This is a genomic window from Bacillus sp. D7-8, assembly GCF_052055895.1.
GTDB lineage: Bacteria > Bacillota > Bacilli > Bacillales > Bacillaceae > Bacillus > Bacillus velezensis.
Genome location: NZ_CP179922.1, coordinates 2,647,644 through 2,705,314, shown reverse-complemented (window position 1 = coordinate 2,705,314; position 57,671 = coordinate 2,647,644). Strand labels below are relative to the sequence as shown.

The window sequence follows — 57,671 nt, the reverse complement described above, 5'->3', positions numbered from 1 at the left end:
CGGAAATGGCCTACCATTCGCTTATGCTGAACAAACAGCTCAGTCCGATCGACAGAGTGCTGCATGATAAGCATTTTTACAGAAAACACGGGGCGAATGCTTATTATGGCCAAACTTGACGCAGCCGGGTTTCTGATTGATTTAGACGGAACCGTATTCAGGGGGCGGGAGCTGATTGACGGCGCAAAAGAAGCCGTTCATACCCTTCAGTCACTGGGCAAAGCCGTGGTCTTTTTAAGCAACCGCGGCAACCTATCAAGAGCAATGTGCCGAAAGAAACTGCTGGGTGCCGGTATCCGCACGGATGAACGGAGCATCGTGCTGTCCTCCAGTGTGACGGCATCATTTTTAAAGAAGCATTATCCTTTGTCAAAGGTGTGGGTGTTAGGAGAGAAAGGGCTGACTGATGAACTCGCTTTAGCGGGTGTCGCCCTGGCGCAAAACCCGCAGGCGGCAGACTGGCTTGTCATCTCCCTGCATGAAACCGTCACCTATGAGGATCTGAATCTCGCTTTTAAGGCGGCTTCCTCCGGCGCGCGCATCATCGCCACGAACCGGGACCGCTCCTTTCCGAATGAAGGCGGCCATGCCATGGATGTCGCGGGAATGATCGGGGCCATTGAAGCATCCGCCGGAGCAAAAACGGAGCTTGTCATCGGCAAACCTTCTTGGCTGATGGCTGAGGCGGCATGTGAAGCGCTCGGACTTCCCCCTGAGGAATGCGCCATTATCGGAGACAGCCTCGAATCTGATATCGCAATGGGCAGCCTGTACGGGATGAAAAGCGTATTGGTTCTGACGGGGTCGGCCAAACTTGGGGAGCCCCGTCTATATGAACCTGACATCGTCCTTGATTCTATTAAAGACCTGACAGAATTAGCGAAGGAGGGAATCCTTTTATGAAACGTTCTCCTGAGGACATTCAATCCGAGTTTGACAAGGAAGGGGCCAGCCGCTCACCGATTCAAATAGAAGATATCGTGATCGGGGCGAATGCAAAAGAAGAGCTTCTCAGATTTCTGCAAAAAAAATGCTGGAATCATCCGGTCATCGTCTGTGACCGGAACACGTACGAGGCGGCGGGGCGTCTGCTTGCGGACGAATTGAGGGCAGGCGGGATCAAAGCTTCAAAAGTCATTATTCCGGAGCATGAAGCCGGGGCCGCCGCTGCTGATGAGAGGACATTGGTCTATACGCTGATCAATCTCGCGGAAGAGACGGATGTCATCATTGCGGCCGGTGCAGGAACGATTCACGACATTACGCGGTTTGCCGCCTACCAGCGCGGATTGCCGTTTATCTCATTCCCCACCGCTCCGTCAGTCGACGGTTTTACGTCGGCGGGAGCGCCGCTCATATTAAACGGAATCAAAACGACGATTCAAACGAAAGCGCCGATCGCCTTATTTGCGGATACGAATGTATTAAAAGAAGCGCCCCGTTCAATGACAGCCGCGGGCTTCGGAGACATGCTCGGAAAAATAACATCGCTGGCAGATTGGGAGATTTCCCGCAGGCTTGCGGGTGAGCCGTACTCAGAAGCCGGGGCGAAGCTTGTGAAAGACGCGCTTTGGCAGTGCATTGATCACCGCGCTGCCATTGCCATGGGAACGGAGGCCGGCATTCAGATACTGATGGAAGCGCTGATCGTTTCGGGTCTTGTCATGCTTGCGCTTGACCACTCCCGCCCCGCCTCAGGAGGAGAACATCACATCTCGCATTGGATTGAGATGGAAATGCTGAAGGCAAAACAGCCTCCGATTCTCCACGGTGCGAAGGTCGGTTGTGCGTGCGCGGTGCTGAGTGATACTTACAAAGAACTGGCTTGTCACGAAAAGCTTGCTGAACTGCCGCCGCACTTTCGCGAGGCGATTCAATCTGCATATGAAGGGCTTCCTGACGGCAAGACAATTGCCGGGTGGCTCGCATCTGCGGGAGGTCCCGCCTGTTTCGATGAGATCGGTGTAAAACAGGACCTTGTCAGCGATGCGCTTAAGCATGCGCACACACTGAGAGACCGTTATACCGGTTTAACCATCATAAATGAAAATGCAGCGCTCTTTGCACATCATTTGCATCAATAGCCGCACGGCCTAAAGTGGAAGGGGTAATGACATGAAAAAAACGACCGCTGTATGTTTGGTGCTGATGATGCTCTTCTTGTTTACCGCCGGCTGTTCACAAGAACGGACTGCCGGCCGGCCGGGAGAAACGGAGCTGACGTTTTGGACGTTTAACGGTCTGCACGAACAGTTTTATCAGGAAATGGTCAAAGAATGGAATCAGAAATATCCGGATCGCAAAATCAAGCTGAATACCGTTGTTTATCCTTATGGACAAATGCATGATAATTTATCGGTTTCGCTGATCGCGGGTGAGGGGCTTCCCGATATAGCCGACGTGGAATTAAGCCGGTTCTCGAACTTTCTGAAGGGGAAGGATATCCCGCTTGCCGATCTGACGCCGCTGATTGAAAAAGACCGAGATAAGTTTGTGGAAGCGCGTCTGGCATTGTACAGCAAAAACGGAAAATTGTACGGCCTTGATACACATGTGGGGACGACCGTCATGTTTTACAACATGGATATCATGAAAAAAGCGGGCGTTGATCCCGCCTCCATTAAGACATGGGAAGATTACCGGCGGGCAGGGAAAAAAGTGCGTGAAGCCGCTGGAAAACCGATGGGAACGGTTGAAACAAACGACTCCGCCACATTCCTATCCATGATTTCACAGCAAGGGTCAGGCTACTACAGCAAAAACGGAAAATTGATTCTGAACAGCAAGACGAATACAGACACACTGAATTATGTAAAGGACATGGTAAATGATAAAACCCTTCTGCCGGCTCCCGGCGGCGGCCATCACAGCGAAGAATACTACGGTTTTATGAATCAGGGCGGGGCAGCCTCAGTGCTGATGCCCATTTGGTACATGGGACGGTTTATCGATTATATGCCTGATTTAAAAGGAAAAATGGCGATTTACCCTATGCCGGCCTGGAAAGAAGGCGGTGACAGATCAGCGGGTTTAGGCGGAACGGCCACCGTCGTGCCGAAGCAGGCTGAACATCTGAAGCTCGCGAAAGAATTTCTCGGTTTTGCGAAAGGTTCGAAGGAAGGGAACATAAAGCTTTGGACGGTGCTCGGCTTTGACCCGCTCCGCTGGGACGTGTGGGATTCAAAAGAATTGAAGGAGAAAAACAAGTACACGGATTTCTTCCGGAACGGTACGTCAATTTTTTCCTCGCTCCTTGAAATAAAAGATGAGATCAATCCGATTTATCTGCATGAAGACTTCTCTAAAGCGGCTGATCTCGTTGTCAGACAAGTGCTGTTCGATGCGCTGAAGACGCAGGAAAAAACACCTAAGGAAGCCTTGGACGAGGCGGCAGAGCAATTAGAGAAATAGGAGAAGCCGCCCTATTTAACAGTGAAAGCGGGGGAGCTTTTATGAGACCTGTAAAGACAGAGACAGCGCAAACCGTTTCTGCAGTCCGGAAGAAGCCGCGCCGGCGCAATGTGCTGTATTCAAAAAAAGCGGCGCCTTATCTTTTTACGGCGCCATTTATCATTTCGTTTCTCGTTTTCTTTTTGTATCCGATTATCAGCGTGTTTATCATGAGCTTTCAACGGATACTGCCGGGAGAAATTACATTTGTCGGGTTTTCCAATTATACCGCTCTTCTTAATCCAACCTTTTATACGGCATTATTTAACACATTGGAATATACCTTCTGGACGCTGATCGTGCTGATTCCGGTGCCGCTTCTTTTGGCGGTGATTCTGAATTCGAAGCTCGTCAGGTTCAGAAATGTGTTTAAATCGGCTCTGTTTGTACCGGCTTTAACATCGACGATCGTAGCGGGGATTATTTTCCGTCTGATGTTCGGAGAAATGAATACGTCGCTTGCAAACGAGCTGATGATGAAGCTTGGCGCATCACCCCAAAACTGGCTCAACAACAAAGGTACCGGCATGTTTTTAATGGTGCTGCTTGCGTCATGGAGGTGGATGGGGATTAACATTCTTTACTTTCTGGCGGGATTGCAAAACGTGCCGAAAGAATTGTATGAAGCGGCTGAAATTGACGGGGCGAGTACGTGGAAAAAGTTCCGGCATATTACCCTTCCATTTTTAAAGCCGGTGTCCGTTTATGTGTTAACGATCAGTATTATCGGCGGTTTCAGAATGTTTGAGGAAAGCTATGTGCTTTGGCAGAATAATTCCCCGGGCAATATCGGCCTCACGCTTGTCGGTTATTTATATCAGCAGGGGCTTGCATACAACGAAATGGGGTACGGGGCCGCAATCGGAATTGTCCTTTTGCTTGTCATCTTACTAGTCAGTCTTGTTTCACTGAAACTGTCCGGTTCGTTTAAAGGGGAGGGATAAGCGTTGCGTAACAATCACATGTTTTCCGTGTACAGAGTCGCGTTTACCTTGTTTTTTATCATGCTGAGCCTGTTGTATATCTTTCCGATGATCTGTCTATTGCTCGGTTCTTTAAAGCCGTCATCTGAGCTGATGCGTATCGGGCTGAATCTGCGTCTTGATCCGGATGTGATGAGCCTTGATAACTACACCTATTTGTTCAACGGGGGGAGCATTTATTTCAAATGGTTTTTTAACAGCCTGCTGCTCGGTGTTCTCACCACGGTTCTCACGCTGTTTTTTTCCTCTTTGATCGGCTACGGACTCGGTGTCTACGAATTTAAAGGCAGAAATATTATTTTCGTTCTTGTGCTGATCATTATGATGGTGCCTCTTGAAGTGATGATGCTTCCGTTGTTCAAATTGACGGTGGGTCTTCATTTGATCGATTCTTATACGGGAGTGATTCTGCCGTTTATTGTGTCGCCTGTCGCCGTGTTCTTTTTCCGGCAATATGCGCTCGGACTTCCGAAGGATCTGCTTGATTCAGCGAGAATGGACGGCTGCACCGAATTCGGCATTTTTTTCAGAATTATGGCGCCGCTCATGAAACCGGCATTCGGGGCAATGATCATTCTTCAATCTTTAAACAGCTGGAATAACTTTTTATGGCCGCTGATCGTGCTTCGGTCGAAAGAAATGTTTACGCTTCCAATCGGACTTTCAGGGCTGCTGAGTCCGTACGGCAACAACTATGACATGCTGATTTCCGGGTCCGTTTTTGCGATACTGCCGGTGATCATCATATTCTTGTTTTTCCAAAAATACTTCATTTCCGGACTCACAGTAGGCGGAGTGAAGGGATAGAGAGAGGGAGGAAATATAATGAAAAAAGCGGGGATTACAGCAGATAAAGAATATATCATCGGTGAAGTGGACAAACGGATGTACGGATCATTTATAGAACATATGGGCCGGGCGGTGTATGAAGGCATTTATGAGCCCGGACACCCGAAAGCCGACAAGGACGGCTTCAGAACAGACGTGCAGGAGTTAATCAAGGAATTGCAAGTGCCGTTCATCCGCTATCCGGGAGGGAATTTTCTCTCGGGCTACAATTGGGAAGACGGCGTCGGGCCGGTGAAGGACCGCCCGCGGAGGCTTGATTTGGCATGGCAGACGACAGAAACGAACGAAGTAGGGACGAATGAATTTTTAACGTGGGCGAAAAAAGTGAACGCCGAAGTGAATATGGCGGTCAATCTCGGGACGAGAGGGATCGATGCCGCCCGGAACCTCGTCGAATACTGCAACCATCCTGAAGGGTCGTACTGGAGCGACTTACGAAAATCGCACGGATATGAAAAACCTTACGGCATCAAAACATGGTGCTTAGGAAATGAGATGGACGGCCCTTGGCAGATCGGTCATAAAACGGCGCATGAATACGGACGGCTCGCAGCTGAAACGGCAAAGGTGATGAAATGGACGGACCCGACGATCGAATTGGTGGCTTGCGGAAGCTCAAACAGCGGCATGCCGTCCTTCATTGAGTGGGAGGCCGAGGTGCTTGAGCATACGTACGAGCATGTGGATTACATCTCACTGCATACGTATTACGGCAACCATGAAAATGATCTTGAGAACTATTTGGCGAAGTCGATGGATTTAGACCATTTTATTAAATCCGTCACAGCCGTATGTGATTATATGAAAGCGAAAAAACGCAGCAAAAAAACGATTCACCTTTCTTTAGATGAATGGAATGTGTGGTATCACTCAAATGAAGCGGATAAAAAAGTGGAGCCATGGATTACGGCCCGGCCGATTCTTGAAGACATCTACAATTTTGAAGATGCGCTGTTGATCGGTTCACTGCTGATTACCATGCTGCAGCATGCGGACAGACTAAAGATCGCCTGTCTCGCCCAGCTTGTCAACGTAATTGCGCCTATCATGACCGAAAAGGGCGGAGAAGCATGGAGGCAGCCGATCTTTTACCCTTACATGCACGCCTCTGTCTACGGGAGAGGGACTTCAATGAAGCTGCTGGTCACCTCCCCGAAATACGACTCAGCGGATTTTACGGATGTGCCGTATGTTGATGCCGCGGCCGTTTACCATGAAGAGGATGAAGCACTTACCATTTTTGCCGTCAACAAAAGCAAGGAACTGATGGAAACGGAGATCAAGCTGAGAGGGTTTGAAGATTACCGCATTATTGAGCATATCGTGCTGGAGCATCAGGATATGAAAGCGACCAATCAAAAAAACAGAAAAGAAGTCACGCCTCACTCAAACGGAACGTCTTCGGCAAATGCTGAAGGGATAACGGCTCATTTTACTCCGCTGTCCTGGAATGTCATCCGTTTATCAGGCAAATAATGTTCCGAAAAGCCGGGCTGCGCCGCCGGCTTTTTTTTACGCAAAAATCATCTCCTGTTATCTGATAATTGTGATAATATTTAGAAAAAGAGAAAAGGGGCTGGGATTAAATGAATGCGATTACAATCGTCATAGCGTCTATATGTATTCTGGCGATCGCCTATCGGCTTTACGGTACCTTTATGATGGTCAAAGTATTAAAAATCAATGATCAGACACCGACTCCGGCCCATGTGCTTGAGGATGGGAAAGATTATGTGCCGACGAATAAGTGGGTGTCATTCGGCCACCACTTCGCGGCAATCGCCGCTGCCGGCCCGCTTGTCGGACCGATTCTGGCAGCTCAGTTCGGCTATCTGCCCGGGCTTTTATGGCTGTTAATCGGGGCGGTGATCGGAGGAGCCGTGCACGATATTGTCGTATTGTTTGCATCAATGCGGAAAAACGGGAAAACACTTTCTGAAGTCGCCAAAGAAGAGCTCGGCCCGGTGGCGGGTTTTTGCACGGGTCTCTCGATGCTGTTTATCATTACGATCACGATGGCGGGGCTGTCCATGGTTGTGCTGCACGCGCTTGAGAAAAACCCGTGGGGAACGTTTGCGGTGGGGATTACGATTCCGATCGCGATGGGGGTCGGCCTCTACTATAAAAAAACGGGCAATCTCAAACTCGCATCAACTGTCGGGTTTCTTTTGTTAATGGCCGGTGTTGTCATCGGGCCGCGGCTGCAGACAACGGCTCTCGGGGACATGCTGACACTGGATGCGAAAACGCTTGCAGTGGCGCTTCCTGTCTATGCGTTTTTCGCCGCGGCGCTTCCGGTTTGGCTTTTGCTGGCTCCGCGTGACTATTTAAGCAGTTTTATGAAAATCGGGGTTTTTGCCGCTTTGATCGCAGGCGTCTTTTTCGTCAATCCCGCCATTAAATTTCCGGCCGTAACGGAGTTTATTCACGGCGGAGGGCCGGTGATCGCGGGTCCTGTCTGGCCGTTTATTTCAATAACGATTGCCTGCGGCGCCATTTCGGGCTTTCATGCATTTGTCGGTTCCGGCACAACGCCGAAAATGCTGGATAAATGGAGTGATATAAAGCCGGTTGCTTTCGGAGCGATGCTTGTGGAATGTCTCGTCGGAATTATGGCGCTCATTGCAGCTGCCGCTCTTGAGCCCGCCGACTATTTTGCTATTAACAGCACGCCTGAAATATTCCGCACCCTCGGGATGAATGTCGTCCATCTGCCTGAATTGAGTAAAGAAATCGGGCTCAGTCTGGAAGGAAGAACGGGCGGCGCTGTTACGCTTGCCGTCGGAATGACGTATATCTTTACGGAGATTCCGTTTTTCAGTCATTTGGCTTCATACTTTTTTCAATTCGTCATTATGTTTGAAGCGGTGTTTATTTTAACGGCGATTGATGCGGGAACCCGTGTCGCCCGGTACTTGATTCAAGAGTTTTTCGGAGAGGTCTATAAGCCGCTGAAAAAAACAGACTGGCTGCCGGGCTCGATTTTCTCAAGCGCGCTCGCCTGCCTGCTGTGGGGCTATCTTCTGTATTCGGGCGACATCAGCTCCATTTGGGCGCTGTTCGGCGTATCCAATCAGCTTATGGCGTCTGTCGGCTTAATTATCGGTGCGACCGTCGTATTAAAAATAGCGGATAAGCGGCGCTATATGCTGACATGCCTGATTCCCCTCGCTTATTTGTACGTGACCGTCAACTATGCGGGTTATTGGATGGTGCGGTATGTGTATTTGAACCCCGAAGCGGCGGGATACAACGTGCTGAATGGCGTTTTATCCATTATCATGCTCATTCTCGGGCTTGTGATTATCATTGCGGCTGTGAAAAAATGGGCGAATGTATGGCGTGATCCGAGTGCCAGACTGGAAGCTTCAATACCCGGATAAATCCGCGGCCGTCCGAACATTGCAGCATCATAAAAAAAGCAGAGAGCCGATCGGTCTCTCTGCTTTCATCTTATGACAAATCCGCCGCTTCCAAAAGGTAATCCGCCAAATGAACCGCGCGGACACGGCCTGTTAATCCTTCGCGTAAAATGCCGAGCTGCATTTGCAGAAGGCATCCGGGATTGGCTGTCACGATGACGGCCGCCTCCGTTTTTCCGGCGGCTTTCATCTTGCTGTCTAATATTTTCATAGACATCTCTGACTCTGTTATATTATAAATTCCCGCCGACCCGCAGCAGCTGTCGGCCTTTTCCATTTCTCTGTACTCAGCCCCTTTAATGCTTTTCAAAAGCGTGCGCGGTTCCTCTGACGTATGCATCACATTGCGGAGATGGCAGGAGTCCTGATATGTGACGATATGAGGAGACTGCGCCCGCAGGTTTTTTTGATGGAACTTCAGATCAACCAGTACGGATGAAAAGTCTTTGAGCTTCCGGACGAATTGTTCGGCACGTTCCGCCCATCCAGGTTCATCTTTCAGTAAATGCGGATATTCCTGAAGAAAGGCGCCGCATCCGCCGGCGTTTGTAATGATATAATCAGCGTCAAGCGCCTCAAAAGCCGCGATATTCCGCTTGGCCAGTTCTTTTCCCATCTCTTTTTCTCCGCTGTGCCCGTGAAGCGCGCCGCAGCACGCCTGGCCGTCCGGAACCGCGATTTCACACCCGGCCGCCTGTAAAAGCGCCGTTGTCGCATGATTTGTCGCTAAAAACATCGTATCCATTAAGCAGCCCGAGAAAAAAGCGGCCCGTTTTTGGACGGGACCCGCGGCATGAAGAAAACGCGGCCTTTCCTTCATGTCTTTCCGTTTCGGGACGGGCGGGAGCACTTGTTCCATTGTGCGCAGATGTTCAGGCAAAACGCGCAGCATACCGGTTTTTCTGACGGCGGTCTGCAGTCCCGATCTTTGGTATATTCCGAGAAGATTCACGGCTGTCTGCATGCGGTTTTGGTGAGGGAAAAGCCCGGTGAAGGCGGCTTTCCGCAAGAGACGCACGCCCGGCTTATGTTTTTTATTTTGATGAATGATATCCCTCGCTTCTTCAAGCAGCTGTCCGTAATTGACCCCTGCCGGACAAACGGGCTCGCATGCCCGGCATCCGAGACACAGCGAAAGTGAGCGCTCGACATCTTCATCAGGCTCGATCAGTCCGTCAGTGACGGCTTTCATCAGGGCGATCCGGCCGCGCGGCGAATGGGATTCTTGAAATCCCGATTCGATATAGGTCGGACAGGAAGGAAGGCAGAAGCCGCAGCGCATACAGTTCAGCAATTCACCTTCATCCATGCGGTTTTTGAATTCTGTTTGAATGTGTTTCTGCTCTTTAGCCGTTGTCATTTCATCACCACCACGCGTTTCCTTGATGAATTGGCGAATATTTTTCCCGGATTCAGCAGATTTTTGGGATCAAGCGCTTGTTTGATCGCTTTCATGGCGGTAATGCCTTCTGTTTTCAGTTTCATTTCTAAATACGGCGCTTTTACGATGCCGACCCCGTGTTCACCCGTTATCGTCCCGCCCAGCTCAATCGCTTTTTCAAAAATGGCGGCAAAAGCTTTTTCGACACGTTCCATCTCCTCTGTATTTCGGATATCGGTGGTGCACGTCGGATGGAGGTTGCCGTCTCCGGCATGGCCGAATGTGCAGATGGACAGGCCATATGTTTCTGCAATCTCGTTAATGGCTTTGACCATGCTGGCAATTTGTGATCTCGGCACGGTCGCATCTTCCAGAATCGTTGTCGGTTTCAGCCGGGCAAGGGCTGATAATGCGGACCGTCTGGCCTCTGTAAGCGCGAATGCCTCTTCCTCGGTTTCAGCCGTTTGGACGGATACGGCGGCTCCGTTTTTACAAATCGCTTCGATTTTTTCCATATCTCGTCTGACCGTTTCGATGTCACCGTCCTGTTCGATCAGCAGCACCGCTTTTGCGTCGGTCGGAAGCCCGATCTTGGCGTAATCTTCAATGACCTGCAGTGTCGGCTGATCCAGAAATTCGAGTGTCGCCGGAATGATTTTTTCAGCGATGATGGCAGAAACCGATTCCGCAGCCGCTTCAATATGTTCATAGAGTGCAAGCAGCGTTTTTTTCGTTTCCGGCTTCGGAACCAGCTTTAAAGTCGCTTCCGTCACAACGCCGAGCGTCCCTTCTGCTCCGACGAAAAGCCGGGTCAGATCATAACCGGCGACATCCTTTGTCAGCTTTCCTCCTGTGCGGATGATATCGCCTGAAGCCAAGACGGCTTCAAGGCCGAGGACATAATCCCGGGTGACGCCGTACTTCAAACCGCGCAGCCCGCCGGAATTTTCATTAATATTCCCGCCGATTGTCGATATTTTCATGCTGCTCGGATCAGGCGGATAAAATAAACCTTTTTGTTCAACCGCACGGATCATATCTTGCGTAATCACGCCCGGCTGGACGGTTGCCGTCAAATTTTCTTCATCGATTTCTAGAATGCGGTTCATATGTTTGAATAAAAGCACAAGCCCGCCTTCAGACGGACATGTGCCGCCGCATAAGTTTGTGCCTGAACCCCTTGGCACGATCGGAATGTCATGCCTGCTGCAAATCGTTAATATACGGGACACGTCATCCGCGCTGCGGGGGGCGATGACCGCATCCGGCATGGCTTGCAGCTGAGGAGCTGCATCATAAGAATACACAAGACGGCCCGCCGCTGAATCATCATAATTCTCCTTCCCGACCGTCCGGATGAACGCTTCTTTTGCCTCTCGTGAAATCATGTTCTCCCAACCTCCCTGATAAGAAAAGCGTTTTCATTTAATTGTAAAGAAAAACGATTCCGCACACTATGGAGAAACATATGAAAAATGATGATATGATTACGTTCTTTTTGTATGTTGATCTAAAAAGCGCAGCGCCAAATAAAAAGCCGTTATGTCTTCGGGACGGTCAAGCTTCATATTTGTCAGTGATTCCAGTTTGGAAAGACGGTAGCGCAATGTATTGATATGAATATGCATGTCGTCGGCGGTGCGCTTTAACGATAATTGCCGGTCGAAAAAGGCGCGCAGCGTATCCAGAAGTTCTTCCCGGCCGAGTACATGCTCGAGAACCCGCCGTGAAAATTCCGACCTCGTGCGGGGTGTGATATCGGCAAGACACATATCCAGTTTTAAATCTTCTTCAAAGACGGCCTGCTTGTCACCGATTCCGGCTGAAAGTGCTTTATCTGCCTGTTCGTATGATTCCGTGAGGCGCTCTCCCGGAACGATCCGTCCGATGCCGGCGGTGACAGGCTGCCCAAAAACGGCTCCGATCTTTTTAATGAGCTGTGTTTTGGAAGCCGAATTTGCTTCATGATTAATGAGAATTCTCTCATTTCCCCAGCGGACAAACAGGTCTTCAGGGCATTCGTACTGCCAGAGCCGCCCGAGCTCCTCCGCTTTATATTGCTCATAACGGCCTTGAATGAGTATGATCCGGCGGTATGCGTGAAGGTCTGCGCCGATGAGCTTTGCTTTTTCTAAAAAGCCCGGAGACCATTCTTTCAGCTGCAGCCAATCAACCATAAAGGATTCAAGCATTCTCGCACGCCACTGCGCTTCTTCCATATGGCGCGTTTCTTTAATAAACAGCTCCGTCATTTTTCTGAGCAATTCTCCGAAAGGCAGGATATCGTCAGGGTCTCCTGTCAGGCCGAATACTCCGATCACTTCATGGCCTGAAAAAACGGGGAGGTTCAGTCCTGCTTTTACGCCCTCGAGCCGTTTTTCATCTTCTTTCGTAATGATGACATTCCGTTTTTCGCGCGCGCAGATCAGTGCGCCTTCATGAAACCATCCGGCGCGCGCCTCGTTGGTGCCCGCGATGATCATTCCTTTTGTATCGGCAATAATCACTTCGCGGCTGTACATATGTTTGACTTCGGCAATCAATTTCTTAGCCAGTTCCGGCTGTAACTGCATGGCGATCCCCCTCGCCATTATTATACAAAAAAAACCGGGTGTCCCATCACCCGGTTCATGCTTATTGCGCAGGTTTTAATCCGCCTTCAAGTGTTTTGAGCATTTCATTTTTTTCTGAGTCCGACGCATGCTGCCAAAGAACTTCGAATAAGACGCCGAGGCCCGGAAGCATTTTTTCTTCACCGCTTTGGATGGCGTCAACGATAGTATGCTCCAGCTGATCCTGGTTATTGCCGGTTACATTGGCAATAACGGCGTTGCGTAAATTAAGGTCCATTACAACCGCTCCTTTTTTCTGAATGTGATACGCATATTCTTACCGCGCACGCGGTTTATTATGTGCTGTTCTTAAGATATAATAACAACATGCATGAAAAAAGGAGAGCACAGACATAAAGTGAAACGAATCGACTCTGCAAAAAACCAAAAAGTGAAGGACTGGAAAAAACTTCACACAAAAAAAGAGAGACTTAAAACGAATACATTTCTGATAGAAGGAGAGCATCTGGCAGAAGAAGCGCTCAAATCAAAGGGAACGGTAAAAGAAATTCTCGTAAACGATGAGAGCGCCATCCCGGCCGATCTGGACATGAGCATTCCGTGCTACGTGCTGAGCGAAGACGCGTTTTCAGCCGTGACGGAAACGGAAACGCCGCAGCGGATCGCCGCGGTCTGCCATATGCCGGATAAGCGGCCTGATCAGCTGAAGCGGCTGCTTCTGATTGATGCCGTACAGGACCCGGGGAATTTAGGAACAATGATCAGAACGGCAGATGCCGCGGGAATCGACGCCGTTGTCCTTGGTGAGGGAACAGCAGACCCGTACAACGGAAAAACGCTGCGTTCAGCACAAGGATCTCATTTTCATATTCCCATTTTGAAACGTCCGCTTGATGAGTTTACCGCTGAGCTGAAATCACAAGGCGTCGCGATCTACGGCACGGCGCTTGAAAACGGTGCGGCTTATCAAAGCGTGAAGCCTGAAGAATCGTTCGCGTTAATCGTCGGGAACGAGGGGGCGGGAGTGGACGCCGGCCTTCTGCAAAAAACGGATCTCAACCTGTACGTTCCGCTGTACGGGCAGGCGGAATCGCTGAATGTGGCGGTAGCGGCCGCCATCCTCGTTTATCATCTCAGAGGATAGGTTGCGAAAAGCCTTGGATTTCACTATAATAGATAGCAATAATGTAAAAACCGTGACAGAGGACGTCAATTTTTGCACACACTGCCTTCCAGGGAGAAAATGCCGCTGACTGAAAGCATTTTTATCGCAGCACAAAAATTGATTTTCACCTCTCGAGTTGTCACCGGGACCGCGCCAAACGCGCGTAAAGGTGAACCGGAACGATCGTTTCCGTTATGTCAATGAAGCTGTCGGCAGATGAAGTCTGCCTTAAAAAGGGTGGTACCGCGGCCACAACTCGTCCCTTCTCTCAAGGGGCGGGTTTTTTTGTTTTCTGAAAAAGGCATAGAACGGTTTGGTTTACATAAAAGGAGGATGCATGATGGAAGAGAAGCTTAAACAGCTTGAACTGGAAGCTGCAGAAAAAGTAGAAGCGGCGGGTTCATTAAAAGAAGTTAACGACATTCGGGTGCAATATCTCGGAAAAAAAGGGCCGATTACAGAAGTTCTCCGCGGCATGGGCAAACTGTCCGCCGAAGAGCGCCCGAAAATGGGAGCGCTCGCCAATGAAGTGAGAGAGCGCATTGCAGCAGCCATTACGGCGAAAAATGAACAGCTTGAACAAGAAGAAATGAATAAAAAACTCAGCAGCCAGACGATTGACGTCACATTGCCGGGCAGTCAGGTAAACATCGGCGGACGCCATCCGCTGACGGTCGTTATTGAAGAAATTGAAGATTTATTTATCGGCATGGGATATACCGTCGAAGAAGGCCCAGAAGTGGAAACGGATTATTACAACTTTGAGGCGCTGAACCTGCCGAAGGAACACCCGGCCCGCGACATGCAGGACAGCTTTTACATTACAGAAGAAATGCTGATGAGAACGCAGACGTCACCGGTGCAGACGCGCACGATGGAAAAGCATAAAGGAAAAGGCCCCGTCAAAATCATTTGTCCCGGTAAAGTGTATCGCCGCGACAACGATGACGCGACACATTCCCATCAGTTCATGCAGATCGAGGGTCTCGTCGTCGACCGCAAAATCAGCATGAGCGACCTGAAAGGCACGCTTGAATTGGTCGCCAAAAAAATGTTCGGCCAAGACCGTGAAATCAGGCTCCGTCCGAGCTTTTTCCCATTCACAGAGCCTTCTGTCGAGGTGGATGTGACCTGCTTTAAGTGCGGCGGACAAGGCTGCTCCGTCTGCAAAAAAACAGGCTGGATCGAAATTCTCGGCGCCGGCATGGTTCACCCGAACGTGCTGAAGATGGCCGGATTCAATCCTGAGGAATACCAGGGTTTTGCTTTCGGAATGGGTGTTGAACGTATCGCGATGCTGAAATACGGCATTGAAGATATCCGCCATTTCTATACCAATGATGTCAGATTCATTTCGCAGTTTAAACAGGCGTAAGAGGAGGATACACATGTTTGTTTCTTATAAATGGTTAGAAGATTACGTTGACTTGCAGGGAATCGACCCGGCCGTGCTTGCAGAAAAAATTACGAGAGCCGGTATTGAAGTTGAGGGTATCGAGTATAAAGGGGAGGGCGTAAAAGGCGTTGTCATCGGACACGTGCTTGAGCGCGAACAGCACCCGAATGCCGACAAACTCAACAAATGCCTTGTTGATATTGGTGCGGAGGAACCCGTGCAGATTATCTGCGGCGCCCCGAATGTTGATAAAGGACAGAAGGTTGCCGTTGCAACGGTCGGAGCCGTGCTTCCCGGCAATTTCAAAATTAAAAAAGCCAAGCTGCGCGGCGAAGCGTCTCACGGCATGATCTGTTCCCTTCAGGAGCTCGGCATTGAAAGCAAGCTCGTGGCGAAAGAATATGCGGAAGGCATTTTCGTTTTTCCGAATGATGCTGAAACGGGAGCTGACGCAATGGCGGCCCTTCAGCTTGATGATGCGATTTTAGAATTGGGCTTAACGCCGAACCGCGCCGACGCGATGAACATGCTTGGCGTGGCTTATGAAGTTGCGGCTATCCTCGGCGCAGAGGTAAAGCTTCCGGAGGCTTCATATGAAAAAGCGGCAGAAAAAGCGGCGGATGCTGTTTCCGTTAAGGTTGAAGATACGCAGGCCAATCCGCATTATGCCGCAAAAATCATTAAAAACGTCAAAATCGGCCCGTCTCCGCTTTGGATGCAGACGAAACTGATGAATGCAGGCATCCGTCCGCATAATAACGTCGTGGATATTACAAACTTCGTCCTCCTTGAGTACGGACAGCCGCTTCACGCTTTCGATTACGACCGGTTCGGTTCAAAAGAGGTCGTCGTCAGAAAAGCGGCGGAAAACGAAACCATCGTAACGCTGGATGAACAAGAGCGCAAGCTGTCAAGCAGCCATTTGGTCATCACAAACGGAAAAAAAGCGCAAGCCGTTGCGGGAGTCATGGGCGGAGCTGAGTCTGAAGTCCGCGAAGACACCACTGCGATTTTACTGGAAGCCGCTTATTTCGACGGACAGACCGTCCGCAAAGCGTCGAGAGACCTCGGATTGAGAAGCGAAGCGAGCGCCAGATATGAAAAAGGCATTGATCCGGCCCGCGTTTTGCTGGCGGCTGAACGGGCCTGCAGTCTCATTCAGGCATATGCCGGCGGAGAAGTGCTCTCAGGCACGGTTGAAGAAAACCATCTGAAAATCGAAGCAAACAACATTCACGTGTCTGTTGAAAAAGTGAACGCCGTACTCGGCATGACAATCGCTAAAGAAGAAATCATCAGCATTTACAAGCGCCTCGGGTTTGCAGTCGGTGAAGCTGAAGACGTTCTCGTCGTAACGGTGCCGTCGCGCCGCGGAGATATTAGAATAGAAGAAGACCTGATTGAAGAAGCGGCGAGATTGTACGGGTATGACAATATCCCGTCCACGCTTCCGGAAACGGCCGGCACGACAGGCGGCTTGACACCGTATCAGGCAAAACGCCGGAAAGTGAGACGTTTCCTTGAAGGAGCGGGTCTTTCACAAGCGACCACTTATTCATTGACGAATGATAAAAAAGCGGCCGCTTTTGCGATCGAAAAATCATTCAACACGATGCTTGCTCTGCCGATGAGCGAAGAAAGAAGCATTCTCAGACACAGCCTCGTGCCGAATCTTCTTGAAGCCGTTTCATACAATCTGGCCAGACAGACTGATTCCGTTGCTTTATATGAAACGGGTTCTGTATTTCTGACGAAAGAAGAAAACACAAAACCGGTTGAAAAAGAACGGGTTGCCGGAGCTGTAACCGGATTGTGGCGCAAAAATTTATGGCAGGGTGAGAAAAAGCCGGTTGATTTCTTCGTCGCCAAAGGAATCGTTGAAGGCCTGCTGCATCAATTGAATGTGTCAGACCGGGTTGAATTTGTCCAGTCAGAACGCAAAAACATGCATCCCGGCCGGACGGCAAACATTCTGTTGAACGGTTCGCTTGCCGGATTTATCGGCCAGGTGCATCCGGCAATGGAAAAAGAGCTGGATATCAAAGAAACGTATGTGTTCGAGCTTGATCTGCACGCGCTTCTGACCGAGGAAACAGAACCTGTCGTGTATACGCCGATTCCGAAGTACCCGTCTGTCACGCGCGACATTGCGCTTGTGGCAGATAAAACCGTTACAAGCGGACAGCTCGAAGCCGTGATCAAAGAAGCCGGCGGTGCGCTGCTGAAAGAAGTCACCGTATTTGATGTGTACGAAGGTGAGCATATGGAAGAAGGCAAAAAATCCGTCGCCTTCTCGCTCCAATATGTTAACCCTGAACAAACATTGACAGAAGAAGAAGTGACAAAAGTACATGAAAACGTGCTGAAAGCGCTGGAAGAAACGTATCAGGCCGTATTAAGAGGATAAAGAAAAAGCTTGCAGATCACTCTGCAAGCTTTTTTATTATGACCGCTTCCGTTCAACAAGGCGTTTCGCTTTTTGCGTATTGGCAAAATGAAGTTTGGTGAACGTTCTGAGCGCACCTTCTCCCTTATTGATGATCAGCTTGGCGGCAGCTTCATCGACGTGCGGCCCCGCGCCTTTTGGAATCGTCATCCCAGCCTCACGGGAAAGCTTATCCATTTCAATTAAGAAAGAATATCGCGCAATGATAGAGGCTGCGGCGACGGAAAGATGTATGCTTTCCGCTTTCGTGCTGAAAAACGTTTTTTCTTTTACGATATCCCGTCCGGAAAGATGCTTAAAATAAATGCCGGGCTCTGCGAATTGGTCAATCAGAATCGCTTCCGGTTTAACGCCGTTCATTTTTCTCAGCAGATTGGAAATCGCCTGATTATGAAGGAGCGCCTTCATTTTTCCTTGGCTCATGCCTTTTTCCTGCATCTGATTGTATTTTTCGTTTTTTAACACAAGCAGGCTGTAAGGAATGGTTTTAATTAACAGTTTGGCGATTTCAATAATCTGCGGATCTTTTAAATCCTTCGAATCCTTCACACCGAGTTCTTTCATTAAAGAAAGCTTTGTTTTGTCTGCGTAGGCGCAGGCAACCGTTATCGGCCCGAAGTAATCGCCTGTTCCGACTTCATCAGAGCCGATCACTGACATGGAGGCAATGCCCGCCGGGGGAGCATAGAGCGGATCGGCCGCTTTTTTGACGGTTTTCTTTGCTTTCGGCGCCTCAGCCGTTCCCCAGCGGGCCGCTTCTGTGCCGGCGTTTTTTCCTTGAAAGAGAACCTTGCCCGAGCGGTAGGCTGTAATGGTACAGCCCGGAGGCTTGGCCTGGAAGACGGCGCCCTGCGGAACGGCGGGAGTAAGGGAGCCGGCATAGGATTGTTTCATTTGTTCCATAGCGGAAGCGGATACTTTTATAACAGAATGGGACACGATATAATCTCCTTTTTTGGCACTTTTCACTGTATATACCAGTGTATCATAACAGCCCGAGGCTCGTCTTTCCATTCAAACGATAATCGTGGTATGATAGGAACTAGGATTCTCGCGGAATGGAGGAGAAACGTTGTCTGACGGCAAAAAAACCAAAACGACAGTAAACATTTACGGCCAGCACTTCACCATTATCGGGGAAGAAAGCAAAGCGCACATGCGCCATGTGGCCGGAGTGGTTGATGATAAAATGAGAGAAATCAATGAGAAAAATCCATATCTTGATATAAATAAGCTCGCTGTATTGACTGCGGTCAATGTCGTGCATGATTATATGAAACTGCAAGAAAAATATGAAATACTGGAGCGGCAGCTTAAAGAAAAGGAATGAACACCATATGATAGATATCATCATCTTAGTTTTGCTCTTAATGGGCACATTGCTTGGATTAAAAAGAGGATTTATCCTCCAATTTATATATTTAACGAGTTTCATCCTCTCGATTGCGTTTGCGGCGCTTTTTTACAAAAACCTGGCCCCGCATCTGAGCTTTATACCCGCGCCTGATTTTTCCGGCGGGCAGGCGGCTTTGTCTTTTATTAAAGGAAACGTAGAGACGGCTTATTACAACGCGATCGCGTTTGTCATTTTGTTTATCATCGCAAAGATTCTGCTCCGGATTATCGGAGCGGCGCTTAATATCATCGCCAGCATTCCGGTCATTAAACAGATCAACAAACTGCTGGGCGGGGTGCTTGGGTTTCTGGAAGTCTATTTATTTGCGTTTATCCTGTTATACGTCGCATCCGTACTGCCGGTAAGCGCGCTTCAGGATATGCTCGCACAATCGACGCTTGCAAATATCATCACACATCATACGCCGTATCTGTCAGGGCTCCTGCAAGAACTGTGGGCCCAGTACGGGGCATAAAAAACTTCTCTTGACCGGAGAAGTTTTTTTCAAGCTCTGCGTCAGTTGTGCCGGAGGAGAAAAATTTGTATGATGAAAAGCAGGAAACGACTGGGGGTTAACAGTATGCATAAAAAAGATATCATCAGGCTGCTTGAAACGATTGCGGTCTATATGGAACTGAAAGGGGACAACCCGTTTAAAATATCAGCCTTCCGAAAAGCGGCAGCGGCGCTTGAGCAGGATGACCGCAGCCTGTCGGAAATCGACGACATGATGTCTTTATCCGGAATCGGAAAAGGCACCTACGGCGTCATTCGTGAATATATGCAGGAAGGTGTGTCCGGCACGCTTCTCCAATTGCAGAAAGAAGTTCCGGAAGGCTTGGTTCCTCTTTTGAAGCTTCCGGGCCTCGGCGGCAAAAAAATCGCCAAGCTGTATCAGGAACTGGGCGTTCATGACGCGGAATCGCTGAAAGAAGCATGCGAGCAGCAAAAAGTACAGGGGCTCGCCGGTTTCGGCAAAAAAACGGAGGAGAAAATCCTCCAGGCTCTCGGAGAAGCCGGAAAACAGCCGGAACGGTTTCCGATCGGCTATGCGCTCAGCATTGCTTCAGTAATTGAAGAACATTTGGCCCGGCTGACGGATATTCAGAAATATTCCCGGGCCGGCAGTCTCAGAAGAGCGCGGGAAACCGTAAAAGATCTCGATTACATTATCGCTACAGATCATCCGGAGGCTGTCAGAGAACAGCTTCTTTCCCTCCCGAACGTAAAAGACGTGATAGCGAGCGGGGATACAAAAGTATCACTCATCCTGACCTTTGAATATGAGATGAGTGTGGATTTCCGGCTTGTGACAGAGGAACAGTTTGCCACCACACTGCATCATTTTACCGGTTCTAAAGATCACAACATTAAAATGCGCCAGCTGGCGAAAGAGCGCGGTGAACGGATCAGTGAATACGGAGTAGAAACCATAGAAACGGGAGACGTCAAAACATTCCCGAGCGAAGAAGCGTTTTACGCCCACTTCGGTCTGCCGTTTATTCCTCCTGAGCTCAGAGAAAGCGGGCAGGAGGTCGACACGTACCGGGAAGAAACGGATCTTGTGGAGCATAAAGCGATAAAAGGCGATCTCCACATGCACTCAGCCTGGAGTGACGGCGCTTTTTCCATCAGAGAAATGGCAGAAGCGTGTATGGCAAAAGGCTATCAGTACATGGCGATCACCGACCATTCCCAATATTTAAAGGTAGCCAACGGGTTAACGGCCGAACGGCTCAAAAAACAGGCGGAAGAAATTGACGCGTTAAATGCTGAATTTGAAAATTTTCATATTTTTAAAGGCGTAGAAATGGACATTCTCCCCGACGGTTCGCTCGATTATGATGACAGTGTTCTGTCTGAAATGGATCTTGTCATCGCATCTATTCATTCAAGCTTCAGCCAGCCGGAACATGTCATTATGAAACGGCTTGAACAGGCGCTGACGAATAAGCACGTGGACATTATCGCCCACCCGACGGGACGCCTGATCGGCAGACGGGCCGGCTATGAAGTCGACATCGACATGCTGATTGAACTCGCCGCCAAAACAAATACGGCGCTTGAACTGAATGCAAACCCCGCGCGCCTCGATTTACGGACTGAGCACCTGATCAAAGCAAATGAAAAAGGTGTGACTCTGGTCATTAATACCGATGCCCATAATATCGAGATGCTCGATGATATGAAAACGGGCGTGACCGCTGCGCGCAAAGGCTGGACGGAAACAAAACATGTGTTAAACGCCCGGCCGCTACACGAGGTCAAAGCATTTCTGACGCGCAATGATTAAGTAAGGAGGATCACAAAACCGTGCAGCAAAAAGTGTTATCATCACTTGAATTTCATAAAGTAAAAGAACAGATTACCGCACATGCCGCCTCATCGCTCGGCCGGGAGAAGCTTCTGCAGCTGAAACCTTTGACGGATCTCTCAGACATCCAAAAACAGCTGGATGAAGTCGAAGAAGCATCCGCGGTCATGCGCTTGAGAGGCCATGCTCCGTTCGGCGGCCTGACCGACATAAGATCCGCTTTACGGCGGGCGGAAATCGGCAGTGTGCTGACGCCGGCGGAATTTACCGAATTGTCCGGGCTGCTGTATGCCGTTAAACAAATGAAGCATTTTATCAGCCAAATGACAGAAGACGGCGTCGGCATTCCGCTGATACAGGCCCATGCAGAAGAGCTGATTACATTAGGCGATTTGGAAAGGGAGATTAACTCCTGCATTGATGACCATGGGGAAGTGCTTGATCATGCGTCTCCCGCTTTAAGGGGAATCCGCACGCAGCTCAGGACGCTTGAATCAAGAGTCAGAGACCGGCTTGAATCAATGCTGCGTTCATCTTCCGCTTCTAAAATGCTGTCTGACACCATCGTTACGATTCGGAATGACCGCTTTGTCATCCCGGTCAAACAGGAATACAGATCAAGCTACGGCGGAATTGTCCACGATACATCTTCATCCGGTGCGACACTGTTTATTGAACCGCAGGCGATCGTAGATATGAACAACTCGCTTCAGCAGGCGAAAGTAAAAGAAAAACAGGAAATCGAACGGATTCTCCGAATGCTGACGGAGCATACGGCTGAACACACACAAGAAATCGCTCAAGATGTGGAAGTGCTGCAGACACTGGATTTCATTTTCGCCAAAGCGAGATACGCAAAAGCGATGAAGGCGACAAAACCACTCATGAACGGAGACGGTTTTATCCGGCTGAAAAAAGCGCGCCATCCGCTGCTGCCCCAAGATCAAGTCGTGGCCAACGATATTGAACTGGGCGGAGATTACTCAACGATCGTTATCACAGGACCGAATACGGGCGGTAAAACCGTTACGTTAAAAACACTCGGGCTGCTGACGATAATGGCGCAGGCGGGATTGCACATACCGGCTGATGAGGGATCGGAAGCAGCCGTATTTGACAATGTGTTTGCCGATATCGGCGATGAACAGTCGATCGAACAAAGTCTGAGTACGTTCTCATCCCACATGGTCAATATCGTCAATATTTTAAAAGACGTGTCTGAAAACAGTCTTGTGCTGTTTGATGAACTCGGTGCCGGAACAGATCCGCAGGAAGGAGCGGCGCTTGCCATGAGCATCCTTGACGAAGTTCACCGGACAAACGCCAGAGTGCTTGCGACAACCCATTATCCGGAACTGAAAGCATACGGATATAACAGACAAGGCGTCATGAATGCCAGCGTTGAATTTGACATTGAAACGCTTTCGCCTACCTATAAGCTTCTGATCGGAGTGCCGGGCCGAAGCAACGCATTTGAAATCTCAAGACGCCTTGGGCTTCCGGAGCATATCATCGGCCAGGCGAAGTCAGAAATGACCGCCGAACATAACGAAGTCGATCTGATGATCGCATCGCTTGAAAAAAGCAAAAAAAGAGCGGATGAAGAGCTTTCTGAAACCGAATCAATCAGAAAAGAAGCAGAAAAACTGCACAAAGATCTTCAGCAGCAAATCATTGAGCTGAACGCCCAAAAAGATAAAATGATGGAAGAAGCCGAACAGAAAGCTGCGGAAAAACTGGAAGCCGCCGCAAATGAAGCCGAACAGATCATCCGCGAGCTCAGGTCCATCAAGCAAGAACACAGATCCTTTAAGGAACACGAGCTGATTGACGCCAAAAAACGTCTCGGAGACGCGATGCCGGCTTTTGAAAAATCAAAGCAGCCGGAAAGAAAAACAGAGAAAAAACGCGAGCTGAAGCCGGGCGACGAAGTAAAGGTGCTCACATTCGGACAAAAAGGGGCGCTGCTTGAGAAAACCGGCGAGAAAGAATGGAACGTCCAAATCGGCATCCTCAAAATGAAGGTGAAGGAAAAAGATCTTGAGTTTCTCAAGTCCGCTCCTGAACCGAAAAAAGAAAAAGCAATCACCGCCGTAAAAGGGAAGGATTATCACGTATCCCTTGAACTTGACCTCAGGGGAGAGCGTTACGAAAACGCCCTCAGCCGCGTCGAAAAATATTTAGATGACGCGGTGCTTGCCGGCCATCCGAGAGTGTCCATCATTCACGGAAAAGGCACGGGCGCCCTCCGAAAAGGGGTGCAGGATCTTCTGAAAAACCACCGCAGCGTGAAAAGCTCGCGGTTCGGGGAAGCGGGAGAAGGAGGATCAGGCGTAACGATTGTCGAACTAAAATAAAAAGGGAGTAAACGTCATGAATGCTTTTTGGGAAAATGAGCTTGTTGAAATCGCGGCTTATTACAGTGTAGCCGTCTTGTGTCTCGTCATTTTTCTGACCGTGTTTGAATTGGTGACATCCTATAAAAACTGGGTGGAAATCCAAAAAGGCAATCTTGCGGTGGCAATGGCGACCGGAGGGAAAATTCTCGGTATCGCAAATGTCTTTCAGCACAGCATCGCCCAGCATAATTCGCTTTTGCAAATGATCGGCTGGGGCGTATACGGATTTATTATGCTTTTAATCAGCTATTTTATCTTTGAATTTCTGACGCCCCGGTTTAAAATTGATAAAGAAATTGAAAAAGATAACAGAGCTGTCGGCTTTATTTCATTTGTCATCTCAGTCGGCCTGTCATTTGTGGTGGCCGCCGGGATTTAAGGGGACGGGGAAAAATGGAGAAGCTTGCGAAAGTGCTGCTGTCGGCAGCGGGAATTTTTCTGTTCATCGGACTTATTTATCTGGTCATGACATCTTAATACTGAAAAAAGGCTGCCGAACTAAAATCGGCGGCCTTTTTTATTGAGAATACCAGTTTATGCAGGCCGTATCAGAGCAAATGACGGCTTCCCAACTCATGGCGCGGATGACAGACGGCATGTCTTGATCTTCCATGAGAAAGAGTGTCGTAAAAGAATCATATATGCTCATAAAAGCGGCGCGCCGTTTTTCATCGGCAATGATCATGTCAGCCCGCAGCAATCCGCATACATCTGAAGGCGCCGTTTGATTGAGTGAAAATATGCCTTTCTCTTCGACCGGCTCATAATAAGTGCAGCGCTTTATGCCTTTTGAACGGAACACATCCAAAAGTCCCGGAATTAAAAATGGTGAAGTGACATCGTCGCTCGGCAAGTACAGATCGGGATGAAGCCGATTAAACAGCCTGGCGGATTCAGGATGTGCATATTCATCCCGAAGTGCCGTGACAGCAGTCATAAGCGCAAGCGCTGTCTCTTTTTCAGAGCGCAATCCGCAAACGGTCATGACGGATTGCCAGGAAACGGGTCTGCCCATCGCGATGATCTCCTCATCACTCGGATACATATGTTCATAAGGCCGTTTGCGCTTTTGCTCTTCCCACCCATCCGGCATCCGGACAAAGGGATGGAGCAAAAAGGCGGCCGACGTAAACGGCTTCGGCAGCTGGCGCAGGATAGGAACTCCCTCTTCAAAATGCAGCGTTTCCAGCAAGCTCAACACCTCCTGAAACTCGAAATTTCACATGAAACGCTTTCCAATTTCAATCACCCTTCTGCTATAATAATAGCGTATAGGAAAACAGAAGGGAGAGGTATTATGCAGTCTGAAAAGCCATGGCTTTCTCAATATCCCGAAGAGATTCCGCATGAGCTTGAATTTACCGATCAAACCCTGCCATCCAATCTGACAAACTCCGCAGCCCAATTCCCGAACCATACCGCCATTTATTTTCTCGGAAAAAAACTCACATTCCAGGACGTTCTCACAGATTCGTTAAAGCTAGCCGCTTTTTTACGCAAAACAGGCCTGAAAAAAGGTGACAGAGCCGCCATTATGCTGCCCAATTGTCCGCAGTCGGTCATCGCTTTTTACGGCGTATTGTTTGCCGGCGGCATTGTCGTTCAGACCAATCCTCTCTACACGGAACACGAGCTTGAGTATCAGCTGAAAGACAGTGCGCCGCGCGTGATCATCACCCTTGATATGCTGTTTCCGAAGGTGATAAAAATGAAAACGTTATCACTCGTCGAACGCATTATTACAACGAGTATAAAAGACTTTTTGCCGTTTCCGAAAAATATGCTGTATACACTCACGCAAAAACAGCAGGTTCATATTGATTATGACGGATGCGAACAAATTCACAAATTAGCGGATATTTTAAAAAACGAAAGAGCGGAGGAGGCAGAGCCATTTGATATTGACCCTGCGCATGACATCGCCGTGCTTCAATACACGGGCGGAACAACCGGCTATCCGAAAGGCGTCATGCTCACACACCGGAACATTCAGGCTAATACAGAAATGTGCGCCGCCTGGATGTACAAAATGAAAAAGGGAGCCGAAAAGGTGCTCGGCATCGTGCCTTTTTTTCATGTGTACGGATTGACCGCCGTGCTCAATTTTTCCATTATGCAGGGATGTGAAATGATCCTTCTTCCTAAATTTAATCCTTTGGATACCCTGAAAACAATCGACAGGCTGAAGCCGACGGTTTTTCCCGGGGCACCGACGATTTACATCGGGCTGTTGCATCACCCGGAGCTGAATAAGTATGATTTGTCCTCCATTGAAAGCTGTCCGAGCGGTTCAGCGGCGCTGCCGGTTGAGGTCAAACAGAAATTTGAAAAAGTGACCGGAGGAAAGCTTGTGGAAGGCTACGGATTATCCGAAGCATCACCGGTTACCCATTCAAACTTCATCTGGGGAAAAAATAAACCCGGTAGCATCGGCTGTCCCTGGCCCAATACCGATGCCGGAATCTATTCAGAAGAAAAAGGCGGGCTTGCGGGGCCGTATGAGCACGGCGAGCTGATCGTAAAAGGCCCTCAGGTCATGAAAGGATACTGGAATAAGCAGGAGGAGACCGCGCGTGTCATCAGAGACGGCTGGCTGTTTACCGGAGATATGGGATATATGGATGAGGAAGGATTTTTCTACATCGCCGACAGGAAAAAAGACATCATCATTGCCGGCGGATACAACATTTACCCCCGGGAGGTGGAGGAGGCGCTTTATGAGCATGAAGCCGTTCAGGAAATCGTCGTAGCGGGCGTCCCTGATTCCTACAGAGGGGAAACGGTGAAAGCATTTATCGTTTTGAAAAAAGGCGCCGAGGCAGATGCCGATGAGCTTGATGCGTTTGCAAGAGAGCGGCTTGCGCCGTACAAAGTCCCGAAGCTTTACGAATTCAGAAAAGAGCTTCCGAAAACGGCCGTCGGAAAAATATTAAGAAGGCGTTTAGTCGAAGAGGAAGATGCTTCCTGTGAAAATAAGGTGCCTTAAAAGAAAAACTTGACAAAATCCGGATTCCTTTTTATCATGAAGTTATGAATGAATAGTCATTCATTTATCGAAGGAAGGAACGATGACATTGAACCAAAAACGGCCAAAGTATATGCAGATTATTGATGCAGCAGTAGAAGTCATAGCGGAAAACGGCTATCACCAATCACAGGTGTCCAAAATCGCCAAGCAGGCCGGCGTTGCGGACGGCACCATCTATTTATATTTCAAAAACAAAGAGGATATACTCATTTCTCTTTTTAAAGAAAAGATGGGCCAGTTCATTGAACGCATGGAAGAAGAAGTGAAAGAAAAAACGACGGCAAAAGAAAAACTCGCCCTCGTTATTAAGCAGCATTTCACACTGCTCGGCAATGACCGCCACCTCGCGATTGTGACCCAGCTTGAGCTCAGACAGTCAAATATCAAGCTGCGCCTGAAAATCAATGATATTTTAAAAGGTTATTTAAACATGCTGGACACCATTTTGACCGAAGGAATCAAGTCGGGGGAATGGAAAGACAATCTCGACGTCCGCCTCGCCCGGCAGATGATATTCGGGACGATAGATGAAACAGTGACAACATGGGTGATGAACGATCAAAAATATGATCTTCCGGATTTGTCAGACAAGGTATTGGAGCTGTTGGTGTCAGGAATTCATCAAAACTAAAGGGGGTTGACGGATGAACAGCCTTTCGATGGCGGTAGAACAATCTGTTGCGGTGATCACCATTAATCATCAGCCGGCCAACGCGCTGTCCGGTGCGGTTTTAGACGAGTTGTCCGGTCTGTTCGACCGATGTGAAACAGATGACAGCGTCAGAAGCATCATCATTCGCGGTGAGGGGAAATTTTTCTCGGCGGGCGCCGATATAAAGGAATTTACGTCGCTTGAAAAACTTGAGCAATCTTCTGCCATGGCGGATAAAGGCCAGCAGCTGATGGAAAGAATTGAAGGGTTTCCGAAGCCCGTTATCGCAGCGATTCACGGCGCTGCGCTCGGAGGCGGTCTTGAGCTAGCCATGGCCTGCCATATCAGAATCGCTACATTAGATGCAAAGCTCGGCCTGCCCGAGCTGAATCTCGGCATTATTCCGGGCTTTGCCGGGACGCAGCGGCTTCCCCGGTACGTCGGTACGGCGAAAGCGCTTGAAATGATCGGCACTTCAGAACCTGTGACCGGAGAAGAAGCGCTCAGCCTCGGTCTTGTCACGGTAGGCGCCGAACATGAGGAAGAGCTGCTGAAAAAGGCGAAAACGCTCGCGGGCAAGTTTGCGGAAAAAAGCCCGCAGTCGATGGCTTCTCTGCTTGAGCTCCTTTATTCAAACAAGATCTATTCTTATGACGGCGGCTTAAAGCTTGAAGCAAAGCGTTTTGGGGAAGCATTTGCATCAGATGACGCAAAAGAAGGCATTCAGGCATTTCTCGAAAAAAGAAAGCCTCAATTCGGTGGGCGAAGATAAAGGGGATAAGATTATGAATCTATTTGTACTGATGAAACGGACGTTTGACACAGAAGAGAAAATCGTCATTGAAGCAGGAAAGATTCAGGAGGACGGGGCCGAATTTATCATTAATCCGTATGATGAATACGCCATTGAAGAAGCCATTCAGCTGAAGGAAGAGCACGGCGGAACCGTTACCGCCGTAACCGTCGGCGGAGAAGATGCGGAGAAAGAACTGAGAACCGCCCTTGCGATGGGCTGTGACCAGGCGGTGTTAATCAATATTGAAGATGATCTGAGCGATCCTGACCAATACTCCATTTCAACTATCTTATATCATTATTTCAAGGACCGGGAATATGATCTGATTCTCGGCGGAAATGTCGCGATTGACGGCGGTTCAGGCCAAGTGGCTCCAAGGCTTGCCGAACTGCTGAACATTCCTTGCGTCACAACGATCACAAAACTGACAATCAGCGGTGATGAAGCTGTGGCAGAGAAAGACAATGAAGGGGATACCGAAATCATTAAAACCTCACTTCCTTTAGTCATCACGGCACAGCAAGGCTTAAACGAGCCGCGCTATCCGTCGCTTCCGGGCATTATGAAGGCGAAGAAAAAACCGCTGGAAGAACTTGAGCTCGATGACCTCGACATTGATGAAGATGATGCCGCACCGAAGCTCAAAACGATCGAACGTTTTCTGCCGCCGCAAAAAGAAGCGGGCAGACTGATCGAAGGAGAAGCCGCTGAGCAGGCGAAAGAGCTTGTGTCACTGCTGAGAAAAGAAGCCAAAGTCGTATAAACCGATATTAAAGAAACTGGGGGATGTCAGAATGGGAAAAAAAGTGATCGTACTCGGAGAAATTCGTGACGGCGCCTTACGGAACGTCACCTTTGAAGCCATAGCCGCAGGCAAAACCATTTCCGGCGGAGGAAATGTCATCGGCGTGCTGATGGGAAAAGGCGCAGCTGATGCAGCACCAGAACTCATTCAGTACGGCGCCGACAAAGTATTTACGGCCGATTCGCCGGGGCTTTCTCAGTATACGGCGGACGGATATGCCGCGGTTCTCGGGGATTTGATCGAAAATGAAAAGCCTGATGCGGTTATTTTCGGCCACACTTCTATGGGAAAAGATTTGTCACCTAAGCTTGCGGCCCGGTTTGAAACGGGGCTGATTTCAGACAGCACGGATGTAAGCGTTACCGGAGACAACATCGTTTTTACAAGACCGATCTATTCCGGCAAAGCCTTTGAACAGGTGATTTCAACCGATCCGTTCATTTTGGCGACAATTCGTCCGAATAATATTCAGGCATTAGAAAAAGACGCGAACCGGACGGGTGATATTGAAGAGCTTGCGGCGCCGCCGGCAGATTTGCGGACGGTCATTGAAGAAGTAGTCAAAAAAACGGCAGACGGCGTGGATTTATCAGAAGCGAAAATTATCGTAGCAGGCGGCCGCGGTGTAAAAAGCAAAGATGGATTTGAACCGTTAAAAGAACTTGCCGAGGTGCTCGGAGCAGCGGTGGGCGCTTCACGCGGCGCGTGTGACGCGGACTATTGCGATTATTCTCTTCAAATCGGCCAGACGGGAAAAGTCGTCACGCCGGATTTGTATATCGCCTGCGGAATTTCCGGAGCGATTCAGCACTTGGCGGGCATGTCAAACAGTAAGGTCATCGTTGCCATTAACAAAGACCCGGAAGCGGAAATATTTAAAATAGCGGACTACGGAATTGTCGGCGATTTGTTCGAAGTGGTTCCGCTTCTGACGCAGGAATTTAAAAATGCCAATATTCATTCATAATCATAAACCCTCTGGCTTATTTGTCAGAGGGTTTTAATTTGTGTTAATTGGTTCGTACAAATTAAAGGTTGATAAAATAAGAGATTGACATGTACGAACCAATATAATAAGCTTTTGTAAAGCGCTTACAAACTTATCCATTCAGCATACATTCCAGATACATAGATCGGCTGTAGTGCTTTCATTCTTATTAAGGGAAAGGAATGATCAAGTTTGTCTCACAATACGGCAGTCATTCAAACTGATATCACACGGGGAACCATTAATAAAAACATATACGGACATTTCGCGGAACACCTGGGAAGAGGCATATATGAGGGCATCTGGGTCGGAAAAGATTCCGATATTCCGAATACCGGCGGGGTCAGGACGGATGTCGCCGCCGCCCTCAAACAGCTTCAGATTCCCGTCCTCAGATGGCCGGGCGGCTGTTTTGCTGATGAATACCATTGGGCAAACGGCGTAGGGAAACGCAAAACCATGCTGAATACCCATTGGGGCGGGACGATTGATTCCAATGAATTCGGCACGCACGAGTTTATGATGCTTTGTGAACTGCTTGGCTGCGAACCATACATCGCCGGAAACGTCGGCAGCGGAACGGTTAAAGAAATGGCTGAGTGGATTGAATACATGACGTTTGAAGCGGGCACGCCGATGTCCGACTGGAGAAAAGAAAACGGGCGGGAAAAACCGTGGAAGCTGACATATTTCGGAATAGGAAATGAGAACTGGGGCTGCGGCGGAAACATGCATCCTGAGTATTATGCCGACCTTTACAGAAACTTTCAAACCTATGTCCGCAATTACAGCGGTAATGAAATCTATAAAATTGCCGGCGGCGCGAATGTCGATGATTACCGCTGGACTGAAACTTTAATGAAAAAAGCCGCTGATCTCATGGACGGGCTGAGCCTTCATTATTACACAATACCGGGCGATTTCTGGAAGGGGAAAGGATCAGCGACGGAGTTTACGGAAGATGAATGGTTCATCACGATGAAAAAAGCGGCGCATATGGATGAATTGATCACAAGGCACAGCGCCATCATGGATCAGTACGATCCCGAAAAAAGAGTCGGGCTGATCATTGATGAATGGGGCACGTGGCTTGATCCTGAGCCAGGCACGAATCCGGGCTTTCTGTATCAGCAGAATACGATCCGCGACGCCCTTGTCGCAGCCACGCATTTTCACATTTTTCATCAGCATGCAGACCGCGTACAGATGGCCAATATCGCGCAAACCGTCAATGTGCTTCAGGCAATGATCCTGACAGAAGGGAAAGACATGCTGCTGACGCCGACATATCATGTGTTTGATATGTTTAAGGTGCATCAGGACGCTTCTCTTTTGGCGACAGAAACAAAAGCAGCCAGGTACGAATGGAATGACGGCCGGCTCCCGCAAGTCAGCATTTCAGCGTCCAAACAGCAAAACGGAGACATACATATCAGCATTTGCAATATCGATCATCTGCAAAAAGCTGATGTGAAGATTGAACTGCGGGGCATGAAAAAGACAGGGAAGCCTTCGGGAACGATTCTTCACGCGGAAAAAATGAATGCCCACAATACATTCAGCAGTCCGGAAAACGTCAAACCGAAGCCGTTTTCCGGGTTTGCTCAAAAGGGCGGAAAACTTGAGGCGGAGCTTCCTCCGATGGCGGTTGTACTAATCACGCTGCCTGCGGATCCATCTTAAGTTTTGAACGCCTGCCGCCCGGTTATAATACACTGTATAAATAAGATTATTTCCGGCGGGTTCGGGAGAAAATAATATAAGCATTAAATTAGCATGAACGAATGGGAGATGCTATACTAAAAATCATCATTTGACAATTGGAGGAATAACAAATGGCTATCGTAAAAGCAACTGATCAATCGTTCTCAGCTGAAACAAGTGAAGGTGTCGTATTGGCTGATTTCTGGGCTCCTTGGTGCGGACCTTGTAAAATGATCGCGCCCGTTCTTGAAGAGCTTGATCAAGAAATGGGAGACAAACTGAAAATCGTCAAAATCGACGTGGATGAAAACCAAGAAACTGCCGGTAAATACGGCGTCATGAGCATCCCGACACTTCTCGTATTGAAAGACGGAGAAGTCGTTGAAACATCTGTCGGTTTCAAACCGAAAGAAGCTCTTGAAGAGCTTGTAAACAAACATCTGTAAGCCGAAAACTTCCGTTACGGCAGGGCGATTCCTTTGAAAGGGAATCGCCTTTTTTTGATCTTCCAAAAGCTGAGAATGGAGAAAAACAAATGTTCGTGATACACTGAATGGACACGAGAAATGAATGTAAGGAAGGGTAACGTATGAATAAACAACTGAAAGAAAAGCTGGCCCTCCTTCCCGATCAGCCGGGCTGTTATTTAATGAAAGACCGTCAAAAAACAGTCATCTACGTGGGGAAAGCGAAAGTCTTGAAAAACAGGGTGCGATCTTATTTCACCGGTTCTCACGACGCAAAAACCCAACGGCTTGTGTCGGAGATTGAGGACTTTGAATATATCGTGACTTCCTCCAATCTTGAAGCGCTTATTTTGGAAATGAATCTGATTAAAAAATACGATCCGAAATACAATGTCATGCTGAAAGATGATAAAACCTATCCCTTTATTAAAATCACCCATGAACGCCATCCGCGGCTGATTGTCACCCGGAATGTCAAAAAAGACAAAGGACGCTATTTCGGCCCGTATCCGAATGTGCAGGCGGCGCGGGAAACGAAAAAACTGCTGGACCGCCTTTACCCGCTCAGGAAATGCTCAAAGCTTCCGGACCGCGTCTGTCTCTATTATCATCTCGGACAATGCCTTGCCCCATGTGTAAAGGATATATCTGAGGAGACAAACCGCGAGATTGTTGAAGACATTACCCGTTTTTTAAAGGGAGGGCATAACGAAATCAAAAAAGAGCTCGAAGCGAAAATGGCAGAAGCGGCGGAAAAGCTTGAATTTGAACGGGCTAAAGAATTCCGCGACCAGCTTGCTCACATCGAATCGACGATGGAGAAGCAAAAAATGACCATGAATGACCTTCTGGACCGCGATGTGTTTGCATATGCCTACGATAAAGGCTGGATGTGCGTCCAAGTCTTTTTCATACGCCAAGGAAAACTGATCGAACGCGACGTCAGCATGTTTCCGATGTATCAGGAAGCGGATGAAGAATTTCTGACCTTCATCGGCCAGTTCTACTCTAAAAACAATCACTTTCTGCCTAAGGAAATTCTGGTGCCTGACAGCGTTGACAGGGACATGATCACCGAGCTGTTGGAAACCGCCGTGCATCAGCCGAAAAAAGGCCCGAAAAAAGAGCTGCTTTTGCTTGCGCACAAAAATGCGAAAATCGCTCTGCGGGAAAAATTCTCGTTAATCGAGCGGGATGAGGAACGGTCAATCGGTGCAGCCGAACGGCTCGGCGAAGCGCTGAATATTTATACGCCGCATCGGATTGAAGCGTTTGACAACTCCAATATTCAAGGCACAAACCCCGTATCGGCCATGATCGTCTTTATTGACGGAAAACCGAATAAAAAGGAATACCGCAAATATAAAATTAAAACCGTAACAGGGCCGGATGATTACGGCTCAATGAGGGAAGTCGTCAGAAGAAGGTACACGAGGGTGCTCCGCGAAAATCTTCCGCTGCCGGATTTAATCATCATTGACGGCGGAAAAGGGCAGATTAACGCGGCGCGCGACGTGCTTGAGAATGAGCTCGGCCTTGATGTCCCGGTAGCGGGATTGGCGAAAGATGATAAACACCGAACATCCAACCTTTTGATCGGCGACCCGCTTGAACCGGTGTTTCTGGAGCGGAACAGCCAAGAGTTTTACCTGCTTCAGCGCATTCAGGACGAAGTTCACCGTTTTGCGATCAGCTTTCACAGACAGATCCGGGGAAAAAGCGTCTTTCAATCCGTTCTGGATGATATCCCCGGAATCGGCGAAAAACGCAAAAAAATGCTCTTAAAACATTTCGGATCTGTCAAAAAGATGAAGGAAGCAAGCCTTGACGATATCAAAAAAGCGGGTGTGCCGGCCGCGGCGGCCCAGCTGCTGTTTGAAAAATTAAAAAAATAGTATTGTGCTTTTCTGAAAAATCTGCTAGAATGTGAACTAATTTCATAAGATCGTGTTATATGGTGAAGATAGAGGTGCGAACTTCAATAGTAAGCCTTTGGAGAATGATGGATTCTGCGAAAAAGGCTGAAAGGGGAGCGTCGCCGAAGTGTATCACATCCCATCGGTGTGATTCGCTGGCCTTGCATTAAATAAATGTAAGGCTGTCAAGAATTCATTTTCTTGGAGGGCTATCTCGTTGTTCATAATCAATCGTAATGATATGAAAAAGCAATGAGAGCTATTCCTCTCATTGCTTTTTTTATTGTGGACAAAACGCTCTTTTCTCCTCACCCGCACGAACCAAAATGTAAAGGGTGGTCTAGTATGGGTCTTATCGTACAAAAATTCGGAGGCACTTCCGTCGGCTCTGCCGAAAAAATTCAAAATGCCGCAAATCGCGCCATTGCTGAAAAGCAAAAAGGCCATGATGTCGTAGTCGTCGTTTCGGCAATGGGAAAATCAACCGACGCGCTCGTTAACCTCGCGGCTGAAATCACATCTGAACCAAGCAGACGCGAGATGGATATGCTTTTGTCTACGGGAGAGCAGGTCACGATTTCGCTTTTGGCCATGGCGCTTCAGGAAAAAGGATATGACGCCGTCTCTTATACGGGCTGGCAGGCGGGTGTCCGCACGGAAGCTGTTCACGGCAATGCGAGAATTACGGATATTGATATCACGGCGATTCGTTCGCAGCTTGCAGAAGGCAGGATTACAGTCGTTGCCGGTTTTCAGGGCGTAACGGAAGACGGAGGCATCACGACGCTCGGACGGGGCGGTTCCGATACGACGGCTGTCGCTCTTGCCGCAGCGCTGGAAGCGGATAAATGCGACATTTATACAGATGTTCCGGGCGTATTTACGACAGATCCGCGGTATGTCCGGTCAGCGAGAAAACTGGCGGGAATTTCTTATGATGAAATGCTGGAGCTTGCAAATCTGGGAGCGGGTGTTCTTCACCCGCGGGCGGTTGAGTTCGCGAAAAACTACCAAGTGCCTTTGGAAGTGCGGTCAAGCACGGAACATGAAGCGGGAACATTAATTGAGGAGGAATCATCAATGGAGCAGAATTTAATCGTCAGAGGAATCGCATTTGAAGACCAGATCACGAGGGTGTCCGTTACAGGCCTTGCAAGCGGATTGACAACACTTTCAACAATCTTCACCGCGCTGGCAAAACGAAACATCAATGTTGACATTATTATTCAGACACAGTCGGACGATGGGGAAGCGGATATTTCTTTCTCAGTGAAAACGGAAGATGCCGCGCAAACGGTCGCCGTGCTTGAAGAATATAAAAACGCGCTTGACTATGAAAAAATTGAAACCGAAAGAAAACTGGCGAAAGTCTCTATTGTCGGGTCGGGCATGGTTTCAAATCCCGGCGTCGCCGCGGACATGTTTGCCGTACTGGCGGAAAAAAATGTACAAGTCAAAATGGTGAGCACATCTGAAATAAAAGTATCAGCGGTTGTCAGCGAAAATGATATGGTGAAAGCGGTCGAAGCGCTTCATAATGCGTTTGAGCTTTCTAAACAGCCGTCTGCCGTGTAAACGGGCAGGCAAAAAGGCGGGACTTGGAGTCACCGCCTTTTTTCAATTATACAGGGTCCTTCATATCCCATTTTACAGTCAGGACGACTTTATCCGCTCTCTTTTTTACCTGTTCATAAGATTCTGCAATCTGATCGTTCATCAATTGAATCTGTTCGGCTATAAAACCGGCTTCAAGCTGAAAACAAGGCTCTTTCTGATGTTTGAGCCTGCTGGATACGAGCGGTCCTTCCAGTTCAAATTCCAGTTCTTGTTTTTTTGATCCTGCGTTTGTCAAAGTTCCCCAGCCGGCTTTTTCAAAAAAGGCGGGGATTTCTTCCCACGATTGAAGAGGAAATTTGCGGGCGAGGCGTTTTCCCGCCCAATACATCATGGATGAATGCTCCGGGCCGAGGATATCCGGAAGCACGATTTCCCGGATTAATTCGTAGCCGTATGCGCTGACGTCGAGTTCAGCTAAAGGTTCTAAAGCTGCTTCATAATTATTCTTCATATTATGTATTCCCCTCTCTCCTTCGTTTATTATAGCTTAAACAGGGGGGAGGATTACAGGATGATCCTATAAAACACGCGAAAAAATGTGAGAAAGATATCGCAGGAAAATAAAATTATCCCTCCAGATAATCAATTCCGAAAATTATAATTTATGTACACGTTTTCTTGACGCCCTTTTGAGGGAGGAGTAAAATGAAATTGTCAATAAATTTTAATAAAGTGCTTACAATTGAAACGAAGTGGGGGCAGAGATTTTAGTACATTTCGCACTTAAATCAAACAGGGGGTAAAGTAATGTCTGGGAACAGAGAGTTTTATTTTCGAAGATTGCATTCCTTGCTCGGTGTTATTCCGGTCGGCATCTTTTTGATCCAGCATTTAGTCGTCAACCAATTTGCCGCAAGGGGAGCGGATGCGTTTAACAAGGCGGCCGGCTTTATGGACAGTCTGCCGTTCAGGTATGCGTTAGAAATTTTTATTATTTTCTTACCTTTAATTTATCATGCGGTTTACGGTGTGTACATAGCATTTACTGCGAAAAACAACGCTGGCCACTACAGTTATTTCAGAAACTGGATGTTTGTGCTTCAACGTGTCACTGGTATTCTCACCCTTATTTTCGTCAGCTGGCATGTGTGGCAGACGCGGATTGCCGCGCAGATGGGCGCTGAAGTCAACTTCGATATGATGGCGAATATTTTGAGCTCGCCGTTTATGCTCGGCTTTTACATTGTAGGCGTTTTATCGGTCATTTTTCACTTTTCAAACGGCTTATGGTCTTTTGCGGTCACATGGGGGATCACGGTCACGCCGCGTTCTCAAAGAATTTCGACTTACGTGACGCTGATTATATTTTTAGCGCTTTCATACGTAGGTTTAAAAGCGATTTTTGCGTTTGTGTAAGAGAACTAGATTACTAGAGGGAGAGGGGCTATCATGAGTCAATCAAGCATTATCGTAGTCGGCGGGGGTCTTGCCGGCCTCATGGCGACAATTAAAGCAGCGGAATCAGGCACGGCCGTTAAATTGTTTTCCATCGTTCCGGTCAAACGCTCTCACTCGGTCTGCGCGCAGGGCGGGATAAACGGAGCTGTCAACACAAAAGGGGAAGGAGACTCTCCGTTTGAGCATTTTGATGACACGGTATACGGAGGCGACTTTTTGGCAAACCAGCCTCCTGTAAAAGCGATGTGTGAAGCGGCGCCGTCCATTATCCACTTATTGGACCGCATGGGGGTTATGTTTAACAGAACGCCGGAAGGGCTCTTGGACTTCCGCCGTTTCGGGGGTACACAGCATCACAGAACCGCATACGCGGGAGCGACGACGGGTCAGCAGCTTCTTTACGCACTGGACGAGCAGGTGCGCAGATATGAAGTGGCGGGTCTCGTCACAAAATACGAAGGCTGGGAATTCCTCGGCGCCGTTCTTGACGATGAGCGCACGTGCCGCGGTATCGTAGCCCAAAATCTGACCAATATGCAAATCGAGTCATTCCGTTCTGACGCCGTTATTATGGCGACGGGAGGACCCGGAATCGTATTCGGCAAATCAACAAACAGCATGATCAACACGGGATCTGCCGCATCAATCGTTTATCAGCAGGGCGCTTATTATGCAAACGGCGAATTTATCCAAATTCACCCGACAGCAATCCCGGGGGACGATAAACTGCGTTTGATGAGTGAATCGGCGCGCGGCGAGGGCGGAAGAGTCTGGACGTACAAAGACGGAAAACCTTGGTACTTCCTTGAGGAAAAATATCCGGCTTACGGAAACCTCGTGCCGCGGGATATTGCGACACGTGAAATCTTTGACGTGTGCGTGAATCAGAAACTCGGCATCAACGGAGAAAACATGGTGTATCTCGATCTGTCGCACAAAGATCCGAAAGAGCTCGACGTTAAGCTTGGCGGCATTATCGAAATCTATGAAAAATTCATGGGCGATGACCCGCGCAAGCTTCCGATGAAAATTTTCCCTGCCGTTCACTATTCAATGGGCGGACTGTGGGTTGATTATGATCAGATGACAAGCATCCGCGGACTGTTCGCAGCGGGTGAATGTGATTATTCAATGCACGGAGGAAACCGTTTAGGGGCGAACTCTCTGCTTTCCGCCATCTACGGAGGAATGGTGGCCGGACCGAATGCGGTGAAATATGTTTCCGGACTTGAAACATCAGCGGAAGACCTGTCTTCTTCATTATTTGATTCCTATGTGAAAAAAGAAGAAGAAAAATGGGCCGATATTATGAAGATGGACGGCGACGAAAATGCCTACGTGCTTCACCGTGAGCTCGGAGAATGGATGACGGCCAACGTCACGGTGGTCCGCCACAACGACAAGCTTTTGAAAACGGATGACAAAATCCAAGAGCTGATGGAACGCTTTAAGAAAATCAATATCAACGATACGACAAAATGGAGCAACCAAGGGGCGATGTTCACCCGCCAGTTCTCCAATATGCTTCAGCTTGCCAGAGTTATCACGCTCGGCGCATATAACCGAAATGAAAGCCGGGGAGCGCACTATAAACCGGATTTCCCTGAAAGAAATGACGATGAGTGGCTCAAAACGACGATGGCGAAACATGCCGGTCCGTTTGAAGCTCCGGAATTTGAATATCAGGATGTCGATGTATCACTGATTGCGCCCCGTAAACGCGACTACTCGAAGAAGAAGGTGGCGAAATAATCATGAGTGAGAAAAAGATACGGTTTATCATTACACGTCAGGATACGCCCGAAAGCGCGCCATACGATGAAGAATTCGAAATCAATTACCGCCCGAACCTGAACGTGATTTCCGCCCTGATGGAAATCCGCAGAAATCCCGTGAATGCAAAAGGAGAGAAAACCACTCCGGTCGCATGGGACATGAACTGTCTTGAAGAAGTATGCGGCGCCTGCTCCATGGTCATCAACGGAAGACCGCGCCAGTCATGTACGGCGCTGATTGATAAGCTGGAACAGCCGATCCGTCTGAAGCCGATGAAAACATTCCCGGTTGTCCGTGACCTTCAGGTTGACCGCAGCAGAATGTTTGATTCACTGAAAAAAGTGAAAGCATGGGTGCCGATTGACGGAACTTACGATTTGGGGCCGGGGCCGAGAATGCCGGAAAAACGCCGCCAGTGGGCATATGAATTGTCTAAATGCATGACATGCGGCGTCTGCCTCGAAGCCTGCCCGAACGTCAACAGCAAGTCGAAATTCATGGGGCCTGCCCCGATGTCGCAAGTTCGTCTGTTTAACGCCCATCCGACGGGTGCGATGAACAAAGCAGAACGTTTAGAAGCGTTAATGACAGACGGCGGCCTCGGAGATTGCGGGAATTCACAAAACTGTGTTCAATCCTGCCCGAAAGGCATTCCGCTTACGACTTCAATCGCCGCTTTGAACAGAGATACCAATTTACAAGCATTCCGTAATTTCTTCGGAAGCGACAGAGTATAAGAAAGAGAAAAAGAGCCTCTTCCGCACGGGAGAGGTTTTTTTATAAGGAGCTGAAGGTGATGAAACAACCGCAATATATTGATATCCCGTTTGAAGAATGGAGACAGTCGTTTTCTTTCTTTACTGAAGTATCGGTTCGTTTTTCAGAAACGGATATGTTCGGCCATATGAATAATGTAACCCCTTTCATCTATTTTGAGGAAGCGCGGATCGCTTATTTCAAACAGCGAGGCATAACGGCGCAAAACTCGGAAACGATGACGGTCGTCGCAAGCCAGCAGTGCGACTATATGCGTCAGGTGATGCCGTATGAAAATCTGCGGATTTATGTGAAAGCAAGCGCTGCCGGAAATGCGTCCGTCACCCTTCATTACCTTGGAGAAAATGAGTCGGGCCTGCCGTGCTTTACGGGTTCTGTCGTTATGGTTCAAGTGTCGAAGAAAAGCGGCAAAGCGGTCAGCTGGACGGAGCGGGAGAAAGGCATTCTGCTCGCCTGAACGGATAACTATTTCTCTAAGAGACGTCACCTCCGAAGCGCCCTTTACATATGATATCTTGACTATATAAACCCATTCGTTTCAGATTCGCTCTCACCTTAGCAAGGAGGGTTACAATACTTGAAGGAGAAAGATTTTCAATCAAAGCCGCTGCTGACCAAAAGAGAAAGAGAAGTATTCGAATTGCTCGTTCAAGACAAGACAACAAAGGAAATTGCAAGCGAGCTATTTATCAGTGAAAAAACTGTACGGAATCACATTTCAAATGCCATGCAGAAGTTAGGTGTGAAAGGGCGTTCGCAAGCTGTTGTCGAGCTTCTTAGAATGGGTGAGCTAGAGCTCTGATTCTTGCCGGTTTTCCTTCTTTTCGAGAAGGAGCCGGTTATTTGCGTTGGCGCCCGGGCTGATGGGCATGCGGTGAAAATCCCGGTTTTTCCTATTTTTCCGTCAGTCTTGCATTTTCTTAAAAAAAGAAGGAAAATAGACACGGAGCGCATAGCCCAGAAAGATCCTTGAGTGAGGGATGGACAAATGACATCAAAATCTGTAGAGCATGTTGCGGATATCGAAAAATCACTCCGCCATATCGCTGCGATCATTAAACAAAAAGGAAGAGAAATCCTTAACCAATATGCAATTACACCGCCGCAATTCGTGGGGCTTCAATGGCTTTATGAATTGGGGGATATGACAATAGGCGAATTATCAGGCAAAATGTATTTGGCTTGCAGCACGACGACGGATCTGATAGACCGCATGGAAAAAAATAAGCTTGTCGAGCGGGTGAAAGACCCGGCTGACAGACGGGTCGTCAGAATTCATCTTCTCGCTGAAGGAGAGCGCATTATCCAAGAAGTGATTTTGAAAAGACAGGCTTATTTGCGGGATATGTTTGCGACATTTTCCGAAGAAGAAACAGCCGCTTTCGAAAAATCATTATTGAAACTGCAGCATGAAATGAAAAGAAAATGAGGCGATTTTGTTGGAACAGCCGATAGGAGTCATTGATTCCGGGGTTGGCGGGTTAACCGTTGCTAAGGAAATCATGAGACAGCTACCGAAGGAAAATATCATCTATGTGGGAGATACAAAACGCTGCCCGTACGGCCCGCGTCCTGAAGAAGAAGTTCTTCAATACACGTGGGAAATGACCGATTACCTGCTGGAAAACCACCATATCAAAATGCTCGTGATCGCCTGCAATACGGCCACGGCCATTGCCTTGGAGGATATTCAGCGCAAAACGGATATTCCGGTTGTCGGCGTCATTCAGCCGGGTGCAAGAACGGCGATAAAGGTCACGAAAAACCAGCATATCGGCGTCATCGGCACGGTCAATACCATTAAAAGCAGAGCGTATGAGCAGGCGCTGCTCGGGTTAAACGCAGAACTTCAAGTTGAGAACACGGCTTGTCCGCTGCTCGTGCCGTTTGTGGAAAGCGGACGGTTTCTTCAGGAATCAGCGGAGGAAGCGGTTGAAGCATCGCTTGAGCCTTTAAAAGGTACATCAATTGACACCTTGATTTTAGGATGTACGCATTATCCGATTTTAAAAGATCCGATTCAGAACTATATGGGAGAGCATGTGAAAATCATTTCCTCCGGAGACGAGACGGCGAGAGAAGTGAGCACCATTTTGTCTTATAAAGGTTTGTTAAACCAATCGAAACATGCACCGGAGCATCAATTTCTTACAACGGGGGAGCGGAACGGCTTCGCAAAAATTGCCGAAGACTGGTTCGGCCACGAAATCGGCCATGTCGAGTGCATCTCCCTTCAAGAGCCGGTCAGAAAATAAATCAAAAAACCCGCTGTTTACGGCGGGTTTTTTTGCGCTTCCCGGTCTATTTCCCGGACAGGGCTCGTATACATCATAGTACAAACAGCCTTAGGAGGGAAAAGTATGCTGAAAAAAGGACCTGCAGTCATTGCTGCAACATGTCTTACTTCGGCTTTTGTGTTATCTGGATGCGGTTTGTTTCAATCCGATAAAACAGCCGGGGAAATTGACCCGCCTCAAGACATTTCATATGTAAAGGATGAAGCGGGAATTCAGGCAAAACCAAAGCAGTCAGAGAAAAACGGCACTTCTAAAGCCGACCAGCCGGCCAATACAGTCATGCGAGAGCTGTATCTGATTGATAAAAACGGCTATGTCGCAGCACAGACACTGCCTCTTCCGAACAGTGAGGGAACCGCAAAGCAGGCCCTTGAGTATTTGGTTCAGGGAGGGCCTGTGTCAGAAATCCTGCCGAACGGCTTCAGAGCGGTGCTCCCTGCGGATACGACGGTAAATGTCGATATTAAAAAAGACGGCACTGCCGTCGCTGATTTTTCGAAGGAATTTAAAAACTATAAAAAAGAAGACGAACAAAAAATCCTGCAATCGATTACATGGACGCTTACCCAATTCAGCTCAATAGATAAAGTCAAAATCAGAATCAACGGGCACGAACTGAAAGAAATGCCTGTGGGCGGCACTCCGATTACGGGCGACTTAAGCAGAAAAGACGGGATTAATATTGAAACGGCCGGAGTGAATGATCTGACAGACACCCATCCGCTGACTGTCTATTATCTGGCGGAAACAGAGACGAGCGAATACTACGTGCCTGTCACAAAGCGGATTGACAATTCGGAAACAGATGACATCACCGCTGCCGTTGAACAGCTCGCCGACGGACCGGGCAAAGCAAGCGGGCTTTTGACGGACTTTAATAACGATGTTAAGCTTCTCAGCAAGCCGAAAGTAAAAGACGGCCAGGTTACACTGGACTTTAACAGCTCCATTTACGGAAGCGCCGACGAAAAAACAAAAATGGTATCATCGGGCGTACTGGACAGCATCGTTCTCACGTTAACCGAACAGCCGTCGATTAAAAGTGTTTCTATAAAAGTAAACGGAAAATCAGAACTGGTGAATGAAAAAGGAGAATCCCTTTCAAAACCTGTTTCGAGGCCGTCACAAGTGAATACGGGTAGTTTTTAATTTGCGATTTTTGATATACTAGTAAAAAAGAGGTTAGCGTTCCGGCTGCCTCTTTCTTTATTCACAATCCGGAACAAAAGGTTTATGTACATATAATCGGAGGTAAAATATGAGACACGACGGAAGACAGCACGATGAGCTGCGCCCTATCACATTTGATTTGGATTTTATCACTCACCCGGAAGGCTCTGTTTTAATTACAGCGGGAAATACGAAGGTCATCTGTAATGCATCTGTGGAAGACCGGGTGCCGCCATTTTTACGCGGCGGAGGAAAAGGCTGGATCACAGCGGAATACAGCATGCTTCCCCGCGCGACGAATCAAAGAACGATAAGAGAATCTTCAAAAGGAAAGGTCTCCGGCAGAACGATGGAAATTCAGCGGCTGATCGGGCGCGCGCTCCGGGCCGTCGTTGATTTGGAGAAGCTCGGCGAACGGACGATCTGGATCGACTGTGACGTCATTCAAGCTGACGGCGGAACAAGAACGGCTTCCATTACCGGCGCCTTCTTGGCAATGGCCATTGCGATCGGCAAACTCGTAAAAAGCGGCGTTATCAAAACATCTCCTGTGACAGATTATCTCGCGGCCATTTCTGTCGGGATGGATAAAGAAGAAGGCCTTCTTTTGGATCTGAATTATGAAGAGGATTCGGCGGCTGAAGTCGACATGAATATTATCATGACGGGAAGCGGACGTTTTGTAGAGCTTCAAGGGACGGGCGAAGAAGCCACATTCTCCCGTGAAGATTTAAACGGACTGTTAAGCCTTGCCGAAAAAGGAATCCAGACGCTTATTCAAAAGCAAAAAGAAGTGCTGGGAGAAACATTGCCTGAACTGAAATAAGAAAGAGAGGCCTGATCACCGTGAAAGAAGCCATTATTGCGACACACAATCAGGGAAAAGTGAAAGAATTCAAGGAAATTCTCGAACCGAAAGGCTACAGCGTCTCTTCTTTGGCGGAAATCGGATTTACGGAAGAAATTGAAGAAACCGGACATACCTTTGAAGAAAACGCCATCTTAAAAGCGGAAGCCGTGGCAAAAGCCGTCAACAAAATGGTCATTGCAGACGACTCCGGTTTATCGGTGGACAACCTTGGAGGCAGACCGGGCGTTTATTCAGCCCGTTATGCCGGAGAAGCAAAAGATGATAAGGCGAATATGGACAAGGTGCTGTCAGAATTAAAAGGCATCGAAAAAGAGCAGCGCACGGCCCGTTTCCGCTGCGCCCTTGCCGTCAGCATGCCGGGGCAGGAAACAAAAACGGTCGAAGGTCATGTTGAAGGGTATATTGCGGAAGGACCCGAGGGGGATAACGGGTTCGGCTATGATCCCATTTTTATTGTAAAAGATAAAGATAAAACCATGGCCCAGCTGACAAGCGCTGAGAAAAACAAAATCAGCCACAGGGCTGAGGCGCTCAAGAAACTGTCAAAGCTGCTTGATTCATAAGGGGGAGCGTATGCAATGAAAGTGCTGATAATAAGTGACAGTCACGGCCTTGAAGACGAGCTGGAGACGATTGCAAAGCGGCACGAAGAGGAAGCGGATCTGATGATTCATTGCGGTGATTCAGAGCTTGACGCTGCACATCCGGCGCTTACGCCGTTTCACACGGTAAAAGGCAATTGCGACTTTGGCGGCGGGTTTCAGGATGAACTTCTTCTGGACGCAGGTTCAAAGAAAATTCTGGCCGTTCACGGGCATCTTCACGGCATTAAACAGTCACTTTTAACTGTTTTTTACCGGGCGGAAGAGCTTGGGGCGGATGTCGTCTGCTTCGGCCATTCACATATTGCCGGGAGTGAAGTGCTTCGGGGCAAGCTTTTGATTAACCCGGGCAGCATCCGCCTTCCGAGAGTCCGCAATGTGAAAAGCTATGCCATTCTTACTCTTACAGAAAGAGAAGGCGCCGTGACATTTTACGACGAAACGGGTCGGGAATTGAAGGACTTTGGGAATACAATCAGTTTTTAACAAGTGATGGGGGAGATTTCATTCTTCCCCATCAAAAGTTTTTAAAAAAATATTGACTTATGATTTGAACCTGTATATAATAAATCTTGTCGCTGATACATAAAGCAAAAGCTGTCCCAGTAGCTCAGCTGGATAGAGCAACGGCCTTCTAAGCCGTCGGTCGGGAGTTCGAATCTCTCCTGGGACGTACAGAAAAAGAGCTGGTGACATCAGAGTGAAAACTGATGCCGCTGGCCTTTTTTATCGGATGACTATATTGTCAATTCGCTGATATCATGTTAAAATGATCAGCAGAACAATTTGTTTTTCATGTCCCAGTAGCTCAGCCGGATAGAGCAACGGCCTTCTAAGCCGTCGGTCGGGAGTTCGAATCTCTCCTGGGACGTTAAAAAAACCTCAAGCCCTGACAATGGGTTTGAGGTTTTTTTGTATTTTATTTTTTATTTTACGAAACAAAAGTTCCGTATTTGATGAAAATTGTAAAGTGATTTTAATATAAATGAAACTTAATGTAATATTTACCGTAATAAATATATGTATAAAGATACTTAAGGCGCCCTTGAGTGATAAATTATCTAATTTCTATCATGTGTTTTGTCGATTAATGATAGAAAGACAGCAGGAGGAATTAGCTTTTGAAGTACGCATTTGCATATAAAAATCACAATATAGAAACGATCTTTTGCGGAAAAGACGAGCTGTTTGAGGAACTGAAACAATTTTTAATCACTCAATGCGGTTTAATCATTGTTGAGGTTTCAAGGGCTGATTACTATACGGAGCAGGAAATGAATCAATGGAATGACCGTTATACTCTGTGAATATGAAAAGAAACCGGCCGTGTGAGACCGGTTTTTGTATCATCTGAATCCGCTCGGAGCGCTGAAGCCCCCGGCATGGCCGCTGAAACCGCCCCCGAGCGCGCCGGGATGGGCCCCTGCGCCGAGGCTTCCGCCGACGTCACTGAAGGTTTGGCCGTAGTACCCGGATGTATAAGGGTACGGAACGAATTGCTGTCCGGCGAATGACAGCGTGCTTTGCGGGGTCTGCTGTCCGTATCCGGATGACGGGAATCCCTGCTGAAAAGAAGGGCCGCCTTGATATGGAGCTGTATGCATCGGGGCCGGGGGATAATAAGACTGCGGCGGTAAGACCGGTAAAGGCGGAAATCCAGGAGGCAGGCCCTGCATACCTGATAACATCTTATTCATGACATCACTCATTTCTTACGAGATAAGAACAGTGTATGCGTATGTCTGTATAAAGAGCCTGTTCAATCGAACGGAATATCTGACAAGCATGCCGGAAGGACAGAGAAAAATCGTGTAATAAAATGTGACATATTCGTATATGAACGGAAAAATTTCATGTAATCTTGAGAGATTAATAAAAAAATGATAAAAACTTTTAATATTTACAGATCCCTTTGTACCAGTAATGAAAGCGTATACAAAGTAGATTGATTAATCTAAATTGTCTAATAATTATAAAAATGCTGTTGACACTGTCTGCAAACGGGCGTAATATGAGTTCAAACAAAAATAAATAAATGATTCACGCTAAAAAGAAAAATCATAAAACACTGAAAAAACAAACAAATGAAGGTTCTTTTTTAATAAAAGAGCTGCCATAATAAAAAGCGCAGAAGAGGATAAGTAGCTTTGCTGAAGTTTTTCACAGAGAGCCGGTAACGCTGAGAGCCGGTAAAACAAATCAAAGTGAACTCCCCTCAGAGTGCCGGTCTGAAATGTAAAGAGTAGGACTCGGCCGAGTGAACGCAATGTTTACTCGTTATCAAAACGGATAATCATTATCCATGAGACGGTCTGCATATGACCGTAAACAAGGGTGGTACCGCGGAGAGCAAAGCCTTTTCGCCCCTTTTGGCTATCGCATGAAATGCTTGGCTGAATGTGGGTGGGAAGGCTTTTTTATTTGCGTCAGCCGGCGCTGCGTTTTATGAATTGGATTTTAGAAGGGAACATTGAAAAGGAGGAACTGAAAATGGGCACAAATGTACAGGCGGATTCTTTGTCTGCCGAATGTACAAAAACAATGAACGGGGCTCTGATGCTGATTGAATCATTAAAGAAAGAAAATGTCGAGATGATCTTCGGCTATCCGGGGGGAGCCGTCCTTCCGATTTACGATAAACTGTATCAATCAGGGCTGGTCCACATCCTGCCCCGCCACGAGCAAGGCGCGATTCACGCGGCAGAAGGGTATGCGCGAATCTCCGGAAAGCCGGGGGTTGTGATTGCTACCTCCGGACCCGGAGCGACAAATTTAGTTACCGGTCTTGCGGATGCGATGATAGATTCATTGCCGCTCGTAGTGTTTACCGGTCAGGTGGCCACTTCGGTCATCGGCAGCGACGCTTTCCAGGAAGCCGACATTTTAGGAATTACGATGCCGATTACGAAACACAGCTACCAAGTCCGCCGTCCGGAAGATCTCCCCCGTGTGATTAAAGAGGCGTTCCATATCGCCACGACGGGAAGACCGGGCCCGGTATTAATTGATATACCGAAGGATGTCGCAGCATTTGAAGGAGAGTTCAGATATGATCACGAGATCAGCCTTCCGGGTTATCAGCCGGTAAAAGAGCCTAACTATCTGCAGATCCGAAAGCTCGTGGAAGCTGTCAGCAGTGCGAAAAAGCCGGTTATTTTAGCCGGAGCGGGTGTTTTGCACGGTAAAGCTTCAGAAGATTTAAAAAATTATGCCGAACAGCAGCAAATACCGGTAGCGCACACGCTTCTCGGTCTGGGCGGTTTCCCGGCAGACCATCCTCTTTTTCTGGGAATGGCGGGGATGCACGGCACATACACAGCGAATATGGCGCTTTACCACTGTGACTTGTTGATCAGCATCGGAGCGCGGTTCGATGATCGCGTGACCGGAAATCTGAAGCATTTTGCAAAATCGGCCAAAGTGGCGCATATCGATATTGATCCTGCTGAAATCGGAAAAATTATTGAAACGCAGATTCCGGTGGTCGGCGACAGTAAAATCGTCCTTCAGGAATTATTGAAGCAAAACGGAAAACAGGGACAGACAGAGGAATGGAAACAGCAGCTTTCAGAATGGAAAGAAGAATATCCGCTTTGGTATACAGACAACAGAGAAGAGGGCTTGAAACCCCAAAAGCTGATTGAGTATATTCACCAATTCACAAACGGTGAGGCGATTGTGGCGACGGATGTCGGCCAGCACCAGATGTGGGCGGCTCAGTTTTATCCTTTCCGAAAGGCTGATAAGTGGGTTACCTCGGGGGGACTCGGCACAATGGGCTTCGGCCTTCCGGCGGCTATCGGAGCGCAGCTGGCCGATCGTAACGCCACGGTCGTTGCCATCCTCGGAGACGGCGGTTTTCAGATGACCCTTCAGGAATTAGATGTCATCCGGCAGCTGAATCTTCCTGTCAAAGTGGTTATCTTGAACAACGAATGTCTGGGCATGGTCAGACAGTGGCAGGAAATCTTCTATGAAGAGCGCTATTCTGAATCCAAATTCTCGGCGCAGCCTGACTTTGTCAAATTGTCAGAAGCCTACGGCATTAAAGGCGTCCGGATTTCATCGGAGGAAGAGGCGGAAGAAGAGCTTAAAAAGGCGCTTTCATCAAAAGAACCGGCCGTTATTGACGTCCGGGTCGCCAAAAGCGAGAAAGTATTCCCGATGATTGCGCCGGGTAAAGGACTTCATGAAATGGTGGGGGTGAAACCTTGAAACGCATTATCACATTAACGGTGGTCAACCGCTCGGGAGTATTAAACCGGATCACCGGCCTGTTTACAAAAAGACACTATAATATCGAAAGCATCACTGTAGGCCACACGGAAACAAGCGGTGTTTCAAGGATTACATTTGTCGTCCATGTGGAAGGCGAAAATGACGTAGAGCAGCTGACAAAGCAGCTTAACAAACAAATTGACGTCCTGAAAGTGACGGATATTACAAACCAATCGATTGTACAGCGTGAGCTGGCATTAATCAAAGTTGTTTCCGCACCGTCGGCCAGAACGGAAATCAATGGAATCATTGAGCCGTTCAGAGCTTCCGTCGTTGATGTCTCAAGAGACAGCGTCGTCGTTCAGGTTACCGGCGAATCTAATAAAATCGAAGCGCTCATAGAGCTGCTCAAACCCTACGGCATTAAAGAAATCGCGAGAACGGGCACAACGGCTTTTGCGAGGGGAACCCAGCAGAAGACGTCATCCAATAAAACAATTTCAATTGTATAACACAAAAAAGGGAGAGATTAAAATGGTAAAAGTATATTATAACGGTGATATCAAAGAGAACGTATTGGCAGGTAAAAAAGTAGCGATTATCGGTTACGGTTCACAAGGTCACGCACATGCGCTGAACTTAAAAGAAAGCGGAATTGATGTCATTGTCGGCGTCAGACAAGGAAAATCATTTACACAGGCCCAAGAAGACGGTCATCAAGTCTTTTCGGTAAGAGAAGCGGCTGCCCAGGCTGATATCATTATGGTTCTTCTTCCGGATGAACAGCAGCAAAAAGTATATGAAGCTGAAATCAAAGATGAATTGACGGCGGGCAAGTCATTAGTATTCGCACACGGATTTAACGTCCATTTCCATCAGATCGTGCCTCCTGCCGATGTGGATGTATTCCTTGTCGCCCCTAAAGGACCGGGACACCTTGTCAGAAGAACATATGAACAAGGCGCGGGCGTACCGGCATTGTTTGCCATCTACCAGGATGTATCAGGCGAAGCGAAAGATACGGCTCTTGCTTATGCAAAAGGAATCGGCGGAGCGCGTGCGGGCGTTCTTGAAACAACATTTAAGGAAGAAACGGAAACGGATTTGTTCGGTGAGCAGGCTGTTCTGTGCGGAGGTTTAACGGCGCTTGTCAAAGCGGGTTTTGAAACGCTGACAGAAGCCGGCTACCAGCCTGAACTCGCATACTTCGAGTGTCTGCACGAACTGAAGCTGATCGTAGACTTGATGTATGAAGAAGGATTGGCGGGCATGAGATACTCTATCTCTGATACGGCTCAATGGGGAGATTTTGTCTCAGGGCCGCGCGTAGTCGATGCGAAGGTAAAAGAATCGATGAAACAAGTATTAACGGATATTCAAAACGGTACATTCGCGAAAGAATGGATCGTGGAAAACCAAGTGAACCGTCCTCGTTTCAATGCGATCAATGCAAGTGAAAACGAGCATCAGATTGAAAAGGTCGGCAGACAGCTTCGTGAAATGATGCCGTTTGTCAAACAAGGCAAAAAGAAGGAAGCGGTGGTCTCTGTTGCGCAAAATTAATGTTTTCGACACGACCCTTCGTGACGGTGAACAATCCCCCGGGGTCAACCTCAATTCCCGGGAGAAACTGGCGATAGCCAAGCAGCTTGAAAGACTCGGGGTGGACATTATTGAAGCGGGATTTCCCGCTTCATCCCGAGGTGATTTTTTAGCCGTGCAGGAAATCGCAAGAACGATTAAAAATTGTTCGGTAACAGGGCTTGCCCGATCTGTCAAAGGTGACATCGACGCAGCCTGGGAAGCGCTGAAAGACGGGGTCAGCCCGCGGATTCACATCTTTATCGCCACTTCTGACATTCATCTGAAGCATAAGCTGAAAATGACGCGGGAAGAGGTTAAGGAAAAAGCGGTTGAAATGGTGAAGTATGCAAAAGAACGCTTTCCGATCGTTCAATGGTCAGCAGAAGACGCATGCCGCACCGAACTTCCGTTTCTGGCTGAAATCGTTGAAGAAGTGATTGATGCCGGCGCGAGCGTCATCAACCTGCCGGACACTGTAGGTTACCTGACGCCGGATGAATACGGAAACATCTTTAAATATATGAAGGAACACGTTCCGAATATCAGCCGGGTAAAGCTTTCAGCCCATTGCCACGATGATCTCGGAATGGCGGTTGCCAACTCGCTTTCGGCAATTGAGAACGGCGCTGATCAAATTGAATGCGCCATTAACGGCATAGGAGAAAGAGCCGGGAATGCCGCGCTAGAGGAAATCGCCGTTGCGCTTCATGTCAGAAATGACGCGCATCAAGCCGATTCATCTCTTAATCTTCATGAATTGAAGCGGACGAGTGATCTTGTCAGCAAACTGACGGGCATGGCCGTTCCCCGCAATAAAGCAATCGTCGGAGATAACGCTTTCGCACATGAGTCCGGCATTCACCAAGACGGTTTCCTGAAAGAAAAATCAACATATGAAATCATTTCACCGGAACTTGTCGGCGTGACTGCTGATGCGCTCGTACTCGGAAAGCATTCCGGGCGCCACGCGTTCAAAGACCGCCTGAATACGCTTGGATTCCAGTTTGATAGTGATGAAATCAATAAATATTTTACGATGTTTAAAGAACTGACCGAAAAGAAAAAAGAAATTACCGATGATGACCTGATTTCTCTTATTTTAGAAGAAAAAGTGACAGACAAAAAAATCGGCTATGAATTTTTGTCTCTGCAAGTGCATTACGGGACGTCTCAGGTGCCGACTGCAACAGTCTCTTTAAAAAATCAGGAAAACGAACAGCTGATGCAAGAGGCGGCAACGGGGGCGGGCAGCGTAGAAGCCGTTTATAATACGCTCGGGCGCTGCATCGATAAAAATATTGAACTGACAGACTACCGCATTCAATCCAACCGGAAAGGCGAAGACGCGCTGGCTCAAGTTTTTGTCAGAGTGACCGTGAACGGAAAAGAATCATCAGGGCGGGGAATCGCGCAGGATGTTCTGGAAGCTTCTGCTAAAGCTTATCTGAACGCCGTGAACCGGCAGCTGGTGCTGGATTGCAATTTAGACGGATTAAAGAGACAGACTGCGGTCGGCTCGTAATAGAAAGGAGAACGTTTGATTTGAAAAAACGCATTGCTTTGCTGCCCGGTGACGGAATCGGACCGGAAGTGGCGGAATCAGCGGCAGATGTATTGAAAAGCGTTGCCGAACAATTCGGACATGAATTTGAATTTGAAAACGGACTGATCGGGGGAGCGGCCATTGACGCCCATCAAAACCCCCTTCCTGAGGAGACGGTGGCTCTTTGTGAAAGATCCGACGCCATCCTGCTCGGGGCAGTCGGCGGACCGAAATGGGACCAAAATCCTCCGGAGCTCAGACCGGAAAAAGGCCTGCTCGGCATCAGAAAAAAACTCGGCCTGTTTGCCAATCTGCGTCCCGTGACCGTATTTGAAAGCCTGTCTGAGGCGTCTCCGCTGAAAAAAGAATATATCAGCGGCGTCGACTTTGTAATCGTCAGGGAACTGACGGGCGGCCTCTATTTCGGAGAACCGAGCAGACAGTATGTCAATGAAGCGGGAGAAAAGGAAGCGGTCGATACCCTTTTTTATAAGAAAGAAGAAATCGAACGCGTTGTCAGAGAAGCCTTTAAGATGGCTGCCGGCAGAAAAGGAAAAGTGACGTCCGTTGATAAGGCGAATGTGCTTTCTTCAAGCAGGCTGTGGCGGGAAACCGCAGAGGAAATCGCAAAAGAATTTCCTGACGTGACGCTTGAACATATGCTTGTCGATAATGCCGCGATGCAGCTCATCTACGCTCCGAGCCAATTTGACGTCATCGTAACTGAGAATATGTTCGGCGATATTTTAAGCGATGAAGCCTCCATGCTGACAGGCTCGCTCGGCATGCTGCCGTCAGCCAGTTTATCAAGTTCAGGTCTTCACTTGTTTGAACCCGTGCATGGATCTGCGCCTGACATCGCCGGTAAAGGGATGGCCAATCCGTTTGCGGCGATTTTATCAGCGGCGATGCTTTTGAGAACATCTTTCGGGCTTGAAAACGAAGCGCAGGCGGTGGAAAAGGCGGTCGCAAAGGTGCTTGCAGACGGCATCCGTACACGTGATATCGCCCGGGACGGCCAATATGCCGGAACGCATGACATTACTGAAAAAGTAAAAGCCGCATTAGCCGGCTCGAATACAAAATCTATAGTGTGACGCTTTAAAGAAAGCGGTCTTAGTTCATAGGTAGAGGGAGGAAACAAAGATGATGCCTCGAACAATCATCGAAAAGATTTGGGATCGGCATGTTGTAAAAAGCGGTGAAGGAAAACCCGACCTTCTCTATATTGATCTGCACCTCATTCATGAGGTGACGTCTCCTCAGGCGTTTGAAGGGTTAAGACAGAAGGGGAGAAAGGTCAGACGGCCGCAGAATACATTCGCGACGATGGACCACAATATTCCGACCGTCAACCGTTTTGACATTAAAGATGAAGTCGCAAAGCGCCAAGTAACCGCGCTTGAACGGAATTGTGAGGAGTTTGGCGTCCGTCTTGCGGATCTTCACAGCGCAGACCAGGGGATCGTTCACGTAGTCGGGCCTGAGCTTGGTCTGACACTTCCGGGGAAAACGATCGTTTGCGGAGACAGCCATACATCGACTCACGGTGCATTCGGGGCGCTTGCCTTCGGTATCGGCACAAGTGAGGTGGAACATGTTCTTTCCACTCAGACATTGTGGCAGCAGCGGCCGAAAACGCTTGAAATCCGCGTTGACGGAACGCTCCAAAAAGGAGTGACCGCGAAGGATGTCATCTTGTCGGTCATCGGAAAATACGGGGTGAAATTCGGTACCGGATATGTCATTGAATACACCGGGGAAGTATTCAGAAACATGTCTATGGACGAACGCATGACCGTCTGCAATATGTCGATAGAAGCGGGAGCGCGGGCGGGACTGATCGCTCCGGATGACACGACGATTGAATATTGTAAAAACCGTAAATACGCGCCAAAAGGCGAGGAATTTGAAAAAGCCGCCGCAGAATGGAAAGCGTTAAAAACCGATCCGGGCGCCGTATACGATCATTCCATCGTGTTAGACGGCAGCGAGATTTCTCCAATGGTAACATGGGGCGTCAATCCCGGCATGGTTCTTCCGGTCGATGCCCAAATACCGGCGCCGGAAACGATTGATTCTGAAGACGGTAAAAAAGAAGCCATCCGCGCGTACGAATACATGGGAATCTCACCGAATCAAAAAATTGAAGATATTAAAGTCGAGCATGTGTTTATCGGCTCCTGTACAAATTCGCGGATGACCGATCTTCGCCAGGCTGCGGATATGATCAAAGGCCGAAAAGTCGCTGACAGCGTCAGAGCCATTGTGGTCCCGGGTTCTCAAAGCGTGAAACAGCAGGCCGAAGAAGAAGGGCTGCACCGCGTGTTTCTCGAGGCCGGATTTGAATGGAGAGAATCAGGCTGCAGCATGTGCCTCAGTATGAACAATGATGTCGTGCCTGAAGGGGAACGATGCGCTTCCACTTCCAACCGCAACTTCGAAGGCAGACAGGGAAAAGGCGCGAGAACACACCTTGTCAGTCCGGCGATGGCGGCAATGGCAGCCATTCACGGGCATTTCGTCGATGTAAGAAAGTTTTATCAAGAAAAAACAGTTGTGTAAGGAGTGCGCGAAAAGATGGAACCTTTAAAAACACATACGGGAAAAGCGGCCGTCTTAAACCGGATCAACGTCGATACGGACCAGATTATTCCGAAACAGTTTTTGAAAAGAATTGAAAGAACAGGATACGGCAGATTCGCGTTTTTTGATTGGAGATACCTTGAGAACGGTGAGCCTGATCCTGAATTTGAATTAAACCGCAAAGTCTATGAAGGCGCGTCCATATTAATTGCCGGAGAGAATTTCGGCTGCGGATCATCCCGTGAGCACGCTCCTTGGGCGCTGGATGATTACGGCTTCAAAATCATCATTGCTCCGTCATTTGCCGATATTTTTCATCAAAACTGTTTTAAAAACGGTATGCTTCCCATCCGTATGCCGTATGATCAGTGGAAAAAACTCGCCGGTCAATATGAAAATCAGTCTCTTAACATGACGGTTGACTTGGAAAACCAGCTCATTCACGACAGTGAAGGAAAAGAGATTTCATTTGAAGTCGATCCTCACTGGAAGGAAATGCTGATAAACGGCTATGATGAAATTTCATTAACGCTTCTGCTGGAAGACGACATACAGCAGTTTGAATCGAAAAGAAGTTCATGGCTTCAAGCCTGAAAAAAGCCGACCGGCATCTGTCCGGCGGCTTTTTTTACCGTGCGCACCATCCTTTCTTGTGTTTCCTGACGCGTGTTGATACACTTGAAAAAAATAGCGCCTGAAAGGAAATAAAGTATGACGCATGACAAGAAAAAAGCTGATATCATTCCTTTCCCCCGTCTGAAAGAACGCTTGGTTGATAAAGGGATGGCCGCCATGAAGGATAAACAGTATCAGGAGGCCCTCGAACTGTTTTCAGAGGCGGTAAGCCACGGCGATACCGAGTCCGACGTACATTTAGGCATGGCGATTTGTTTTCTGGAACTCGGGGAATTGGAAGAAGCAAAACAAGTTTGCGAGAAAATGCTGAATGAAGGGTACGGCCATTATTTCACCGTACTGCAGGTGTACATGACCATTTTAATTCAGCTGAAACAATATGAAGAAGTCAAAAGCACAATTGAAGCTGTGCTGGAAGAAAACCAGCTGCCCGCAGAAAGTGCGGAGCAATTCTACCGGCTGCTCGAATTCAGCCGCAAAATGACCGATCCCGACCAGCAGGATGAAGCGTGGGAGGAGGAATACGAGGACATTCTTGATGCGGAAAAAGTGCTGAACAGCCCCGCTGAACAAATGAATCTGATTCATTCTCTCAAAGACCGCAATATTGCAAAATACACGGGTCTCTTAAAAACGATTCTTCAAGATCCGGGCGCTCATCCTCTTATCAAGACGATGATTTTGACGCTGATGGCGGAACATGACTACAGCAAGCCGGTCCATATTACAAAATTCGGCGATTCAATGACCGCGGTTCCGAGTGAAACGGTTCAGCCTGATGCGGCTCCGATTTTGCATCGCGTTCTCCGGGTGCTTGATGAAACGCTCGGCAATGAAAACCCTACATTATACGCTGCCGTCGAGGAGCTGTGGAGAAGGCATCTGTACGTTCTGCACCCTTTTATGCCGAAGTTTTTGAACGCAGATTTATGGGCGGCGGCGCTTCATAAGGTCGGTTACGAGATGCACGGCATTGACATTGAGCCGGAGGAACTTCATATGATGTACGAGTTTGACAGCCGCGAACTCGAAGAAGCCTGCACGATGATTAAGGATATTGAAGAAATTTCTTATTTGTAAATCACACCATATAGTTGAAAGCGGTAGGCGTTATGTTATAATATAGTGGTTGTATTTATGTATAGCAGTTTAACTGAAATGAGAATTACGGTTGGACAGGCTGCCAGTTCATTACATAATGATTCTGATTCAAAGCGGTTTTTTCTTTGACAAAGCCGCGGATTGCTTTAGAATGGAAGACCGACACAACCTGAATAGATTTTTGGAGGGAAACACATGTCTGTAAAATGGGAAAAACAAGAAGGCAACGAAGGCGTATTAACGGTTGAAGTTGATGCGGATACGTTTAAAACAGCTCTTGATGATGCATTTAAAAAAGTAGTAAAACAGGTTTCTATTCCTGGATTCCGCAAAGGGAAAGTTCCCCGCGGTTTATTCGAACAGCGTTTCGGCGTTGAAGCTCTTTACCAGGATGCTTTAGATATTTTACTTCCTGTAGAATACCCTAAAGCGGTTGAAGAAGCCGGCATTGAGCCTGTAGACCGCCCTGAAATCGATGTTGAAAAAATCGAAAAAGGCGAAAGCTTGATTTTCACTGCAAAAGTGACTGTAAAACCGGAAGTGAAACTTGGCGACTACAAAGGCTTAGGAATCGAAAAAGATGACACTGCCGTTACTGACGAAGATGTACAAAACGAACTTAAAGCTCTTCAAGAGCGTCAGGCTGAGCTTGTCGTGAAAGAAGAAGGCGCTGTTGAAAACGGGGATACAGTCGTTCTTGACTTCGAAGGTTTCGTTGACGGCGAAGCGTTTGAAGGCGGAAAAGCTGAGAACTACTCACTTGAAGTAGGATCAGGTTCATTCATCCCGGGCTTCGAAGAGCAGTTAACAGGCCTTGAAGCAGGCGCTGAAAAGGATGTTGAAGTAACATTCCCTGAAGAGTACCACGCTGAAGAGCTTGCCGGAAAACCAGCTGTTTTCAAAGTGAAAATTCATGAAATCAAAGCGAAAGAGCTTCCTGAGCTTAACGACGAATTCGCAAAAGACATTGACGAAGAAGTTGAAACGCTTGCTGAATTAACTGAGAAAACAAAAAAACGCCTTGAAGAAGCAAAAGAAAACGAAGCTGACGCTAAATTGCGTGAAGAGCTTGTTCTGAAAGCATCTGAAAACGCTGAAGCTGATGTTCCACAAGCGATGATCGACACTGAGCTTGACCGCATGCTGAAAGAATTCGAACAGCGTCTGCAAATGCAAGGCATGAACCTTGAGCTTTACACTCAATTCTCAGGCCAAGACGAAAACGCGTTAAAAGAGCAAATGAAAGAAGATGCCGCAAAACGCGTAAAATCAAACCTGACTCTTGAAGCGATCGCTCAAGCTGAAAACCTTGAAGTAACGGACGAAGAAGTTGAAGCTGAGCTGACTAAAATGGCTGAAGCTTAC

The 57,671-nt window shown here is 48.2% G+C and carries 54 protein-coding genes, 2 tRNA genes, 1 riboswitch and 1 other annotated feature (2 of these 58 cut by a window edge); of the genes, 48 read left to right on the top strand and 8 right to left on the bottom strand.

The window, feature by feature from the left end; genetic code table 11:
- From araD to cstA, 8 genes are all read left to right on the top strand, one after another.
- Nucleotides 1–119: the 3' portion of an L-ribulose-5-phosphate 4-epimerase gene (gene araD / locus ACKTRM_RS13185; RefSeq protein WP_012118146.1), read on the top strand. It extends 571 nt beyond the left edge of the window; the window shows 119 of its 690 coding nt (coding positions 572–690); its start codon lies off the left edge, out of view; its stop codon occupies nt 117–119.
- Complete coding sequence (locus ACKTRM_RS13180) at nt 97–903, top strand: HAD-IIA family hydrolase (RefSeq protein ID WP_371136942.1); 807 nt, start codon at nt 97–99, stop codon at nt 901–903. Before araD ends, ACKTRM_RS13180 begins: the two co-directional genes overlap by 23 nt.
- A complete protein-coding gene (locus tag ACKTRM_RS13175) occupies nt 900–2,084 on the top strand; it encodes a sn-glycerol-1-phosphate dehydrogenase (protein WP_012118144.1) in 1,185 nt (394 codons plus the stop codon). Before ACKTRM_RS13180 ends, ACKTRM_RS13175 begins: the two co-directional genes overlap by 4 nt.
- 31 nt (nt 2,085–2,115) lie before the next feature.
- Nucleotides 2,116–3,411: an ABC transporter substrate-binding protein gene (locus ACKTRM_RS13170; RefSeq protein ID WP_012118143.1), complete on the top strand. Its 1,296-nt coding sequence runs from the start codon at nt 2,116–2,118 to the stop codon at nt 3,409–3,411.
- A gap of 41 nt (nt 3,412–3,452) precedes the next feature.
- The gene (locus tag ACKTRM_RS13165; protein WP_007408105.1) at nt 3,453–4,394 is read left to right on the top strand and encodes a carbohydrate ABC transporter permease; all 942 of its coding nucleotides are present in this window, start codon (nt 3,453–3,455) and stop codon (nt 4,392–4,394) included.
- Between the two features lie 18 nt (nt 4,395–4,412).
- Nucleotides 4,413–5,240, top strand: a complete 828-nt coding sequence (locus tag ACKTRM_RS13160; RefSeq protein ID WP_007612991.1) for a carbohydrate ABC transporter permease — start codon at nt 4,413–4,415, stop codon at nt 5,238–5,240.
- Between the two features lie 18 nt (nt 5,241–5,258).
- A complete protein-coding gene (gene arfA, locus ACKTRM_RS13155) occupies nt 5,259–6,758 on the top strand; it encodes an arabinosylfuranosidase ArfA (protein ID WP_012118142.1) in 1,500 nt (499 codons plus the stop codon).
- A 110-nt stretch (nt 6,759–6,868) separates the two neighbouring features.
- Nucleotides 6,869–8,665, top strand: a complete 1,797-nt coding sequence (cstA, locus tag ACKTRM_RS13150) for a carbon starvation protein CstA (RefSeq protein ID WP_012118141.1) — start codon at nt 6,869–6,871, stop codon at nt 8,663–8,665.
- 70 nt (nt 8,666–8,735) lie between these two features.
- Here the strand turns inward: cstA and ACKTRM_RS13145 are convergent, their stop codons facing one another.
- The 4 genes from ACKTRM_RS13145 to sspI form a co-directional block, all read right to left on the bottom strand.
- On the bottom strand, nt 8,736–10,064 hold the full coding sequence (locus ACKTRM_RS13145) for a (Fe-S)-binding protein (RefSeq protein WP_012118140.1): 1,329 nt from the start codon (nt 10,062–10,064) through the stop codon (nt 8,736–8,738).
- A complete protein-coding gene (gene glcD / locus ACKTRM_RS13140) occupies nt 10,061–11,473 on the bottom strand; it encodes a glycolate oxidase subunit GlcD (RefSeq protein ID WP_012118139.1) in 1,413 nt (470 codons plus the stop codon). Before glcD ends, ACKTRM_RS13145 begins: the two co-directional genes overlap by 4 nt.
- Nucleotides 11,474–11,572: 99 nt before the next feature.
- Nucleotides 11,573–12,658, bottom strand: a complete 1,086-nt coding sequence (locus ACKTRM_RS13135) for a CdaR family transcriptional regulator (RefSeq protein WP_012118138.1) — start codon at nt 12,656–12,658, stop codon at nt 11,573–11,575.
- Between the two features lie 61 nt (nt 12,659–12,719).
- Complete coding sequence (gene sspI, locus ACKTRM_RS13130; protein WP_003152527.1) at nt 12,720–12,935, bottom strand: small acid-soluble spore protein SspI; 216 nt, start codon at nt 12,933–12,935, stop codon at nt 12,720–12,722.
- Between the two features lie 120 nt (nt 12,936–13,055).
- Between sspI and ACKTRM_RS13125 the strand changes: the two genes are divergently transcribed.
- The 3 genes from ACKTRM_RS13125 to pheT all read left to right on the top strand — a co-directional run bounded on the left by ACKTRM_RS13125 (nt 13,056) and on the right by pheT (nt 17,626).
- Nucleotides 13,056–13,802, top strand: coding sequence for a TrmH family RNA methyltransferase (locus ACKTRM_RS13125; RefSeq protein ID WP_003152529.1), 747 nt, complete (start codon nt 13,056–13,058; stop codon nt 13,800–13,802).
- A 361-nt stretch (nt 13,803–14,163) separates the two neighbouring features.
- Nucleotides 14,164–15,198 carry a phenylalanine--tRNA ligase subunit alpha gene (pheS, locus tag ACKTRM_RS13120; protein ID WP_003152530.1) on the top strand — a complete coding sequence of 345 codons (1,035 nt, stop codon included), beginning with the start codon at nt 14,164–14,166 and terminating at the stop codon, nt 15,196–15,198.
- Between the two features lie 13 nt (nt 15,199–15,211).
- Nucleotides 15,212–17,626, top strand: a complete 2,415-nt coding sequence (pheT, locus tag ACKTRM_RS13115; protein WP_012118137.1) for a phenylalanine--tRNA ligase subunit beta — start codon at nt 15,212–15,214, stop codon at nt 17,624–17,626.
- A gap of 36 nt (nt 17,627–17,662) precedes the next feature.
- Here pheT and rnhC read toward each other — a convergent pair whose 3' ends face one another.
- Nucleotides 17,663–18,604, bottom strand: coding sequence for a ribonuclease HIII (rnhC, locus tag ACKTRM_RS13110; RefSeq protein WP_012118136.1), 942 nt, complete (start codon nt 18,602–18,604; stop codon nt 17,663–17,665).
- Between the two features lie 133 nt (nt 18,605–18,737).
- Between rnhC and zapA the strand changes: the two genes are divergently transcribed.
- From zapA to ACKTRM_RS13085, 5 genes are all read left to right on the top strand, one after another.
- Complete coding sequence (zapA, locus tag ACKTRM_RS13105; protein ID WP_007408114.1) at nt 18,738–18,995, top strand: cell division protein ZapA; 258 nt, start codon at nt 18,738–18,740, stop codon at nt 18,993–18,995.
- A gap of 7 nt (nt 18,996–19,002) precedes the next feature.
- Nucleotides 19,003–19,536: a CvpA family protein gene (locus ACKTRM_RS13100; RefSeq protein WP_007612958.1), complete on the top strand. Its 534-nt coding sequence runs from the start codon at nt 19,003–19,005 to the stop codon at nt 19,534–19,536.
- 105 nt (nt 19,537–19,641) lie between these two features.
- Nucleotides 19,642–21,354, top strand: coding sequence for a DNA polymerase/3'-5' exonuclease PolX (gene polX / locus ACKTRM_RS13095; RefSeq protein ID WP_012118135.1), 1,713 nt, complete (start codon nt 19,642–19,644; stop codon nt 21,352–21,354).
- Nucleotides 21,355–21,374: 20 nt separating this feature from the next.
- On the top strand, nt 21,375–23,732 hold the full coding sequence (locus ACKTRM_RS13090) for an endonuclease MutS2 (protein WP_012118134.1): 2,358 nt from the start codon (nt 21,375–21,377) through the stop codon (nt 23,730–23,732).
- A gap of 16 nt (nt 23,733–23,748) precedes the next feature.
- Nucleotides 23,749–24,153, top strand: coding sequence for a DUF350 domain-containing protein (locus tag ACKTRM_RS13085; protein ID WP_003152541.1), 405 nt, complete (start codon nt 23,749–23,751; stop codon nt 24,151–24,153).
- Nucleotides 24,154–24,291: 138 nt separating this feature from the next.
- On the opposite strand, the gene ACKTRM_RS13080 is transcribed toward ACKTRM_RS13085, so the two are convergent.
- A complete protein-coding gene (locus ACKTRM_RS13080; RefSeq protein ID WP_012118133.1) occupies nt 24,292–24,966 on the bottom strand; it encodes a DUF2711 family protein in 675 nt (224 codons plus the stop codon).
- A 105-nt stretch (nt 24,967–25,071) separates the two neighbouring features.
- On the opposite strand from ACKTRM_RS13080, the gene ACKTRM_RS13075 reads away from it, so the two are divergent.
- The 9 genes from ACKTRM_RS13075 (at nt 25,072) to ACKTRM_RS13035 (ending at nt 35,705) form a co-directional block, all read left to right on the top strand.
- Nucleotides 25,072–26,760 (top strand): AMP-binding protein, encoded by a 1,689-nt coding sequence (locus ACKTRM_RS13075; RefSeq protein ID WP_012118132.1) that lies wholly within the window; start codon nt 25,072–25,074, stop codon nt 26,758–26,760.
- 88 nt (nt 26,761–26,848) lie between these two features.
- The gene (locus ACKTRM_RS13070; protein ID WP_007408119.1) at nt 26,849–27,433 is read left to right on the top strand and encodes a TetR/AcrR family transcriptional regulator; all 585 of its coding nucleotides are present in this window, start codon (nt 26,849–26,851) and stop codon (nt 27,431–27,433) included.
- A 13-nt stretch (nt 27,434–27,446) separates the two neighbouring features.
- On the top strand, nt 27,447–28,226 hold the full coding sequence (locus tag ACKTRM_RS13065; RefSeq protein WP_012118131.1) for an enoyl-CoA hydratase: 780 nt from the start codon (nt 27,447–27,449) through the stop codon (nt 28,224–28,226).
- Between the two features lie 13 nt (nt 28,227–28,239).
- Nucleotides 28,240–29,013 carry an electron transfer flavoprotein subunit beta/FixA family protein gene (locus tag ACKTRM_RS13060; RefSeq protein WP_007408121.1) on the top strand — a complete coding sequence of 258 codons (774 nt, stop codon included), beginning with the start codon at nt 28,240–28,242 and terminating at the stop codon, nt 29,011–29,013.
- Between the two features lie 31 nt (nt 29,014–29,044).
- Nucleotides 29,045–30,022: an electron transfer flavoprotein subunit alpha/FixB family protein gene (locus ACKTRM_RS13055; RefSeq protein WP_012118130.1), complete on the top strand. Its 978-nt coding sequence runs from the start codon at nt 29,045–29,047 to the stop codon at nt 30,020–30,022.
- A gap of 213 nt (nt 30,023–30,235) precedes the next feature.
- The gene (locus ACKTRM_RS13050) at nt 30,236–31,726 is read left to right on the top strand and encodes an alpha-N-arabinofuranosidase (RefSeq protein WP_012118129.1); all 1,491 of its coding nucleotides are present in this window, start codon (nt 30,236–30,238) and stop codon (nt 31,724–31,726) included.
- 152 nt (nt 31,727–31,878) lie between these two features.
- On the top strand, nt 31,879–32,193 hold the full coding sequence (gene trxA / locus ACKTRM_RS13045) for a thioredoxin (protein WP_003152560.1): 315 nt from the start codon (nt 31,879–31,881) through the stop codon (nt 32,191–32,193).
- A 143-nt stretch (nt 32,194–32,336) separates the two neighbouring features.
- Nucleotides 32,337–34,109 (top strand): excinuclease ABC subunit UvrC, encoded by a 1,773-nt coding sequence (uvrC, locus tag ACKTRM_RS13040; RefSeq protein ID WP_007408126.1) that lies wholly within the window; start codon nt 32,337–32,339, stop codon nt 34,107–34,109.
- Nucleotides 34,110–34,170: 61 nt separating this feature from the next.
- A riboswitch (Lysine riboswitch) is annotated at nt 34,171–34,350 on the top strand.
- Between the two features lie 125 nt (nt 34,351–34,475).
- Complete coding sequence (locus ACKTRM_RS13035; RefSeq protein WP_012118128.1) at nt 34,476–35,705, top strand: aspartate kinase; 1,230 nt, start codon at nt 34,476–34,478, stop codon at nt 35,703–35,705.
- 46 nt (nt 35,706–35,751) lie between these two features.
- On the opposite strand, the gene ACKTRM_RS13030 is transcribed toward ACKTRM_RS13035, so the two are convergent.
- Nucleotides 35,752–36,198 carry a YslB family protein gene (locus ACKTRM_RS13030; protein WP_012118127.1) on the bottom strand — a complete coding sequence of 149 codons (447 nt, stop codon included), beginning with the start codon at nt 36,196–36,198 and terminating at the stop codon, nt 35,752–35,754.
- A gap of 296 nt (nt 36,199–36,494) precedes the next feature.
- Here ACKTRM_RS13030 and sdhC point away from each other — a divergent pair, with 296 nt between their 5' ends.
- The 14 genes from sdhC (at nt 36,495) to ACKTRM_RS12960 (ending at nt 45,945) form a co-directional block, all read left to right on the top strand.
- Entirely contained in the window at nt 36,495–37,103 is a 609-nt protein-coding gene (sdhC, locus tag ACKTRM_RS13025) for a succinate dehydrogenase cytochrome B558 (protein WP_003152571.1), read from the top strand.
- A gap of 33 nt (nt 37,104–37,136) precedes the next feature.
- Nucleotides 37,137–38,897, top strand: a complete 1,761-nt coding sequence (gene sdhA / locus ACKTRM_RS13020; RefSeq protein ID WP_003152573.1) for a succinate dehydrogenase flavoprotein subunit — start codon at nt 37,137–37,139, stop codon at nt 38,895–38,897.
- A gap of 2 nt (nt 38,898–38,899) precedes the next feature.
- Complete coding sequence (gene sdhB, locus ACKTRM_RS13015) at nt 38,900–39,658, top strand: succinate dehydrogenase iron-sulfur subunit (protein ID WP_003152575.1); 759 nt, start codon at nt 38,900–38,902, stop codon at nt 39,656–39,658.
- A gap of 59 nt (nt 39,659–39,717) precedes the next feature.
- Nucleotides 39,718–40,155: an acyl-CoA thioesterase gene (locus tag ACKTRM_RS13010; protein WP_012118126.1), complete on the top strand. Its 438-nt coding sequence runs from the start codon at nt 39,718–39,720 to the stop codon at nt 40,153–40,155.
- Between the two features lie 120 nt (nt 40,156–40,275).
- The gene (gene gerE, locus ACKTRM_RS13005; RefSeq protein ID WP_003152579.1) at nt 40,276–40,500 is read left to right on the top strand and encodes a spore germination transcription factor GerE; all 225 of its coding nucleotides are present in this window, start codon (nt 40,276–40,278) and stop codon (nt 40,498–40,500) included.
- A gap of 186 nt (nt 40,501–40,686) precedes the next feature.
- Nucleotides 40,687–41,127: a MarR family winged helix-turn-helix transcriptional regulator gene (locus ACKTRM_RS13000; protein ID WP_003152580.1), complete on the top strand. Its 441-nt coding sequence runs from the start codon at nt 40,687–40,689 to the stop codon at nt 41,125–41,127.
- Between the two features lie 7 nt (nt 41,128–41,134).
- Complete coding sequence (gene racE, locus ACKTRM_RS12995; protein WP_012118125.1) at nt 41,135–41,953, top strand: glutamate racemase; 819 nt, start codon at nt 41,135–41,137, stop codon at nt 41,951–41,953.
- 105 nt (nt 41,954–42,058) lie between these two features.
- Entirely contained in the window at nt 42,059–43,144 is a 1,086-nt protein-coding gene (locus ACKTRM_RS12990) for a GerMN domain-containing protein (protein WP_012118124.1), read from the top strand.
- Between the two features lie 109 nt (nt 43,145–43,253).
- Nucleotides 43,254–43,991, top strand: coding sequence for a ribonuclease PH (gene rph / locus ACKTRM_RS12985; RefSeq protein WP_007612934.1), 738 nt, complete (start codon nt 43,254–43,256; stop codon nt 43,989–43,991).
- Between the two features lie 11 nt (nt 43,992–44,002).
- Nucleotides 44,003–44,599, top strand: a complete 597-nt coding sequence (locus ACKTRM_RS12980; RefSeq protein WP_087920775.1) for an XTP/dITP diphosphatase — start codon at nt 44,003–44,005, stop codon at nt 44,597–44,599.
- A 15-nt stretch (nt 44,600–44,614) separates the two neighbouring features.
- Nucleotides 44,615–45,124, top strand: a complete 510-nt coding sequence (locus ACKTRM_RS12975) for a YfcE family phosphodiesterase (protein WP_012118123.1) — start codon at nt 44,615–44,617, stop codon at nt 45,122–45,124.
- A gap of 113 nt (nt 45,125–45,237) precedes the next feature.
- A tRNA-Arg gene (locus ACKTRM_RS12970) sits at nt 45,238–45,311 on the top strand.
- A 124-nt stretch (nt 45,312–45,435) separates the two neighbouring features.
- Nucleotides 45,436–45,509 (top strand) — tRNA-Arg (locus ACKTRM_RS12965).
- Between the two features lie 250 nt (nt 45,510–45,759).
- Nucleotides 45,760–45,945, top strand: coding sequence for a hypothetical protein (locus tag ACKTRM_RS12960; protein ID WP_007408136.1), 186 nt, complete (start codon nt 45,760–45,762; stop codon nt 45,943–45,945).
- Between the two features lie 39 nt (nt 45,946–45,984).
- Here ACKTRM_RS12960 and ACKTRM_RS12955 read toward each other — a convergent pair whose 3' ends face one another.
- Nucleotides 45,985–46,335 carry a hypothetical protein gene (locus ACKTRM_RS12955; protein ID WP_020954258.1) on the bottom strand — a complete coding sequence of 117 codons (351 nt, stop codon included), beginning with the start codon at nt 46,333–46,335 and terminating at the stop codon, nt 45,985–45,987.
- Between the two features lie 422 nt (nt 46,336–46,757).
- Nucleotides 46,758–47,009 (top strand) — a binding site (T-box leader).
- Nucleotides 47,010–47,128: 119 nt separating this feature from the next.
- Between ACKTRM_RS12955 and ilvB the strand changes: the two genes are divergently transcribed.
- From ilvB to tig, 9 genes are all read left to right on the top strand, one after another.
- Nucleotides 47,129–48,853, top strand: coding sequence for an acetolactate synthase large subunit (gene ilvB / locus ACKTRM_RS12950; RefSeq protein ID WP_015240321.1), 1,725 nt, complete (start codon nt 47,129–47,131; stop codon nt 48,851–48,853).
- On the top strand, nt 48,850–49,368 hold the full coding sequence (gene ilvN / locus ACKTRM_RS12945; RefSeq protein ID WP_012118120.1) for an acetolactate synthase small subunit: 519 nt from the start codon (nt 48,850–48,852) through the stop codon (nt 49,366–49,368). The genes ilvB and ilvN overlap by 4 nt, the downstream gene beginning before the upstream one ends.
- Nucleotides 49,369–49,390: 22 nt before the next feature.
- Nucleotides 49,391–50,419, top strand: a complete 1,029-nt coding sequence (gene ilvC, locus ACKTRM_RS12940; protein WP_007408142.1) for a ketol-acid reductoisomerase — start codon at nt 49,391–49,393, stop codon at nt 50,417–50,419.
- Nucleotides 50,406–51,962: a 2-isopropylmalate synthase gene (locus ACKTRM_RS12935; protein ID WP_012118119.1), complete on the top strand. Its 1,557-nt coding sequence runs from the start codon at nt 50,406–50,408 to the stop codon at nt 51,960–51,962. Before ilvC ends, ACKTRM_RS12935 begins: the two co-directional genes overlap by 14 nt.
- 20 nt (nt 51,963–51,982) lie before the next feature.
- Nucleotides 51,983–53,080 carry a 3-isopropylmalate dehydrogenase gene (leuB, locus tag ACKTRM_RS12930; RefSeq protein ID WP_012118118.1) on the top strand — a complete coding sequence of 366 codons (1,098 nt, stop codon included), beginning with the start codon at nt 51,983–51,985 and terminating at the stop codon, nt 53,078–53,080.
- A gap of 49 nt (nt 53,081–53,129) precedes the next feature.
- Nucleotides 53,130–54,548: a 3-isopropylmalate dehydratase large subunit gene (leuC, locus tag ACKTRM_RS12925; protein WP_007408145.1), complete on the top strand. Its 1,419-nt coding sequence runs from the start codon at nt 53,130–53,132 to the stop codon at nt 54,546–54,548.
- A gap of 15 nt (nt 54,549–54,563) precedes the next feature.
- A complete protein-coding gene (gene leuD / locus ACKTRM_RS12920) occupies nt 54,564–55,163 on the top strand; it encodes a 3-isopropylmalate dehydratase small subunit (protein WP_007408146.1) in 600 nt (199 codons plus the stop codon).
- Between the two features lie 117 nt (nt 55,164–55,280).
- Entirely contained in the window at nt 55,281–56,285 is a 1,005-nt protein-coding gene (ddcA, locus tag ACKTRM_RS12915) for a DNA damage checkpoint antagonist DdcA (RefSeq protein ID WP_012118117.1), read from the top strand.
- Between the two features lie 216 nt (nt 56,286–56,501).
- Nucleotides 56,502–57,671 carry the 5' portion of a trigger factor gene (gene tig / locus ACKTRM_RS12910; protein WP_003152618.1) on the top strand. 105 nt of this gene lie beyond the right edge of the window, so 1,170 of the gene's 1,275 nt are visible here — the first part of the coding sequence; it begins with the start codon at nt 56,502–56,504; its stop codon lies beyond the right edge, outside the window.

Excerpts from the sequence above, each read along its gene's own strand:
- ACKTRM_RS13085 (WP_003152541.1), top strand. The coding sequence starts at position 23,749 with ATGAATGCTTTTTGGGAAAATGAGCTTGTTGAAATCGCGGCTTATTAC.
- leuD (WP_007408146.1), top strand. The coding sequence starts at position 54,564 with ATGGAACCTTTAAAAACACATACGGGAAAAGCGGCCGTCTTAAACCGG.
- ilvC (WP_007408142.1), top strand. The coding sequence starts at position 49,391 with ATGGTAAAAGTATATTATAACGGTGATATCAAAGAGAACGTATTGGCA.
- ACKTRM_RS13165 (WP_007408105.1), top strand. The coding sequence starts at position 3,453 with ATGAGACCTGTAAAGACAGAGACAGCGCAAACCGTTTCTGCAGTCCGG.
- ACKTRM_RS13000 (WP_003152580.1), top strand. The coding sequence starts at position 40,687 with ATGACATCAAAATCTGTAGAGCATGTTGCGGATATCGAAAAATCACTC.
- uvrC (WP_007408126.1), top strand. The coding sequence starts at position 32,337 with ATGAATAAACAACTGAAAGAAAAGCTGGCCCTCCTTCCCGATCAGCCG.
- leuC (WP_007408145.1), top strand. The coding sequence starts at position 53,130 with ATGATGCCTCGAACAATCATCGAAAAGATTTGGGATCGGCATGTTGTA.
- ilvB (WP_015240321.1), top strand. The coding sequence starts at position 47,129 with ATGGGCACAAATGTACAGGCGGATTCTTTGTCTGCCGAATGTACAAAA.
- polX (WP_012118135.1), top strand. The coding sequence starts at position 19,642 with ATGCATAAAAAAGATATCATCAGGCTGCTTGAAACGATTGCGGTCTAT.
- ACKTRM_RS13180 (WP_371136942.1), top strand. The coding sequence starts at position 97 with ATGCTTATTATGGCCAAACTTGACGCAGCCGGGTTTCTGATTGATTTA.
- ACKTRM_RS13065 (WP_012118131.1), top strand. The coding sequence starts at position 27,447 with ATGAACAGCCTTTCGATGGCGGTAGAACAATCTGTTGCGGTGATCACC.
- ACKTRM_RS13100 (WP_007612958.1), top strand. The coding sequence starts at position 19,003 with ATGATAGATATCATCATCTTAGTTTTGCTCTTAATGGGCACATTGCTT.
- ACKTRM_RS13030 (WP_012118127.1), bottom strand. The coding sequence starts at position 36,198 with ATGAAGAATAATTATGAAGCAGCTTTAGAACCTTTAGCTGAACTCGAC.
- rph (WP_007612934.1), top strand. The coding sequence starts at position 43,254 with ATGAGACACGACGGAAGACAGCACGATGAGCTGCGCCCTATCACATTT.
- sdhC (WP_003152571.1), top strand. The coding sequence starts at position 36,495 with ATGTCTGGGAACAGAGAGTTTTATTTTCGAAGATTGCATTCCTTGCTC.
- sdhB (WP_003152575.1), top strand. The coding sequence starts at position 38,900 with ATGAGTGAGAAAAAGATACGGTTTATCATTACACGTCAGGATACGCCC.
- pheT (WP_012118137.1), top strand. The coding sequence starts at position 15,212 with ATGTTTGTTTCTTATAAATGGTTAGAAGATTACGTTGACTTGCAGGGA.
- cstA (WP_012118141.1), top strand. The coding sequence starts at position 6,869 with ATGAATGCGATTACAATCGTCATAGCGTCTATATGTATTCTGGCGATC.
- arfA (WP_012118142.1), top strand. The coding sequence starts at position 5,259 with ATGAAAAAAGCGGGGATTACAGCAGATAAAGAATATATCATCGGTGAA.
- ACKTRM_RS13035 (WP_012118128.1), top strand. The coding sequence starts at position 34,476 with ATGGGTCTTATCGTACAAAAATTCGGAGGCACTTCCGTCGGCTCTGCC.
- ACKTRM_RS13175 (WP_012118144.1), top strand. The coding sequence starts at position 900 with ATGAAACGTTCTCCTGAGGACATTCAATCCGAGTTTGACAAGGAAGGG.
- ACKTRM_RS12955 (WP_020954258.1), bottom strand. The coding sequence starts at position 46,335 with ATGAATAAGATGTTATCAGGTATGCAGGGCCTGCCTCCTGGATTTCCG.
- sspI (WP_003152527.1), bottom strand. The coding sequence starts at position 12,935 with ATGGACCTTAATTTACGCAACGCCGTTATTGCCAATGTAACCGGCAAT.
- trxA (WP_003152560.1), top strand. The coding sequence starts at position 31,879 with ATGGCTATCGTAAAAGCAACTGATCAATCGTTCTCAGCTGAAACAAGT.
- ddcA (WP_012118117.1), top strand. The coding sequence starts at position 55,281 with ATGACGCATGACAAGAAAAAAGCTGATATCATTCCTTTCCCCCGTCTG.
- ACKTRM_RS13060 (WP_007408121.1), top strand. The coding sequence starts at position 28,240 with ATGAATCTATTTGTACTGATGAAACGGACGTTTGACACAGAAGAGAAA.
- glcD (WP_012118139.1), bottom strand. The coding sequence starts at position 11,473 with ATGATTTCACGAGAGGCAAAAGAAGCGTTCATCCGGACGGTCGGGAAG.
- ACKTRM_RS13075 (WP_012118132.1), top strand. The coding sequence starts at position 25,072 with ATGCAGTCTGAAAAGCCATGGCTTTCTCAATATCCCGAAGAGATTCCG.
- ACKTRM_RS13170 (WP_012118143.1), top strand. The coding sequence starts at position 2,116 with ATGAAAAAAACGACCGCTGTATGTTTGGTGCTGATGATGCTCTTCTTG.
- pheS (WP_003152530.1), top strand. The coding sequence starts at position 14,164 with ATGGAAGAGAAGCTTAAACAGCTTGAACTGGAAGCTGCAGAAAAAGTA.
- ACKTRM_RS12975 (WP_012118123.1), top strand. The coding sequence starts at position 44,615 with ATGAAAGTGCTGATAATAAGTGACAGTCACGGCCTTGAAGACGAGCTG.
- ACKTRM_RS13135 (WP_012118138.1), bottom strand. The coding sequence starts at position 12,658 with ATGCAGTTACAGCCGGAACTGGCTAAGAAATTGATTGCCGAAGTCAAA.
- sdhA (WP_003152573.1), top strand. The coding sequence starts at position 37,137 with ATGAGTCAATCAAGCATTATCGTAGTCGGCGGGGGTCTTGCCGGCCTC.
- ACKTRM_RS12990 (WP_012118124.1), top strand. The coding sequence starts at position 42,059 with ATGCTGAAAAAAGGACCTGCAGTCATTGCTGCAACATGTCTTACTTCG.
- ACKTRM_RS13010 (WP_012118126.1), top strand. The coding sequence starts at position 39,718 with ATGAAACAACCGCAATATATTGATATCCCGTTTGAAGAATGGAGACAG.
- ACKTRM_RS13145 (WP_012118140.1), bottom strand. The coding sequence starts at position 10,064 with ATGACAACGGCTAAAGAGCAGAAACACATTCAAACAGAATTCAAAAAC.
- ACKTRM_RS13160 (WP_007612991.1), top strand. The coding sequence starts at position 4,413 with ATGTTTTCCGTGTACAGAGTCGCGTTTACCTTGTTTTTTATCATGCTG.
- ACKTRM_RS13055 (WP_012118130.1), top strand. The coding sequence starts at position 29,045 with ATGGGAAAAAAAGTGATCGTACTCGGAGAAATTCGTGACGGCGCCTTA.